Below are 57,332 nucleotides of genomic sequence, written 5' to 3' on the forward strand. Positions count from 1 at the left end.
GTATTAGGTCGTAGCCCATATCAATGGCAACATGAACCTTGTTTATATGGGTGGAAGAAAAAAGGAAAGCATCAATGGTTTAGTGATCGGAAGCAAACTACCATTTGGGAATATGACCGTCCTAAGTCTAGTAAAGACCACCCAACCATGAAACCAATTCAACTTATGGCTTACCCTATTCAAAACTCTTCTATGCGTGGAACAATAGTTTTAGATCCATTTTTAGGTTCTGGTTCTACTTTAATAGCTGCAGATCAGACTGGACGTGTTTGTTATGGAATAGAGCTGGATGAAAAGTTTGTGGATGTCATTGTTAAACGCTATATAGAAGTTACAGGCGATACTGAAGTAACCGTACAACGTAATCATGAGGTTTTAACTTATAACCAAGTGTTAAAGGAGTTGGAGGAACAAGTATGACATTAACGTTTCTAGATTTCTTTTCCGGAGTTGGTGGCTTTCGACATGGGCTAGAATTAGCAGGAATGAAGTGTATAGGATTTTGCGAAAAAGATAAGTTTGCACGCAAATCTTATGAAGCAATGTATGATACGAAAGGAGAATGGTTTCATGACGATATCACAACAATCGATTCAACACGATTACCAAAAGCAGATCTCTGGTGTGCGGGAAGCCCTTGTCAAAATGTGTCTATCGCAGGGAAACGAGCCGGCCTATACGGTGAGCGAAGTGGACTCTTTTTTACATTTGTTGAACTCATCAAAAGCCAAAAAGAAGAAGATAAACCCGAATGGGTTCTCCTTGAAAATGTTAAAGGACTTTTATCAAGTGGTGGGGGACGAGATTATCTCGACTATCTCTCTATCTTGGATGAATCAGGGTATGACCTTGAGTGGCAAGTGTTTAACTCAAAAGATTACGGAGTACCACAAAATAGAGAACGCATCTATACTATCGGACATCTTAGAAGAAAAGGTCGACGACAAGTACTACCTATCAGCAGAGAAAGCAGTAGCCATCTTAAGCAACTTGTAGGCGGTATGCAAAGCTACCGTGTCTACGACCCTAGTGGTATTGCAACAACACTTGTTGGAGAGGGTGGGGGACTAGGAGCTAAGACAGGTCTTTATCTGATTGACCAATCACTAACTGAACCAAAGTTAACTGAAGAAGCAAGATGTATAACTGCTCGTTATACTGCTGGTGCGACAAAGCGAACAGCAATGAACTCTGGAGTGCTTGAGGTCCAACCAATTTTGACACAAGGTATCAAGGTTAGGAACGGAACAAAGCAAGGTTACCAATTGGCGGAGGTTGGTGACTCGGTTGATCTTTCTTATCCAAGTTCATTAACGAGAAGGGCAAGAGTAGGGAGAGGAATAGCTCACAACGTTTCATGTAGCTGCCAGATGGGTGCCGTAGTTTGGAATGGTCGTGCTGTCAAAATTAGAAGACTTACTCCAAAAGAGTGTTTCAGACTTCAAGGTTTCAGTGATGACTTATTTGAAAAGGCAAAAGCTGTAAATTCTGATGCACAACTCTATAAACAAGCAGGAAACGGAGTCACAGTACCAGTTGTTTATGCTATTGGTTGTGCCATATTATCTTCAAAAATATCATCAGAAATAACTGGATAAAAATGAACTTTAGAGTTAATATGTACTAAACAAAAGAGAAGAGGTTGTATTATGGATGACTTAAAAGTAAAGACTTTGAAATCATTGTATCCAAATGGAACTCGAGTCAAATTACTCGAAATGGAGGATCCATTTGCACCACCTATAGGTACTCTCGGTACGGTAATTGGTGTTGATGATATTGGTTCAATTTTAGTAAGTTGGGATAACGGACAAAGTTTAAATGTACTTTACGGGATTGATAAAATAATGAAATTGAGATAGTTATGTGGGAAATGATAACTAGAGAATTCAATGGTCGGCACTATCATATTGAGTTTCTTAGGGAATACAGTACTTATGATCGACATATTGATGGAGCTTGGATAGCAATCCTAAAAATTAAACGAAATAAAGAAATAGTTTTTCATTATGAATATGGTAAAATCACTGACCGAATGGATGATTTTGATAAAATTATCTATCAAGAAATAGTGGATACATACAATAAATTATAATTTGGAACTCGATGTGAGTTCTTTTTATTTTAGGAGGTGAATTAGTGGCAATTAGAGGACGTAAACCGAAACCTACAAATTTAAAAGTTCTAGAAGGTAATCCTGGTAAACGGCCTCTCCCAACGAATGAAGTAAAACCTCAAAAGAAGGCTCCACGTTGCCCCCAGTGGCTTGAAGAAGATGCTAAGAGGGAATGGAAGCGGATGGGAAAAATATTGGAACAAATGGGATTACTGACGGAAATGGATATGACTGCATTTGCAGGTTATTGTCAAGCTTACGCACGGTGGAAAGAAGCAGAGGAGTTTTTATCAAAACATGGTTCTATCTTAAAGACACCAAATGGGTATTTACAGCAAGTTCCACAAGTTTCAATTAGTCAAACTAATTTAAAAATCATGCTGAAGTTTTGTGAACAATTTGGTCTAACCCCATCCGCTAGGAATCGTTTAGCTACTATGGATTCAGAGGTTGGTAACGGTGACGAAATGGAAGATTTGTTGGGAGGTTTACTATGACTTTTCATTATGAACCAACTCCTTTTATGCTAGCTACATCACATTATGATAAAAGTAAGGCTGATAGAGCAGTGACTTTTATTCAAAACCTTTGTCATACTAAAGGAAAATGGGCAGGTCAGAAGTTTATACTTTTACCTTGGCAGGAACAGATAGTACGAGATATATTTGGGATTGTTAAAGAAGATGGGAATAGACAATTTCTAACTGCTTATATTGAAATTCCAAAAAAGAATGGGAAGAGTGAACTAGCAGCAGCAATCGCTCTTTATCTCCTTTATGCAGATAATGAAGCTAGTGCAGAAGTTTATGGTGCTGCATGCGATCGAAATCAAGCCTCTATTGTATTCGATGTAGCAAAACAAATGGTACTAATGAGTCGACCTTTAGAGAAACGTTCAAAAATTATGGGAGCTACGAAACGAATTGTTAACTACTCTAATGCAGGTTTCTATCAAGTTTTATCCGCTGAGACTGGTACAAAACATGGTCTCAATGTTTCAGGACTCGTGTTTGACGAAATTCATGCGCAACCCAATCGCCACCTTTATGATGTCTTAACTAAAGGTTCAGGAGATGCACGAGAACAACCCTTATTTTTCATCATTACTACTGCAGGAACAGATAAGAATTCAATTTGTTACGAGTTACACACAAAAGCACTTGATATTTTAAACAGCAGAAAGAAAGATACATCTTTTTATCCTATCGTTTATGGTTTATCTGATGAAGAGGACTGGAATGACGAAAGTAACTGGTTAAAAGCTAATCCGTCATTAGGTCATACCATTGGCTTAGACCGTGTCAGAGAAGCATATAAACAAGCACTTGATAATCCTGCTGAAGAAAATGTATTCAAGCAACTACGGCTAAATATGTGGACAAATTCTACAGTTGCTTGGATTCCAGAACATGTATACAACAAAGGGGATGCACCAATCAATTTTGAAAGTTTGAAAGGTCGTGGGTGTTATGCAGGACTAGACTTGTCAAGTACATCCGATATCACAGCCTTTGTCTTAGTTTTTCCACCTAGGAATGAACTAGAAAATTACATCATTCTACCCTATTTCTGGTTACCAAAAGATACTCTTGAACTTCGTTGTCGTAGAGATCATGTTTTGTATGATGTATGGGAACGGCAAGGTTATCTAAAGACGACAGAGGGTAATGTTGTTCATTATGGCTTTATAGAGAAGTTCATTGAGGAATTATCAAAGCTATACAATATAAAAGAAATCGCCTATGATAGATGGAACGCCACACAAATGGTGCAGAATTTAGAAGATATGGGACTGACGATGATTCCTTTTGGTCAGGGGTACAAGGATATGAGTCCACCGTCAAAGGAATTATTCAAACTTATGATGGAAGGTCGTATACAACACGGAGGACAACCTGTTTTAAAATGGATGTCGCAAAACGTAGTTATGCGCCAAGACCCTGCAGGCAATATCAAACCAGATAAAGAGAAATCAATTGAAAAAATCGATGGAATTGTTGCTCTTATAATGGGGATTGATAGATGTATTAGACACCAAAATAATGATAGTAGTATTTATGATGAGCGAGGAATACTAAGCTTTTAGTTGAATTCTAAATCTAAAGATGATACAATGTATTTACAAAACATCTTTACAAAGAGGTATTAATCATGGCAAGTACTCAACCTGTTAATTTTAGAGCAGATTCGACTTTTTACCAACAAACGAAAGAAATCTTAGCTGATGAAAAGTTAACCCTGTCAGATATCTTTAATGCTGCACTTCGTAAAATTGCGACAGGTGCAGTTGATCCCAAAGAGTTCGTATTTAGTGATTCACAAGAGACTCAATATCAGGTTGCTTTTGAAGATTTGAAAAAGGAAATCTTGTTGGGCCATCAAGAAATTGAGCAAGGGAAACTAACGTCTTTAGCAGATGTAAGAAAGGAATTTGGACTTGAGTAATCATAAACGTTACCATGTTTCTCTTACGGATCAAGCTAAGAAAGACTTGAGAGAAATACATGATTATATTGTACTGAATTTTTATAGCCAGCAATCTGCCGATAGTAAATTAGACCTTATTTTAACGGCACTAGAAACTTTAGAAACATTTCCAGAAGCATGTCCTTTGGTATCGAGTCGAGGTTACGGTGAATTAACAGATGACGGAAAACGTTACCGATATATGCCAATTGAAAACTACTTAGCTTTTTATTATATCGAGAAATATGAGGTTTATGTCTCTAGAATTTTAAATTCCAAGCAGAATTGGGCTAAGTTATTCAATAAGTAAATTCAATTATAATTTGTAGAGCATCTCATAAATGAGGTGCTTTTATTGTGCTCAAAAATGGAGGATTAGATGGGATTTTTAGATTTTATTGGAAGAAAAAGATCACGAGATAAACCGCATAATAGCTATGAGGGGCAGGACTTTTCCTATCTCTTTGGACGAACTTCTAGTGGTGAAAATGTCGATGAATTTAAAGCAATGCAGACAACAGCCGTTTATGCTTGTGTGAGAATATTAGCTGAAGCTGTCGCTTCTCTACCCATTCATATATACGAAAGAACATCTAATGGGAGAGAGAAAAAATTTGAACACCCTCTATATTTCTTACTTCATGATGAACCAAATCCAGAGATGTCTTCTTTTGTCTTTCGTGAAACTTTGATGACTCATCTTTTGATATGGGGCAATGCCTATATTCAAATCATAAGGGATAAGAGCGGTCAGGTTATCAGTTTGTATCCTTTGTTACCAGATAAAATGTCAGTACATCGTGATGAAAATGGGAAACTTTACTACAAATATCAACGTCAGACCGAAGAAAATCCAAATTTCAGGGATAAAGGCAGTGTTATTTTAAAACAAGAAGATGTCCTTCACATTCCCGGACTTGGTTTTGATGGATTGATTGGCTATTCTCCCATCGCATTAGCAAAGAACGCAATTGGAATGACCTTGGCTACAGAGAATTACGGAGCATCATTCTTTAAAAATGGTGCAAATCCAGGTGGTGTATTGGAACATCCAGGGATTTTGAAGGATCCAAAAAGAGTACGTGATTCTTGGAATGCGGTTTATAACGGTGTCACAAATTCACATAAAGTTGCAGTTCTAGAAGAAGGGATGAAGTACACTCAAATAGGCATTCCGCCAGAAGAAGCGCAATTCTTACAGACTCGGAAGTTTCAAATCAATGAGATTGCACGTTTGTATAGGATACCACCACATATGATTGGTGATTTAGAAAAATCTTCATTTTCAAATATCGAGCAACAATCACTAGAGTTTGTTAAATACACATTAGACCCTTGGGTAGTTCGTTTAGAACAGGCCTTCAAGAGGTCTCTTTTTTTGCCTGAAGAAAAGAAGAAGTACTTTGTTAAGTTCAATGTAGATGGTTTATTACGTGGAGATTATCAAAGTCGTATGAGTGGATATGCTATTGCAAGACAGAATGGCTGGCTATCTACAAATGATATTCGAGAACTTGAAGATTTAAATCTTTTAACAGATGAAGAAGGAGGAAACCTTTATTTAATTAACGGAAATATGACTAAATTAAAAGATGCTGGTGGTTTTATGACAAAAGAGGTAATTGAACAACCTCAAGAAAAACCAAAGGAGGAAGAAGATGCGTAAATTTTGGATTTTTTCAGACGAAGGGAATATTCGTACTCTTCGTATTGAAGGACAGATTGCTGATGAAACATGGTTTGGAGATGAAGTGACTCCACAACTCTTTAAGAATGATTTAAATGCAGGAAAAGGTGATATCACCCTCTGGATTAATAGTCCAGGGGGTGATGTTTTTGCCGCCGCACAGATCTATAACATGCTGATGGATTACAAGGGAAATGTACATGTCATTATTGATGGCCTTGCTGCTAGTGCTGCCAGTGTCATTGCCATGGCTGGAACAACAGTATCCATGAGTCCTGTTGCAATGATGATGATTCACAATCCATGGACAATTGCACAAGGTGAAGCAAAGGATATGGAAAAGGTCATTGAAATGTTGGGGGAAATCAAAGAGTCCATTGTTAATGCTTATGAGTTAAGAACAGGATTATCTAGGGCAAGAATCTCACATTTAATGGATTCTGAATCATGGTTTAATGCAAAAAAAGCAGTTGAACTTGGCTTTGCGGACAAGATTTTATTCGGTAAAGATGAGCCTAAAGAAGAGCTAGAACTTAGCAGTTATTCATTTAGTAGAGGCACTGCGGATCATAACCTTGTTGTTAAACTTCAAGCCGAACTTGATAGTTTCAAACCTTTACCAACTACTCCTCTCAATCAGTTAAGAAAACGATTAGATTTATTGAAATAATGAAAGGAAAACTAACCTATGTCTAAATTACTTGAATTAAAAGAAAAACGAAATCAAGCTTGGGAACAAGCAAAAACTTTCCTAGACTCAGTGCGAACTGAAGATGGTTTAGTCTCAGAAGAAGATTCTCAACGCTATGATGAAATGGAAAGTAAAATCAATCGCTATAATCAAGAAATTGCTCGCTTAGAACGACAAGAAAAGATTGATCTAGAACTTGCTCAACCAACTTCTCAGGCTTTGACAAGACAGCCTACCACTGTCTTAAAAGATAGTGAGGTAGAAGATGAGAAGAAGGGAACTAAGTCTGATGTCTACTCCAAAACCTTTTGGACGAATGTCCGTAAGCGTAACTTCTTTGATGTTAAGGATGTTCTTCGTGTTGGAGAAGATACAGAGGGTGGCCATTTAGTACCTGATGAGTATGAGAAAAAACTAGTTCAAGGTCTTCAAGAAGAGAATTTCTTCCGAAGTCTAGCAACCGTCATTAAAACATCAAGTGGAGAGCGGAAGATTCCAGTTGTTACAGGGCATGGAACTGCGTCATGGATGGATGAAAATGGACTTTATCCTGAAACTGATGAGACATTTGGTCAAGTAACACTTGATTCACATAAGATTGGAACAGCTATTCGAATCTCAGAAGAATTGTTAAATGACTCAGTATTTGATTTAGAATCCTATATGACTAGTGAGTTTGCACGACGTATTGGTACAGAAGAAGAGAAATCATTCCTTATTGGAGATGGCTCAAAGAAACCAACAGGAATCTTTACGCAAGCAAATGTTACTGGTCCTACAACGACGACTAAAGACATTACGTTTGATGACATGATTGAATTGTATCATTCTCTTCCTGCTCCGTATCGTAAAAATGCAGTATGGATTCTTCATGATACAACTGTCAAAGCAATTCGTAAACTGAAAGACAATAACGGAAATTATATTTGGCAACCGTCTACACAAGCTGGACAACCAGATTTAATTCTTAACCGTCCATACTATACATCTACCTTTGCACCTCTCCCTGAACAGGGGAATAAAGCCATTGCATTTGGAGATTTCTCATATTACTGGATTGCAGACCGCCAAGGACGTACTTTTAAACGTCTCAATGAACTTTATGCTAATAATGGTCAAATTGGTTTTCTTGCATCTCAACGTGTTGATGGGAAATTAGTATTACCAGAAGCAGTAAAAATTTTAACTGTGAAAGCAAAATAATCATGATAAGTCTAGAAGAAGCAAAACTTTACCTTAAGGTAGAAAACACAGATGAAGATGACTTGATTACGCAATTGATTGATACGAGTAAAAAACTCTGTGAAGAAACATTAAGGCAGAATACTTACAGTGAGGTTCTAAGAATGGCAATCCTGTATGGGGTTGCCTATCTTTATGAACACCGTGAAACAGCTAATTATAAAGAGTTAAAACAAATGTTATATCACCTACTATTAGCTGATAGGAAGGATATTTTTTGATGAAAATCGCTCCGTTACGTGACCGTCTTACATTTGAAGTGCGTAAAATTGTGGTTGATGAAATTGGAAATGAATCTTCAATTTGGAACACGGTTTTCCAAAGATGGTGTTCTAGTCGCCCATTGACCTTGACAGAAAATGAGGGGAGTGTGTCTAAACTCCTTTATAACAAAATTCAATTTACACTAAGGTACGACAAAGCGGTACTAAATCTAAGTTCATTAAAAACTAGGATAAAGTACAGAGACGCCTACTTTACGGTAGATTCAATTGATGGTGATAGCGTTCCTAGGCAATTGATTTATATTGTAGCAACTAAGGAGAATGACTATGAACAGGATAGGAATGGATGAGTTGGAAAAAGTAATTGATCAAGAGTTGGGTGATTACATTAAAGAGACGACATCTGCAATGCGAGAGGTAGTAGAAGAAGTAACAGATAGTGCTGTAGATACTTTAAAGATCTCTTCTCCACGAAAAACTGGTAAGTATGCACGAGGTTGGAAAAGTAAGTCAACAAGTGACAGTCCTACAGGCTTAACAAAAACCATTCATAACCGAACACCAGGCTTAACTCATCTCCTAGAAAATGGTCACGCTAAACAAAATGGTGGTCGAGTAGAAGGGCAAAAACATATTGAAATCGTTGAAAAAAGTGCCGTTAAGTCACTTGAAGATAGGCTGAGACAAAGATTGTGAGGATTTCATGACATTAAAAGATTTCTATAACATTTTAATAAAATCAAAGTTGCCAGTAGCTTATCATCATTTTGAAGAAGGAAGAAGTCCAGCTCCACCATTTATTGTATATCTTGTTAAGGACTCTGAAAATACTGGAGCTGATAATTGGAGCTATCATAAGACTCTTAATCTTCAAGTGGAACTATATACCTTAAAGAAGGACTTAGGAATCGAAACTAAGATGGATGACTTATTTGATAGTCATTCAATTTTTTTTGACAAAGTAGAGACTTATATCTCAACTGAAAAACTCTATCAAATTACATATTACATTTCATTAAACGGAGGATAGTTATGACTGAAAAAAATAAAGTTACATTCGGATTACAAGATGTTCATTGGGCAGAAGTTACAACTGAAGCTTCAAATGGTGCATTGACTTATGGAACGGTTGAACGATTACGAGGTGCAGCAGAACTAACCTTGGAACCGACTGGTGACAAAGGTTCATACAAGGCAGATAATATCAACTTTTATACTTCGGAATCAAATGATGGTTATGAGGGAACATTGAAGCTCGCCTTATTAACTCAAGAATTTTTAACTCGTGTCTTAGGAGAAAAATTAGATCCAACAACTAAAACGATTTCTGAAATCGCAAATGCTGAAAAGAAGAATTTCGCTCTGATGTTTCGTTTTGAAGGAGATAAGAAAGAAACACTTCATGTTTTGTATTACTGTTACGCATCACGTCCGTCAATGGGATCAAAAACAAAATCTGGTTCAGATATTAATGAGGTTGAGTTAAACTTTACTGCAAGCCCCCGTCCACTTGATAAGGTGGTACGTCGCAAAACGACAGAAGAAACAAGTGATGAGATTCGTCAGAATTGGTTCAAGGAAGTCTTTGAACCTCGTGAATAAAGGAGTTACAGATGAGAGATAGTATTACAATTTCAGGAAAGACCTATGAATTGGCTACTAATGCCTATACACCGATTGCCTATAAAGAACAGTTTGGTAAAGATTATTTTCAAGACTTGTTTTCAATGGTGAGTACGCAGTCAATTCTTGATAAGATTGAGCACCTAAATGAGGAAGAAAAACTCGAAACTGGTGACATTGATCTATCCATCCTGAGCAATTTTGATATGACTTTTTTTCACAGAATTTTTTGGGTGTTTGCTAAATCTGCTAATCCAAAAATTAAACCATTCAAAGAATTCTTTATGGAGATGGAGGAGTTTCCAGTTCAAGAAGTAGCAACTATCTTAATGAACATGCTTAACCAAGGAATGAATACAAGAAAAAAGCAGATCAAACAGAAACAGCAAGTGAAGAAATCTTTACGGTAGAAAGCTATCTATTTTGTTGTAAGGAAACTGGTTTATCCATAGACGACTTAAAACATATTTCAATTGGGATGGCTCTTGATTATCAAACTGACTATGTAAACTTGCGAACAAATGAAACAAGCAACACAAGAAAAGCGAATCAAAGTGATTTTGATAATTTTTAATAGAAAGGAGATGTGAACATGGCTGGAAATATAAAAGGCATCACAATAGAAATTGGTGGTGACACACAACCCTTGCAAAATGCCTTAAAAGGGATAAATAAACAAGCCGCTGAATCAACTAAAGAATTGAAACAAATTGATAAGGCTCTTAAGTTTGATACAGGAAATGTCACACTCCTTACTCAAAAACAAGAAGTGCTTGCTAAACAAGTTGAAACTACTAAAGAAAAGTTAGCTACCTTAAGACAGGCACAAGCACAAGTTGAAGCACAATTTAAGTCTGGTAATATTGGGGCGGAACAATATCGAGCCTTTCAAAGGGAAGTAGAAACTACTCAGACAGTACTGAAAAGTTATGAAAGCAAACTAGAGGGTGTCAATCAAGCCTTATCGGAAAATGGTAATCGAATAGGTACTACTAAAAGTCAATGGGATAGTTTGAAACAAGAACAAGCTCGTCTAGCTTCTGAGAGTGAAAAATTAACGAGTCAATTTAAATTGCAAGAAAGTGAACTTTCTTCAAATGCTAGTGAATCTGAAAAGCTAGCTTTAGCTCAAAGAAAAGTAAATGAAAGTTCCTCTTTACTAGAAAAACAGATTCAGAATTTAGAGAAACAGCTAGAACTAACAAAATCTCAGTATGGCGAAAACTCGATTGAAGCCAATAAACTGGAACAGACTCTAAATGATACCAAAACGGCCTATAATCATCTTCAAAATAAGATGGAAGAGATGGGCACTAGTTCAACAAGTGCGAAGGATAATTTATCAGAAATCAATCATCTCTTAAAGGCAGATATCCTAATGGAATTCAGTGATCGTTTAGCAGAATTATCACAAAAATTGATTGATTTTGGGAAACAGTCGCTTGAAGCTTTTAACGAAGTTGATGAAGGGATGGATATCATTGTCACCAAAACTGGTGCTTCTGGCCAAGCTTTAGAAGAGATGACGACTATCGCAAAAAATCTTGCTACTGAAATTCCAACAGACTTTAATACTGCTGGTAGTGCAGTCGGAGAGTTGAACACACAATTTGGTTTAACCGGCGATAGTTTAAAATCAGCTTCAAGTTATCTCATCCAATTCGCATCCATAAATGGGAGTGATGTTACCTCATCAGCTATTTCAGCTAAGAAAGCTATAGAAGCATACGGCTTACAGGCAACGGATTTGTCTAGTGTTCTTGATACTGTCACCTTTACCAGTCAAGCTACTGGTGTAGGTGTTCAAGATCTGATGGATAAGATTGTTTCTGGAGCACCACAAATTAAGGCATTAGGGTTTTCATTTGATGAGGGTGTGGCTTTAATGGGGAAATTTGAAAAGGCTGGTGTGGATTCATCAGCCTCTTTATCATCCTTATCAAAAGCATCGGTGAAGTATGCGGCATCAGGAAAGACTTTACAGCAAGGTTTATCTGAAACCATCGAAAAAATTAAAAATTCAACTAGCGAAACTGAAAAGTTAACCCTCGCTTCAGATATATTTGGAACTAAGGGTGCTCCACGAATGGTGGATGCTATTAATCGTGGTGCTTTATCTTTTGATGACTTAGCTGAAACAGCAAAGAAAGCATCAGGAACAGTCGGCTCAACTTATGAAGCGACACTAGATCCAATTGATAAATTTACAACTGCTCAAAATGAAGCGAAGTTAGCATTGGCTGAAGTTGGGGATGCTATTGCTGTCACTTTTGCACCGATACTAGAGATTTTAGCTGATTTGTTACGTTCAGTTGCAGAGTGGTTCTCTAGTTTATCAACGCCAGTAAAACAATTTATCATTATTGTAGGTAGCCTCATTACTGGATTAGGATTATTACTCCCTATATTTTTAGCACTTCAGGCAGCTACCTTAGCAATGGGTGTCACAATTGGTGGCTTAATAGCAAGTGTAGCACCTGTTATTGCTATAGTATTAGGAATTGTAGCTGTTCTAGCTTTGTTAATTGTTGGTATAAAAGAACTTTGGGAACATAACGAGGGATTTAGAACAGCAGTAATGGATATTTGGAATGCTATATATTCTTTTATATCTACTATCATTCAAGAAATATCAGACTTTATTTTAAGCATTTGGGGGACTCTAACTTCATGGTGGACTGACAATCAAGATTTAATTCTTGCAGCTGCAACCACAGTTTGGAATGCAATCTCAACAGTCATAACTACCGTTATGTCAATTCTAGAACCCTATATTCAGGCAGCATGGGAAAATATAAAACTGATTATCGGCACAGCTTGGGAAATCATCAAACAAGTAGTTGAAACGGCAATCAATCTTGTCTTAGGCATTATTAAAGCAATCATGCAGGTTATAACAGGAGATTGGTCTGGTGCATGGGAAACAATAAAGACAGTTATTTTAACAGTATGGGAATCCATCAAGTCAATTGTAAGCTTAGTTCTAAGTACTATTAGTCAACTTATATCCAACACCTGGAATGGGATTAAGAACACAATTAGTAATCTCTTATCAGCAATTAGTAACGTTGTCAGTACAATTTGGAATAGTATCAGTTCAACTATTTCAGGTATTCTAAATGGAATCTCAAGTACAGTGTCCAATGTTTGGAATGGAGTAAAAAATACGATTTCAAATGCAATTAACACTGCCAAAAATGCAGTTTCAACTGCTATAACTGCTATCAAAAACCTCTTTAATTTCAGATTTCAGTGGCCACACATTCCTTTACCTCATTTTAGTGTGTCAGGATCTGCAAACCCTCTGGATTGGTTAAAGGGACAAATTCCTAGAATCGGAATTGAGTGGTATGCAAAAGGGGGAATTTTAACAAAACCAACTGCCTTCGGAACAATAGGGAATTCCCTAATGGTAGGAGGAGAAGCAGGAAACGAAGCGGTACTCCCTTTAAATGAATCTACTCTTGGGGCAATTGGAAGAGGTATTGCAAGAACGATGGATTTAAGAATGCCAGACATCAACATTTCGATTACTGGAAATATCATCCGAGAACAGGCAGATATTGAAAAAATAGCAAATGAAGTAGCAAGTCGAATCGCAGAAGAATTAGCACGTCAAAAACAATTGAGAGGAGCCACTATATGATTAAAAGAAACGAGTTAGTCATAGATGGAATTGGAACTTCTAGTTTTCCTTTTAAGGTGATTGTCCACGAATCGCCTTCTGTTATCCTAGCGGAGAGTAAGACGAGTTTATTAGAACATAAAGGAATGAGTGGGGCTCTTTCGCAAACAAATCGGCACCGAGATTTGATTGAAAAATCATATACGATTTACATTGTTAAGCCCTCAGAAGAACAACTCCATCAATTTATGGGTCTATTTATCAAGGAGCAGTTTTGGCTTGAGAGTGAACGGATGAAAACCACACGTCTTTGGTGTTACCGAGTAAAATGTACTGAGGTAAAACAAGAGAGAGATGGTGTGTATGCGACGAAAGCTACCTTTATTTGTCATCCTACAAAGTTTTTTAAATCAATGGATAGACAAACTTTGACATCAAACGGTGTACTTAGAGTTCAAGGGACGTCTCTAGCGTTCCCCAAAATAACGATAATGGGGAATTCGGCAACTGAGACTCAGTTTACGATTGGAGATCAGGTTATTAAAATTGAAAAACTTACAGAACCTCTTGTAATGGTAAACGAACCAAATAGTCCAAGTTTTCTAACGGTTAGCAAAAAGTACATCAAATGGTCTGGTGATTTTATCACTATTGATCCAAGCTCTAAAAAAGAAGTAGGTGTTGTTCTTGGTAGAGGTATTACTTCTTTAAGCTTTGAAACAAATTGGGGGTGGGCTTAAATGTTATTTTTGTTGAACAAAGATATCAGAACTGCAAAGTGGAATGGATTACCTCTTCATGAAACCAGCTCTGCTATTGTAAAAGAAACCCTGAACGGTGATTTCACCCTATCTATTCGCTATCCAATTACCGATTCTGGTATCTATAAACAAATAAAAGAGGATATGCTTATCAAGGCTCCTGTGCCTGTCTTAGGATTCCAGTTATTTCGTATTAAAAAACCAATTGAAAACGATGATAGTTTGGATATAACCGCCTACCATATTTCAGATGATATTATGCAACGGTCTATCGAACCAATTAGTGTTGCTAATCTTACTTGTGGTATGGCCTTATCCCAAATGGTTCAAAATACTAAGACCAATCTTGGTGATTTTTCATTTACGAGTGATGTTACAGATCGCCGTACTTTCAATACAAATGAAGTAAAGACACTCTATGCTGTCTTAATGGATGGTGCCCATTCTATCATAGGAACTTGGGAAGGGGAGTTGATTCGTGACAATTTGTCTCTGACAATCAAGAAGAATAGAGGTGAAAATAGGGGTGTTGTCATAACAACACATAAGAATCTAAAGTCTTACAAGAGAACCAAATCAACTCAATCAATCATTACTCGTATTCATGCAAAATCAACATTTAAACCAGATGGTAAAGATAAAGACCAGACAATTAAAATTACTGTCGATAGTCCTCTAATCACTTTCTATCCATATATCAATGAAAAAGAGTACGAAAATAATACTCTTAAAAGCATTGAGGAGTTAAGGAAGTGGGCTGAGGCTAAGTTTAAGAATGAAGGAATTGATAAGTTATCGGATGCTATTACGATTGAAGCCTATGAACTCGATGGGCAGGTTGTACATTTAGGGGATACCGTAAATATCAAGAGTTTGAAACATGGGATCGATATTCCCAAAAAGGCAGTTGCTTATGAATTTGATGCACTGACACAAGAATATATATCGATTACTTTTGATGATAAACCAATGGTAGGTGCTTCAACTTCAAATAGTGCAATTTCAACTGTCGCAAATGAAATTTTAGACTCTGGTTTCACATTACAAGAAGTCGCAATTGAAAAAGCTTTGAGAAATGCGAACACAGCATTTGATGCCGAATTCACTAAACAAAAAGATTCAATTCTAGATGATATTGAAAAAGTCAAAGCTAGTGCAGAAGTTTACGCAGATGGTATTCGTCAAGAGATTGAAGGAAAGATTGCTGATGTTGATTCTAAAGTTCTATCTAATGAATCACTTAATGAAAATAGATACAACGATGTGTTGGCTAAAGCAAATAGTAGTAGAGATTTAGCTAATCATGCCTTAGAGGTCAGTAAAGAAGTTAAAGAAACTACTAATACAGTACTAACAGATACCTTAAATTATAAAAAAGAAGCTATTGCTGAAGCAAACCGTTTAGTTGAACTCAGCAAGAATAGCTTATTGAATCAAATTACGACAGTAGAATCTTCAATTGATAAGCTTAAGGGGGTTATTACTAACAAGGTTTCAAAGACAGACTTTGATGCTATCAAAAATACCGTAGAGCAACAACGAACGGAAATATCACAAGCCAAGGATAAAATAAATCTAAAAGCTGAAAAGACCTATGTAGAAAATATTAAACAAACAGCTAGTGAAGCACTCCAAAGAATATCAGAGAACGCATTAGCAATATCTAAAACTAAAGCTGATTTACAAGTTGCTGCAAGTGCTATAAAGACTAAAGTATCACAAACAGATTTTAATCAAACGACAAATCGACTTGCTAGTACTGAAACAACAATTAAAATCCAAGCAGGTGAAATAGCCAAACGATTGACCAGTAGTCAGGTAGAATCCGTAATAAATTTAAAAGGATTTCAAACTAAATCAGATGTTGATAAAAATATTTTAGATAGAGGATATGTAACGAACTCTAGCGTGCAAAACTTAGTTAGAGAAACATCCAATAGTTTCAGTCGGACTATTAGTGAAACTAAAGCTTTAATACCAACTAGTGTTTCTCATCGAAACTTAGCATCTGGTTCCAGTGATAGTTGGACTTCATACAAAGAAATAAACTCGAAACTCAATTGGATTCAAACATTAGGAAAAATTCCTTATGGTGATTCGACTGGCATTTATTCAGGGACAAAAATCAATCTATTTGTTTATATTTCTGTCGATAATGTTGTATTAGATTCAACTGTTACTCCTAGAATTATCTTACAAGGTCCAGGCTATAAAAAATCAGATAATAGTGCTGTATGGAGTGTTCATTCTAATCCCTTTCATACCTCTTGGTCTACTACATTAAAAACTGGTACAAACTACCATCTTATTAAGATTTCTCGAATCGTAACAGATGAGATGTTCAATAATTTTAAAAACTTTGAATTACAATTTCGTATTGATGGAGCGAGTTCAGGTAAGTTTCATTGGAGAGCTTTAATGATTACTACTGGAGATATCTTCCCAAATTATTGGACTAAACCTATCGAAGATTTAACAACTGTAACGGCTTTTAACGAAGTAAAAGATACTCTAAGTAGTCATACAAGAACTATTAGTGAACAAGGCAAAACAATTAGTCAGGTTGTACAAACATCCGAAGGACTGATTACAAGAGTCAGTGATTTAATTGATAACCAAAACTTAGTATACGATCCAACCAATTTTAGTAAATATAGAGAACGTGAACCGAATTCGAATTTAGTTATGACTGGAACTAATGAATACAAGCTGCTAAGAATTGCACAAAGTGGTAGGACAACAAATGGTTGGCGTGGTTTCCAAATGCCTCTTCATAGTCAAAAATTTGTTGCTGGTGAGAAACTTTCTTATAGGGTCAATTTATGGATAGATGTACTACCTGATGGAAAAGTTGGTTTTGAAATTAAATCAGGTAACTCAATAGGAGGTTTCACCATTAGTCCGACTAGAACGGGCGCAGCTCAAATTTTTACAGGAACTTTTACGATAAATAAAACCGTGACAAAAACAGATGATTTTGGGCTTCATATTTGGCTAGAAAAGAACGGCACTGTGGCAGTTGGCCAAATTTCAATTGTTCGAGGTAGTCAGCCACCTAATAACTTTGTAGATAGTACATCCTTTCAACAAATTGCAACAGAAAGTCTTGTTCAGCAACATCAAGGTTCCTATTCGATTCAAAATTTAACTAATGCTGGATCTTTAATTTCAGGGATTAATTTAGGTGCAAATGGAATCAATCGAATTATTGGCAAGGCAACTCATATCACTGGGGATACTTTAATTGATAGAGCAGTCATTAAATCAGGAATGATTGATAAATTAAAGACATCAAACTTTGAATCTGGGTCTGTAACTACTATGGTATTAGCATCGAATTCAGTAACCGCAGATAAAATTGTCGTGGATCAAGCGTTTTTTAATAAGTTAGTTGCAAATGAAGCTTATTTACGACAGCTATTTGCTAAGAATGCTTTTATCAATAGTGTACAAAGTGTTAGGATCGATGCTAGTCAAATAAAGTCAGGCTTACTAAGTGGTGACAGAATTCAGGGTGGCACAATAACTGGAACCACAATTTCTGGTGGATTATTAACTGGAGAAACAAAAATTAAGTTAGGTGCTTATGGTTCATTTGACGCTATCAACGGTGGATTACAGATTAATGTTCCTCGTCAGTTTAATTCTAAAGATGGTTTAGGCGTACAATTTATAGGTTCTTATGGCCGAGGAGACAATGTTCCTTACGGCTTATTTATTTACAAAGATTCAGATTTTACTACTGGAAACACTGCAAGTGATAGTGATGATTTTCTATTGACGGTCGAAGGATACATTAAGGCAAAAGGAATTGGCTGGTTAAAGTACGGCAAAAGTAGCATTAATGGCTCAACTACAGGAACTATTAGTTATTGGAATTCTAATAATGTATCTCTAGACTTTGGTGGATCAGGAAATGATATTTACTACTCATATAACGGAAAGGCTTATAGCTTATGGCAAATTGTTAACCAACATTTTTCTGATAAAAACTTAAAAGAGAATATAGGCTTATCTAACTATAAAGCACTCGATTTTATCAAAAGATTTCAATTTAAAGAATATGACTGGAAGAAAATAGGGAATCGTATTCAAAAGGCTCATACCAAAATTGGACTCATCGCTCAAGATATTCAACAAATTGACTCGTCACTTGTGTATGAAAATGGTGGTTTTCTGAATCTTGATAATACAAGATTAACGAATATCGCTTTAAAAGGAATTCAAGAGTTAATACTTGATATTCGAAAATTAAATAAACGATTGGAGATGTTAGAAGATGAACACAGATTTAATCCATCAATTAGCAATGGAGTCGTTGACTAAGAAACTAGCACAAACCGAAGGTCAAGCAGCACAAAATGAGGCTCTTTATTTGGTTGTTGCAAGCGAATTGCAGTTAATGAAAGATGTATTAGAATACGACTCAGACCTAAAAGACTTATTTGAGGAAGTAAAAACTAAAAGAGAGAAAGGAGAAAGTTAATGGCATTAGAAATTACTAAAACAACACGTTTGGTTGGAAATTTGAAGATTGGCGATGAAGTAGTTAAGCAGTATACTGTTGATGTTGATGAACATGGTGTTTCTACAGTATCTGAGTTTCTCTATCATTCAGAGCTCTATGCGGAGCATCGTCACGAAATGAGAAACCAAGAAAAATTGTTCCGAGATAAACGATATGAATTAGAAGATGCTGTTTTAGCTGAAATTGAGTCAAATAAAAAAGAACAATAGGGAGTATTAAAAATGGATATTGAATTGTTTAATTTTTTAAGAAAGCTCATCGAAACAGAAGATGGGCTTATTTTGTATGCGTTAGCGTTAATTGTCATCATGGAAATTGTAGACTTTGCATCAGGCACATTTGCTGCCATTGTAAATCCAGATGTTGAGTATAAGAGTAGAATTGGAATCAATGGATTAATTCGTAAAGTCTTAGGGATTTTTATGTTACTGTTATTGATTCCGATGTCTGTTTTGTTGCCTGAAAAAACTGGATTTATGTTTCTGTATTCGATTTATATCGGATACCTAGTTTTTACTTTCCAATCACTAATTGAGAACTATCAAAAAGTAAAAGGGAATATTCTACTTTTTAAACCAATTTTAAAAGCTTTTGAACATCTAACTGAAGGAAAGTCTAACGATGATAAGGAGGATAATCATGGAAGTTGATAAAAGTAGATTACGAACAAATCTTCCTCAAATCGGTGAGCAACCCTATAGACAAGTTCATGCTCACTCTACAGGTAATCCTAACTCAACAGCACAAAATGAAGCGGATTACCATTTGCGTCGTCCAGTTGAGTCAGGATTTTTCTCCCATGTGGTAGGGAATGGTCGTATCATGCAAACTTGGTTAGTAGACCGAGGTGCTTATGATGTTGGTGGCGGATGGAATGTTGAAGGTTACGCTCAAGTTGAACTAATAGAAAGTCATGAATCTAAAGAAGAATTCATGAGAGATTATCGACTTTATGTCAAGCTATTACGTGAGTTAGCTGACGAGGCTGGAATCCCTAAAACTCTAGATTCTAGTAGTCTTGCTGGGATTAAAACTCATCAATTTTGTACTTACAACCAACCAAATAATGGAAGTGATCATGTAGATCCCTATCCATACCTTGCAAAATGGGGCATTAGTAGAGAACAGTTTAAGAAAGATATTGAATCTGGTCTAACTGAAGGAAACTGGAAACGAAACGAAGTTGGTTGGTGGTGGGAAGAAGCAGATGGCTTTTATCCAAAATCTCAATGGAAAAATATCAACGGAGAATGGTTCTACTTTGATAATAGAGGCTACTGTTTCATCAATAAATGGTTCCATGATGGCAAGGATTGGTTTTATTTAGATAAGCGTGGTGCCATGGTTACTGGTTGGATGCATATCGATCATCGTTGGTACTATTTTAAGTCGGATGGTAGAATGGCTAAAGGTTGGGTAAAATATCGTGAAACTTGGTATTACTTGGATGAAAAAGATGGGGATATGAAATCTAAGCAATTTATTAAATCAGGAAACGGATGGTACTATCTCAAGTCTGATGGTTCGTTATCAGTAAAACCAGAATTTACGATTGAACCTGATGGTTTGATTACTACTAACTAAGAGTTTGTAGATACTACTCTTAAAATAAATCTTTAAACAAAATAAACCACCGAAGTTGGTGGTTCATGTGGTATAATATCTATTGTAGAAAAGTGAAGACGGTGGCTCCTTATACCGAAAGAGAGGTGATGCCTATGGGCAGTTCACAAAATCTGACGGAAAGGAGGGGCACTCTTTTGACCGCATTTGAAGTTGTACAGACAATACTTGGTTTTGGTAGTTTTGCCATTACTTTGATTGGCTTGTGCTATAAAATCTTCAAAGACAAGGACAAAAAATAATCCGTCCCCACTTTTGAGCGAGTAGGACGGATTAAATCTGTTATACGAGCTACCGTCTTTTTAACGGTTCTACGTTGGAGTTGAGTTGGTAGCTCAGCTCCTTTTTCTATGTTTATTATAACATATTGCGATTAAATTTCAAATAAAAAATCTAAGCCTGGTGAAGTACATCAGGCTTTTTCTTTTTGATTTTTTCTTAAAACCGGAAAAATCTATCTTGAAAGTACCTATTTAGGTAAGAGGACAATAAAGACATTTTGTTAAAGTACAGGGTTTCTGATTACTTGACTAATATTGCGTTTAGAGGGATATATAGTGTGTAAAAACTTCTTGTAGGAGGAAAAATGAATATAAGAAAAATTGAAGCAAAGAATAACAATAGAAAAAAGAGAATTTGTGCATATGTTCGAGTTTCTACAACCAACGGAAGTCAACTTGATTCGCTAGAGAATCAAAAAGTCTATTTTGAAAAGTTGTATGCTGAACGTGATGATGTTGAGTTTTTGGGTGTTTTTTGTGACAAAGGGATTTCAGGTTCAAAGTATGATAGACCTGATTTTCAAACTATGCTAGATGCTTGTAGAAAAGGACAAATTGACGTTATCCATACTAAGTCAATATCAAGGTTTGCAAGAGATCTCATCAATGTTCTTGAAATAAGTCGAGAATTAAAAACTCTTGGTATTGATATCTTTTTTGAAGAGCAGAATATCCACACTTTATCCAATGAAGGTGAAGTTGTCTTGACTGTGTTAGCAAGTTTGGCTGAGGAAGAGTTACAAAGCATGAGCGGAAACCAACGATGGAGTTTTCGTAGAAAGTTCCAGAAGGGAGAATTACTCATTAATGCTAAACGGTTTTTAGGGTATGATTTAAATGAAAAAGGTGAACTTGTTATAAACAAAGCAGAAGCGCAAATAGTAAGAACCATCTTTTATAGTTATTTAGAAGGAATGGGTACACATAGGATTGCTAAAAAACTTAACGAGGGCAAGGTTCCAACTGTAACAGGAAAGAAATGGTATGACAGCACAATTCGTAATATCTTAAAAAACGAAAAATACAAAGGCTCTTTACTACTTCAAAAATACTTTCATGACGGTGTAAACGGTCCAAAGAAATTAAATCAAGGACAGATTGAACAATACTATATCGAAGATAATCATGAAGGAATTGTTTCTAAGGAAATATGGGAGAAGGTTCAGGTAAAAATGAAAAGCCGTTCTCGGATCCAAGGTACAAATAAAACCTATAAATTTTCCAGAATGTTAAAATGCCAATATTGTGGTTCAACATTAAAAAGACAGGTATCTTATAAGAAAAAGATTGTTTGGTGTTGTTCCAAATATATCAAAGAAGGAAAAAATTCATGTAAAGGTATGAGAGTCCCTGAAAGGGATATTGAAGATTGGAAACTAAGTTTACCAGTAATTGTGTTAGAAAGGATAGAAGATGGAGAAAAACATTACGGTTATACCGGCCAAAAAACCTCAGCAAACAGTCAAATCTCAAACTCAGAGAAAGGTCAAGGTAGCCGCTTATTGTCGAGTGTCTACAGACCAAGAAGAACAGCTATCAAGTTATGAGAATCAGGTGAATTATTACCGTGAATACATCTTGAAACATGAAGATTATGAGTTAGTAGACATCTATGCAGATGAAGGAATCTCCGCAACTAATACAAAAAAACGTGATGCTTTCAACCGACTAATACAAGATTGTAGAGATGGTAAGGTGGATAGAATTTTAGTTAAATCTATTAGTAGATTTGCCAGAAATACATTGGACTGCATCAAGTATGTAAGAGAACTGAAAGATTTAGGTATTGGAGTAACGTTTGAAAAAGAGAATATTGATAGTCTAGATTCAAAAGGAGAAGTACTACTTACCATTCTATCGTCACTCGCACAGGATGAATCGAGATCCATTTCAGAAAACTCAACTTGGGGAATTCGTAAGAAATTTGAGCGTGGTGTAGTTCAAGTAAACACTACAAACTTTATGGGATATGACAAAGATGAAAAAGGAAATCTCATTATAAACCATGAACAAGCTAATGTCGTAAGGTATATATTTGATAGATTTCTAGAAGGATACAGTCCAGAATTTATTTCCAAAGAGTTAAGAGAACAGGAAATACCAAGTTGCACAGGTAAAGCAAAGTGGTGCCCAAGTGCTATATGGAAAATGCTTCAAAATGAAAAATACAAGGGTGATGCTTTGCTTCAGAAAACCTATACCGTTGATTTTCTGACAAAGAAAAGAATTGATAATGATGGACAAGTTAATCAATATTATATTGAAAACAATCATGAAGCAATCTTAGATAGAGATAAGTGGGAGATTGTTCAGTTAGAAATAGAAAGAAGAAAGAGATTTAGAGAACAACATAAGCTCCAGTTCTATATCATGCAGAAAGAAAACAATCCCTTTACAACAAAAGTATTTTGCGCCGAGTGTGGTTCAGCATTTGGTCGAAAGAACTGGACGACAAGTCGTGGTAAACGGAAGGTTTGGCAGTGTAACAATCGATATAGAATCAAAGGCCAGATTGGATGTTTAAACAATCATATAGATGAAAAAATGCTTGAGAAAGCCTTTATGAAAGCAGTTGGACTGCTACAAGAACATAAATCTGATATGGTAGCTAAGTGGCAAAAGCTTGAGCAAGGAACAAATCTTCTCCATAAGCACTATGCAAGGCAGATGTATCAGATACTAGATCTAGATAAATTTGATGGAGTAATCATGAATCAACTTCTCGACCACATCAGTATTTCAGAAGCTGGACAAATTGTAGTAACTTTCCTTGAAGGAACTGAGGTAGATTTATAAGAGACTGTGACTGGGAAGTTGCAGTCTTTTTGAGGTTTTATGGTATAATTGACATAGTTTTATAATTGGAGTTAATAATAATTTGAAGACATTAGTTGAATTTGTAGCAGTTGCAGAAGAAAAAGTTGTTGAAAATTTCGATAGTTACATGATGGAATTTCAAAATTACTTGGTCGAATCAGGCATAATTGATGCTGAGGAAGTAGATAGGCAATTTTATAGCCTAACTGAAGTACCACTTTATCTTATTGATTTTCATTCTGGAGAGTACATATGGAGAATTGGTGTCGAATATAGTACCTATGAAAAAAATTATGAACTGATGGTTTCAATTCAAAGCGAAAATTATATAATTAGTACAGAAAATGAATACCTTGAGCGATTAAAGAGAATAGTCAAAAATTTTATTAAAATAAAGCACAAGAAAATATTCTGGCTATATGATTCTGAGTCCGAATTTTTAGCAACCGATTTATATCCTAAAGTTTTTACTGTCGAAAATTTAGCTAGAAAATTTATTACATTGGTAATGAATCGGAAATTTGGTATTCATTGGTGGAAACTTGTATCATTAAAAATTCAAGAAAAACACAAAAGTAGATTTGGTGGTTACAAAGCAATAATTGATAATTTCAAAGATGTAGATGAAAGATTGATGTCTATTGATACAGGTGATTTGCACGATATATTATCAAATAAAGTGATGAAGTGGGAGTCTTCCGAAGAGAATATAATGGAATTGACTCAACCTAATTTACATTCGGAAAATTTGGCTAAAATTCTACAAAGACAGCAAGTTGTATATAGTGATTGGTGGCAAACGATTTTTTCCCCTCTTTTGCCTGAAAGTTTTCTGTCCGAATTCAAAGATTTTGAATTAAATCGAAATCATATCGCTCACAATAAATTGATAGATAAAGCAGCCTATAAGAGTATATTACATTCAATAGATGTTGTTCAGAAAGCTTTAGATTGTGGTTTAGAAAAGATGTCATTAGAGTTAAAATCGAAGGAGGTGCTTAAAGAAGAAGAGTTTGAATTATTACAGGAAGTGTTAATGTCGGAAAGAAATCTTGAATTAAAGGAAATTGAGAGTGGGGTAATAATTCGAAATAGTAATCAGATTCTAGCTCTATTCAATGATGAATTGAGTAGACTTTATGAATCAATTGAAGAATCCTTCAGATTCAGTGAGTATTTGAATTTCAGCGATTACACTGAACTAGAGAATTGTAATTCAAATAGTGTTGTATTCGAAATTCAAAACAAAATTGATGGTTACGTAATTAGCTTTGAGGCTAATACTGATATTAACGACTCTGAAGGTTCCCAAAGTTTCCTATATTTAGAGTATAAAAAAGACGGTAGTCCAAGTTTAGAAGAAATTGGAAGCGTGTCATATAATTATGGTGAGGTTGAATTCAATGAGTTTCAAGGTAATTATATGCCTATCCAAATGGATGGTATTTCAGAGCACGAGATGTCTAGACTAGGTGAAAAAATAGTTGATATAATAAATTCTGAATTCACAGATTATAAGGAGATAGCGGAAAGTTCCAAATATTCTATTATCAAAGATGGTGGCCCGGATCCTATTTTAGATTTACCTTGTCAAGAGTGTGGAGAGGAATGGATATGTGTTGATGAAACTATCACAGATTTTGGTAGATGTCTGAACTGTGGGGAAATTAATGAAGTAACATAGTGTGAGCATTGTGGTCGTAATGATTTCGGTTCACCAAGTGAGGATGAGCCATTTTTATGTGAGGAATGCTGGAATTATTATGAAGAGGAATAGATATTTTCGTTCAATAATATAATCTTAAAGAGAAGAACTCCTTTTTATTTGATAGTATTGGAAAATACTGTCAGTACATGTTGATGTGTGAGTATTTCTCGTGAATGATAAAGGATAGGTTATAATTCATTACACTGTTTTGGGCTAAATATTGTTAGACTGTAACTTTTATGTTGCAGTTTTCCAATTTATACATGGTATAATTAAAATAATAAAATAAAGAGGTTTTTTATGAGTAAAGAACTAGTATTTCAAAGTGTAGAATCACTACAACAAGTTGTAAATGTAATTAATGAGGCCGCGGCAGCTCTTAATGATAAAACACGTACAATAAGAGAGAGTCCAATCCCAGAAGTGTTAGCTGGAGCATTGGGAGCAGGTATTGGTGGGATAGGTTCATTTGCAGCTCTTTATGGTTTAGGTACTGTAGGGTTATCAGCTGTTGGTATTACTTCTGGTCTCGCTACTATTGGCAGTGTTGTTGGAGGTGGTATGGTAGCTGGAGTGTTTGTAATGGCTGCTCCAGTCGTTGTATTAGCCGGAAGCGGTATATTATTAGCTTCTAATCTAAAAAATAAACAACTTAAACAGGAAAAAGAACGATTATATAAAGAAGCTTTGCAAAAACATGAAGCTATTATACAAGCACTGAAAACTGAGGCAGATGCTGATAAGGAACGCCTAGATTATTTACAGAGTTTAAATATCCTCTTAACTCAAGCAATTAAGGATTTGAAAAATGATTTAGGTGACTAACAATGAGTAAATTCATTTATTCTGATGAAGAACAAAAATTCAATAATATTTTAACTTATCAAACAAAAGAGTTAGATTTAATAAACAGACCTGAGATGTCTATTGCAGAAGAACGTATAGCGGAAAGTGAAAAATTATTGAGAGAGCTAGGCTATACTCTGACTGATTTACCAATAATAGATACCAAAACTAAAAAACAAACTATCGTTGTACCTACATGGGAAGACTTAGTAATAAAAGCGGAGTGCGAAGTTGGTTCAATGAATGAACTAGATGCACTCTTCTCAAACGAAGAATTGGAACTTAATCAAACAATTATTCAATCATTGCAAGATGATTTTAACAACATTCATAAACTTGATAAAATTGATATATCGATTTGTGCAGGAGCTGGTATATTAGCAGCAATTATTGATATTCTTTTAATTGGAATACCTAAGAAAACTCCGCATGGTTTAAATGGTGGTCCCTTATCTAATTATGTAAGAGATTGGTTCAATCAACGATTCCCTGAAGAAGAAATGGAAAAGTTGGCAAATTCAAAGGTCAGTAAAGTCCCTTTTGACGCTCAAGATAATCGTCATACCAAAGTAAATGTTAATGGACTATCTGCATACTATCATAGATTGTTATCTCTTGGACATGATCCACTTCTTGGTTTAGTAATTGGTGTATCTGATATTCTAAATGGTAAGATGACTACTATTGATAAAACTGGGAAAATAGTATCTCAATTTATGGAGAATTACACAGATAGAAAAGAAAGTGATATTTTTGCAGCAATAGCAAAGCAGATAATTCATTTTAAATCTGATATTACGACATCAATGGGATTACCTGCACCCTTGATGGGATTATTTAATTTGTTTCAGTTTGGAAAAATTGGTGACGAGGATCAAACAATAGCAGAAATAGTACAAGGAATGTATTACGAAGGCTATGATTTCATTCATTTTAGTAGTATGGCTATATCCACAATGATTATTGAAGTTATAATTAGAATTGGATACGCCCTTAAGAAAATCAACGAAGGACATTCCATAAAAAATTCTATTCCTTTTTCGTTGGATAGAGAGAAACATCCCAAATTACATACGATGCTATTTATTGGACATTCTATAGCCACATCTGCTAATGCAGGGAAAATCTACTTTACAAAAAATCCAATGACAATAAATTACGCACAATGGATTACTTTTGCAAAATATTCATACTCTCAGTTAAAGTGGGTGCTTATTGAGAAATCCGAATTGAGATCTTCATATGTTTCGGATAAGATTTATAAGGAAACTCAGGAAGTTTATGATAAAGTAAATCTTACCTTTAATTACTTCAGTAATGATAGGTTAGTTATATTTGATTAAATTAATAAACTTAGATAAATGGAAAACAATGGAAAAAAGTCTATACAATCTATTGTCAAATATTCCAATATATGGAACATTTTTAAAATTTTCAAGTAAAGGTGAAATGAGGTTATGTAGCCCACTGTATCAAGATTTTTTAGATGAAGGAATTAATCCATATGACAATAAATTATCACTTGAAAGAAATTTCTAATTTTCATATTTTACTAATGCAATTTTACGAGCATCAGAATATTAGTACCTTGAATAGTGATAGCTGTTTCAATCAATAAAAACCTAATTATGGTTACAGCCTAGTTGCGTATTTGTGGTATAATCATTTAAGAATAATAGATGAGGGTGTGTGTCAAAATGATAGATCAAAGAGAAGTTGTTTTTCAGACTACTGGTCACGGTGCTAGAGATATCAAGAAAAATAATGTAACTAGTAAAGAAATTGAGAAGATTATTTCTTTTTGTATACAAAAATCAGTTGGCAAACTTAGTAAGTTATCGATGCCAAACATAGAAAAATATGGATTAGATGCAACTTTGTACCTAGTTAAGGTTGATCAGGTTGCAAGAGCAATCGTTTCTATTGATGATGATGCTCTTTTTAATCAAGAGATTATTACATTATATGCTTTTTCGAGAGACCATGATATTAAAAAAATGATAAGAAATACATCAGAATCATTTTTCCAAGAGATAAAATCATACTTGGAAAGTGAGGTGAATCGATATGCAGATTAAGAAACTTGCGGATGATTATGGAGTAATTGCTGAATGTAGTAGAATTTTACCCGAAGAATATCATTCTGCTTTAATTGAAGCCATAGCAGAATTGGAAGATAATAATAATTACATTACTAAAGATTTTCCTAAAACTAGATTACATAAAGTAACTGGTATTAAGTGGAATGTATATAGGGCAGATATTGATAAAATTTCAGGATGGAGACTTCATGTTAAATTTGGTCAAGATGATCAAAGGATTCATCTATGTCAAGTTGTTGAAGGGCAAAACCATGATGAGGTTGTTAAAGTAATTAAAAGGCAAAAGGAGCGGTTTAAAAAAAAGGATCTGTAAATATTGCCTAGCTATTTGAGTAGTAAATAGTTGCGTTCAATAATATAATCCCAAAGCCTAATTAAACTCTTTCGTTCTATAATATAGATGCTTGCTAGCACCACATGTTGAGGCGGTAAGTTTGCTAGTCAAGGAGTAAAACGACGAAGATTAGCATTTACTTCCGCCCATGCGATAGCTGTCCGTGATTGACAAGTGCTAGCACGCAGACAGAACGGAGATAGCGAACCGCTGAGTGTGTCGCTCTGCTCGTAAAAGCTTAGAAACCTTTGAACGAAAGGGATAATGAAAGCCTTGATTGCAAGGCTTTTTGCTTTATGGTGGGTAAGTATCAGAGTGAGAAAATTTTTGGAATGAGTAGAAGTGATAGCTAGAAATTATCAGTTTCTATTTCCATTTACCCTGTGGGTACGTGTTTGTTTCCATTGACAAGGAGTTTGTGGGAATAGAAATGTACCCACCTTGTTTGAATCAAGTGAAGTGTAGTTGAAGGAAATCTGTTGAAAGCAATACTTCATTTTACCGAATAAGTAATAATTTAGGCAACTTCAAATCGATTAAAAAAAACTATTTTAAAGGTTAAGAGTAGACAAAAATTGTCCACTCTTTTTTGCAAACTCAATTTATCAATAAATGAAATGAGGGAATGTAAAATGAAATATTTTGAGGTTGAGTTAGAAAATCCTGATGAATTTTTAAAACTACAAACAGAAGATTTTGTGAAAGCTAATCGCTTGCTACTAAGGAAGATAATCCAGAGCGTTACAGTCTATGAAGAAAACTTCGTCATATCCTTTAAATCTGGCATCGAATTGGAAGTATGAGTCTCATTCCATAACTTTTATATTGAACATATCATCTTGTTGTGTTATACTATAAATTGATATAAACAAAGATGTAGGAGGAACCGAAACTATGACAGCCTCAATGCGTTTAAGATAAGCTGGCAATAAAAAAAGCAGAATCTATACCCGATGATAGGCTTTTTTGTTGTGCTTATTTATACGATATTGAGCATTCATTAGTTACGGTGAGGATATTGGTTATTTAACTATACCTTTATTTAACTATGTCTTTAATATGAATGTTTCCAAATTGTATGTATGCAGACCAAAAGCCACATTGTGGGGTTTGGCCTGCATTTTTTATTGCCTAGAATGCTATTCAAAATAGAAATTCAAGCAAAATAATATGCAGGAGATAATATAAATGGAAAAATACAACAATTGGAAACGAAAATTTTATGCAATATGGGCAGGGCAAGCAGTATCATTAATCACTAGTGCCATCCTGCAAATGGCGATTATTTTTTACCTTACAGAAAAAACAGGATCTGCGATGGTCTTGTCTATGGCTTCATTAGTAGGTTTTTTACCCTATGCGATTTTGGGACCTGCCATTGGTGTGCTAGTGGATCGTCATGATAGGAAGAAGATAATGATTGGTGCCGATTTAATTATCGCAGCAGCTGGTGCAGTGCTTGCTATTGTTGCATTCTGTATGGAGCTACCTGTCTGGATGATTATGATAGTATTGTTTATCCGTAGCATTGGAACAGCTTTTCATACCCCAGCACTCAATGCGGTTACACCACTTTTAGTACCAGAAGAACAGCTAACGAAATGCGCAGGCTATAGTCAGTCTTTGCAGTCTATAAGCTATATTGTTAGTCCGGCAGTTGCAGCACTCTTATACTCCGTTTGGGATTTAAATGCTATTATTGCCATCGACGTATTGGGTGCTGTGATTGCATCTATTACGGTAGCAATTGTACGTATACCTAAGCTGGGTAATCAAGTGCAAAGTTTAGAACCAAATTTCATAAGGGAGATGAAAGAAGGAGTTGTGGTTCTGAGACAAAACAAAGGATTGTTTGCCTTATTACTCTTAGGAACACTATATACTTTTGTTTATATGCCAATCAATGCACTATTTCCTTTAATAAGCATGGAACACTTTAATGGAACGCCTGTGCATATTTCTATTACGGAAATTTCCTTTGCATTTGGGATGCTAGCAGGAGGCTTATTATTAGGAAGATTAGGGGGCTTCGAAAAGCATGTATTACTAATAACAAGTTCATTTTTTATAATGGGGACCAGTTTAGCCGTTTCGGGAATACTTCCTCCAAATGGATTTGTAATATTCGTAGTTTGCTGTGCAATAATGGGGCTTTCGGTGCCATTTTATAGCGGTGTGCAAACAGCTCTTTTTCAGGAGAAAATTAAGCCTGAATATTTAGGACGTGTATTTTCTTTGATCGGAAGTATCATGTCACTTGCTATGCCAATTGGGTTAATTCTTTCTGGATTCTTTGCTGATAAAATCGGTGTAAATCATTGGTTTTTACTATCAGGTATTTTAATTATTGGCATTGCTATAGTTTGCCAAATGATAACTGAGGTTAGAAAATTAGATTTAAAATAAACAATATTGGAGGAATATTTATGTATCTTATTTTCATGTAACTCTTCCTGCTAAAATCGCAGGGTTTTCCCTGCATACAAGCAAATGAAAGCATGCGATTATAGACAGGAGGAAATGTTATGGAATTAATATTAAAAGCAAAAGACATTCGTGTGGAATTCAAAGGACGCGATGTTTTAGATATAAATGAATTAGAAGTATATGATTATGACCGTATTGGTTTAGTAGGAGCAAATGGTGCTGGAAAAAGCACTTTACTCAGGGTACTTTTAGGAGAATTAACTCCCCCAGGATGTAAAATGAATCGTCTGGGTGAACTTGCCTATATTCCCCAGTTGGACGAAGTAACTCTGCAGGAGGAAAAAGATTTTGCACTTGTAGGCAAGCTAGGTGTTGAGCAATTAAATATACAGACTATGAGCGGTGGTGAAGAAACAAGGCTTAAAATAGCACAGGCCTTATCGGCACAGGTTCATGGTATTTTAGCGGATGAACCTACGAGCCATTTAGACCGTGAAGGAATTGATTTTCTAATAGGACAGCTAAAATATTTTACAGGTGCACTGTTAGTTATTAGCCATGACCGCTATTTTCTTGATGAAATAGTAGATAAAATATGGGAACTGAAAGATGGCAAAATCACTGAGTATTGGGGAAACTATTCTGATTATCTTCGTCAGAAAGAGGAAGAACGTAAGAGCCAAGCTGCAGAATACGAACAATTTATTGCGGAACGTGCCCGATTGGAAAGGGCTGCGGAGGAAAAGCGAAAACAGGCTCGTAAAATAGAACAGAAGGCAAAAGGTTCTTCAAAGAAAAAAAGTACTGAAGACGGAGGGCGTTTAGCTCATCAAAAATCAATAGGAAGTAAGGAAAAAAAGATGTATAATGCTGCTAAAACCCTAGAGCACAGGATTGCGGCCTTAGGAAAAGTAGAAGCTCCGGAAGGCATTCGCAGAATTCGTTTCAGGCAAAGTAAAGCATTGGAGCTCCATAATCCATACCCTATAGTCGGTGCAGAAATTAATAAAGTATTTGGGGATAAGGCTCTGTTTGAAAATGCATCTTTTCAAATTCCGTTAGGAGCAAAAGTGGCGTTAACTGGTGGTAATGGAATCGGAAAAACAACTTTAATCCAAATGATCTTAAACCATGAAGAAGGAATTTCTATTTCGCCTAAGGCAAAAATAGGTTACTTTGCACAGAATGGTTACAAGTACAACAGTAATCAGAATGTTATGGAGTTTATGCAGAAGGATTGTGACTACAATATATCAGAAATTCGTTCAGTGCTAGCATCTATGGGGTTCAAACAGAACGATATTGGAAAAAGTTTATCTGTTTTAAGCGGTGGAGAAATTATAAAATTGTTGCTTGCTAAAATGCTCATGGGTAGATATAACATCCTAATAATGGATGAACCCAGTAACTTCCTTGACATACCAAGTTTAGAGGCTTTGGAAATACTAATGAAGGAGTACACCGGAACTATCGTGTTTATCACCCACGATAAACGATTACTCGAAAATGTAGCAGATGTAGTTTATGAAATTAGAGATAAGAAAATAAATCTGAAACATTAAATTTAAGGTAGTCGCTGGTCAGTATAGTCTGTTCTGGTTGGCGACTCCATTGTTAAAGAGTATAAAGACTTTAGATTTTATGAATATTAAAAATAGGAACAGTCAATTGAACTGCTCCTATTTTTCTGCTAAATATATTGTAGTTTTCTTATATGTATAATGATAGATTAGCGGATTCTCATCTACGGTACTTACTTCAAATATGAAGAAGTGATCGCGGTTATCTCTGGACTTTTCCTTATTGAGGACAAAGTAATTCTTACGTGAAGTCGCCATTGTTTTTAGGATATCATCAGTTAGGAAGGTCAATGGAATATTCATGTTAGAGTAGCGGTAGAAGTCACGTTCAAAATCTTGGTAGCTCTCGCTATAATAGTCCATTTGTAGGTGATTACGCTGAAACTCAAGCTGATTCATAGAGCACCTCCTCGACAAGTTCAATACTAATAATGTCTTTTAATTTCAAATTGATGTGACCTGTTGTAGTTTTTATCAAAATGAAATCTTTGGTCAGACTTGGTATTGTTCCAGTGTAGGAAACACGCTTGTTTTTTTCAATCACTTGAATGCGTGTGCGTAGCTGCCCGGCGTATACTTGACTGAGGAGTAATAATTTCTTCTCTAGTGATAAGTCAGACATGTACGTTACTTTGTTTGTATCATCAGAGAGTGCTGATGCATGTTCAGATAGGAAAAAGCCCATCCATTTTTGCATCTTTGTATCCTGGTACTCTCTTGCTGATTGAAATGGTAAATATGAACGGTCAATCATATCAAATCCTTTCTATGCAGAGGCAAGGGTATTTTTATCAAATTGAATCGTAAAACCTTGAATTCCCCCACCTGTGTAACATTCTTTAAAGCGATTGATTACCTCAGTATAGATTATCACAGATGAGCTTGTTGGCTTAATGCTAAATGTAAATTCCAATGGTAATCGGTTTTCAGATTTAGCATGTACTAGTCGTATCGATATTTCAGTTGTTTTGAGTTTTCTCTGACGAAGTTTTGAAGTTGCTGTTTCAACGATTCCATGTAAAAATCTTTCAAGCATTTCAATATCATTACATCCTTTGCTACGGATTTCTGAAAATTGTACTGTATTTTTTTCTTGTTTCATTTTAATCCCTCCAATCCACCCGCGGAATGACCACCGATAAGTTTACTGCGTTCAATATTTCTGGAACCTTCAGTTAGGACGGTTCCTTTTTGTATGGCTAAAAAACCAAACTGTTCTCTGACAACATCAATAGCTGTCTGAAGTCTATTATCTTTTTCAATTTGTTCTACATCATCAAAGAGTGATAGTAGAGTATAGCTTTCATCTACGAAGCCACTATAAGATACACCAATTTGTCTCACTGCACCAGAGGTGTATTTTTTCGGAATAATACAAGTACATGACTCACCATTGTTTTGGGGAGATTTGCGGGTTCAATTTTATTCTGAGCATTTATAGATTTTTTCATCTCAGTCCTAGAATAGCCAATATGAATAGAAACGACAGTAGTCAATACTAGGGCTACTGTTCCGTTCCACAGTATCATTTAAAAATCATTTTCACACCCTTTCGTCTATTAGTATAGAAGAAAGCTCTCAGCACACGCCGAGTGTGTAGCTTTGCTGGTAAAAGCCTAGAAAGCTTGGTATGAATCAATAATGAAAAGCCTTGATTGTAAGGCTTTTTTTGCATTTTTGTGATAAAATATAGGTAGTTTTAATCGAGAGCAACTAAGAAGCAGTAGCAAATATTACATATAAAATAATCAAAATAAGGAAGATAAAATGACAGAAATTGACAAAAATAATTTAAAAAATTATCTTTATTGTACATTTGGAATTACTTATATAGCTTGGGGGATTCTTGCCATCTTTACTCAATCTCATATTTTGGGATTAGAAACATTTATAGGGAGAATGTTACATATAGTAGGTGCACTTGGTCCAGCTATTGCAAGTGGCTTTTATTTGAAAAGGAATAATATAAAATTTAAACATTTTTTATTTAGTAAGAAAGAAAATAGTAGTATTTATTTCATTATTCATTTGTTAGCAATTTTGATACTATTTTCTGTATCTTCCTTAGAATTAAATGAAGTATCAATTTATCTGATGCCATTATTCTTTATACAACTAATTTTTTTTGGTGGTGGACATGAAGAATTAGGATGGAGAGGAATATTACAGCCGTTACTTGATAAAAAATATACTTATTGGCAATCTAATTTGATTGTAGGATCAATTTGGGGAATATGGCATCTGCCTTTATGGTTTATAGTTGGAGAAAGTCATCAAGGATTTCCTTTTATTTTATTTTTTATATATACATTGTTTTTAAGCTTTGTTTTAGGGCTTCTTTATCGTCAAACGAAATCTGTGGGATACTGTCTATTATTCCATACGTTCGCAAATTTGTTAAATCTCTATTTTGTGTTGAAGATTAATCTTATTTTTATTATCATTTTTATTGGTTATTTGATTTATACTATATTGGCGAGTAATAGAATTAGTAAGGAAAAGAATTTATATCCAAAATAACAGGATATACTCTAGAAAATGAAGATGATTTTGTTCAAGGTAATAAAGAAGAAATAACGAAGATTTATATGAAAGGTTTAAAGTAAACATGAGTCTCTTATTTGAAGAATTTAAAACCATTTGTTTCCATTTAAATCGAGTCGGAATTACACCGACACTGATGGGGTCTTTGGGATTGGAGTTTAGAACAAAAGAAAATTGGGGGGCGTCTGACATTGACATTCATGTACCTGGTGACCCTAGAGGTTGGGAAGCACCTGACCATCTCAGAATTTATGACTGGGACAAGATAATGAAAGTGATGAAAGACTTAGGCTACGTCTTAATAGATATTCATGAGCATGAACTCAAAAACGATCGAGTGAGTGTTGAATTTGGAAGTATCGATTCCTTACCTGATTTTGCAGGAGTTTCGGAATCGGATATAGAGCTTATTCACATTGAAGGCATCACTTTTCGTCTTCCAAGTCTGGAGCAGTATCTAAGTATTTACAAAGCTTCTTCTCAAGACTCCTATCGAAATGAACAAAATAACAATAAGGATTTTAAAAAGATCGAGTGGCTGGAAAAACATTTGTAAATTATCATATGAAAAGTAGTAAGTTGTAAGACTGGCTGCTATGTTATTTTTATTGGTTATTTAATTTATACGATATTGGCTAGTAATAGAATTAGTAAAGAAAAAAGATTTTAAAATTTAGATCAGGATACCCATTATTAAAGGTAACATTCTATCTAGATAATCGATGTTAGAGATTGTCTGTTTAAAGTGGTATCACAGCTTGTTCAAACAGATTAAACAAAGATGTAGCTAGGAATGTCTTACAGTAAGGAGTTTAAATATGAAATTCCATGAATTTGGTGATAAGAATTTGCCTTCTATCTTGCTGATACATGGCGGTGGCAGTTCTTGGTGGAATTATCTTCGTCAAGCACGGATCTTATCGGAGAAGTATCGTGTCATTCTACCCACCTTGAATGGCCACGGCGAAGAATATCAACTTGATTATGTTTCTACTGAAGATTCTGCTTTGGAGATTCTGGACTATATCAAAGCAAACTGTGGTGGGAAATTGTTTGCAATCGGTGGTGTTTCACTTGGTGGTCAAATTACTATGGAGCTTTTGTCAATAGACAGAGATATAGCTGAGAAAGCCATCATAGATGGAAGCCTCTGTATTCCTCAACCAAGGTTGGCTAAAATCAGTATTTTTCTGGTACGTCTATTTGGCAAACTAATGATTAGTAAATTCTCTTGCAAACTTCAGTTAAGCATGATGAACAAACTCTATCCTAAACTCGCTTATCCAGAGGAACTAAAAGATTATTATTTGGAGGATCTGCCAAGGACGCCTATCAAAACATTGGTGACCATTTACAAAACCTATATGGGGCATTACAAGCTAAAGAATACGATTTCTGTTAATAAGGCGCAGGTTCTTTATATTTATGGTGAAAAAGAATTGAACTGTGTGAAAGCATCAGCGAAATTATTTCAACAACTGCATCCAAATACGATTTTGTATGAAGCTAAGGGCTATAACCATGGCTATTTATCAGCTTACCTGCCTCAAGAGTGGATTAATTTGGTGGTGCCATTTTTAAAGAGTGATTCATTGGAAATGTGTAATGAATCTGATATATCATAAGGAGGAATCTGATGCTAGGAGCAATAGTTGGAGATATTGTTGGTTCTGTTTATGAATGGGACAACATTAAAACGAAAGACTTCCCTTTATTTCGTGAGGATTGTTTTTTCACTGATGATACGGTTATGACCTGTGCTGTTGCAGAAGCCGTTATGAATGGCGGTAAGAAGGATGACTTTATTGATCCCATGAAAAAATATGGTAGGATGTATCCCGATGCAGGTTACGGTGTAAGATTTGATACGTGGATTCATAGTGATAACCGTGAACCTTACAATAGTTTTGGAAATGGTTCTGCGATGCGCGTTTCTCCGTGTGCTTTGGTGATGGATGCCACAACAGACGAGTTGCCGTCTGAGGTGAAACGTCTGGCGCAACTTTCTGCAGAGGTGACGCATAACCATCCAGAAGGAATCAAAGGAGCAATGGCTACAGTGGATGCTATTTACATGTGCCGTTATTTCTTTGGTGATGATAGTAGCGATAACCCTGAGGAGCTTAAAAGACGCATCAAGGAACACATCGAGAAAGAGTATGGATATGACCTTTCTAAAACGCTAGATGAAATTCGTCCTACGTATCGATTCAATGAAACGTGTCAGGATACCGTTCCTCAGGCCATCGTTGCCTTTCTAGAAAGTACAGATTTTGAAGACGCGATTCGAAATGCGATTTCTCTTGGTGGAGACAGCGATACTCTTGCTGCAATCACAGGAAGTATCGCCGAGGCAGCTTATGGAATTCCTCAGTGGATCAAAGACAAGGCCTTTAGCTATCTAGATGAGCCTTTGAAAGAGGTGCTTAGACGATGGGAAAAGGAAGTTGGCTGAATTTATAGAAAAAAGGCTATTGCTCGATAATAGTTAAATTTCCCAGATCAGATGGAGGTAAACCGAGTGATTCAACTTAACCGTTTTAAAAAAGTAAATGGAAATTGTTTAATTAACAATCATAAACAATCCTATAAGAGTTTTGAAAATATAGATACTAATGTGGGCACTTTAATCGGCAGCTATCAATCTCAGAAAAATAACTTAACTTGGTTTGCTTATCGAAAAAGTAGCCATGAAATTCGGATTGAAGTGAGAGACGAACAGAATTTTCAAAGTTACTATTTAGATTTGGAAGATAGCTTTCTTGATTCTGAAGTAACTTTTAAGGGCTTCTCTGATAATAGAATCATCGTTTCATTGACAGCGGGACAGGATGGTTCACAGGACTTTTGCCTTGAATTTTTGAATCATGAGCTAAATGTGAGACATAAATTTCCACGAAATTTGGCGTTTGTTTTTTCGACTGACGAGGAGAGTTCATTGTTGGTAAATTTTTACTCGACTGAATTTTATATAATATCAAATCATGATTTCCAAATAAAATTTAGTCAAAGATTTCCTGTATTTGAACAGGACGAGGTATCAAACGTATGGAAGATTAACAATTCCTATGGTGTATTCTCTACAACGGAAGAAAGATGGTTTGTGTTTCATTTAAAGACATTGGAACTCGTTGATGAAATGATACTAGAAAAATGCCATGGAGAATACTCTGGGGTAGACACACTGTTTCAGACAAGCAATCAATTAATATTTAGATGCTATCAATACAATGAAGGAACAAAAAAAGTTGAATACATGAGTGTGGAAAAGAAAGATTTAGAGAGTATGATTGAACAATTACGCTAAGGAAAGTTTAGGAGGGTTATCGATGTATTTATTGGAATTGTATCAAAATTCTTCCTATGAAGATCTAGTTGCATTTGGTTCCTTAAAAGAAGGAAAAGAATTTATATCCAAAATAACTGGATAAACTCTAGAAAATGAAGATGATTTTGTTCAAGGTAATAAAGAAGAAATAACGAAGATTTATATGAAAGGTTTAGAGTAAACATGAGTCTCTTATTTGAAGAATTTAAAACCATTTGTTTCCATTTAAATCGAGTCGGAATTACACCGACACTGATGGGGTCTTTGGGATTGGAGTTTAGAACGAAAGAAAATTGGGGGCCGTCTGACATTGACATTCATGTGCCTGGTGACACTAGAGGTTGGGAAGCACCTGATCATCTCAGAATTTATGACTGGGACAAGATAATGAAAGTGATGAAAGACTTAGGCTACGTCTTAATAGATATTCATGAGCATGAATTCCAAAAGGATAGAGTGAGTGTTGAATTTGGAAGTATCGATTCCTTACTTGATTTTGCAGGAGTTTCGGAATCGGATATAGAGCTTATTCACATTGAAGGCATCACTTTTCGTCTTCCAAGTCTGGAGCAGTATCTAAATATTTACAAAGCTTCTTCTCAAGACTCCTATCGAAATGAACAAAATAACAATAAGGATTTTAAAAAGATCGAGTGGCTGGAAAAACATTTGTAAATTATCATATGAAAAGTAGTAAGTTGTAAGACTGACTGCTATGTTATTTTTATTGGTTATTTAATTTATACTATATTGGCTAGTAATAGAATTAGTAAGGAAACAACATTTAAATTTTAGAAAAGGAAGTATTGTCATGGGAATATTCGATGATTTTGAGTACAAAGAAAACTACCAAAATGAAGAAAAAGTAATTGAAGTACTTAAAAAGATTTTAAGAGCAATTCATCTAAATAACTATAATGATATTATGGATTGTGTTGATGGTTCAGAAGTTGATGATGTAAGAGAGTTACTTGAATATATTGACGATTCATTACAATTAAATGATTTTGATAAAATTGATGAATATGGTGTAGAATGTAATTTTCATCCGAATTATGAGTATTCTCAACTACAAGTTTATGAATTTAATGATCAAACTGGCTTTGTTGTTGAATATCAGATGACCTCCGAATCTGAATTAGTAGATTTAACCCTACAATTAGAATTTTTATACAATAATGATGGTTACAAAATAACTTCTATAGATGTAGATCCTGGATAAACCAAACTTAATTATCTTCGTTATATGATAAATGCGTATATTAAGGATAGATAATTTGATTGTAAGTTGCTTAAAACATCGGTTAGTTTTCAAATATTGAGAGATTAAAGATGTATCTATTGGAATTGTATCAAAATTATTATTTTAAAAATTTAGTCGCTTTTGATTCTTTAGAAGAAGGGAAAGCCTTTGTATCTAAAATAACTGGATATACTCTAGAAAATGAAAATGATTTTGATCAAGGTAATAAAGTAGAAATAACGAACATTTAGATGAAAGGTTTAGAGTAAACATGAGTCTCTTATTTGAAGAATTTAAAACCATTTGTTTCCATTTAAATCGAGTCGGAATTACACCGACACTGATGGGTTCTTTGGGATTGGAGTTTAGATCGAAAGAAAATTGGGTGCCGTCTGACATTGACATTCATGTACCTGGTGACCCAAGAGGTTGGGAAGCACCTGACCATCTCAGAATTTATGACTGGGACAAGATAATGAAAGTGATGAAAGACTTAGGCTACGTCTTAATAGATATTCATGAGCATGAATTCCAAAAGGATAGAGAGAGTGTTGAATTTGGAAGTATCGATTCCTTACTTGATTTTGCAGGAGTTTCGGAATCGGATATAGAGCTTATTCACATTGAAGGCATCACTTTTCGTCTTCCAAGTCTGGAGCAGTATCTAAGTATTTACAAAGCTTCTTCTCAAGACTCCTATCGAAATGAACAAAATAACAATAAGGATTTTAAAAAAATCGAGTGGCTGGAAAAACATTTGTAAATTATCATATGAAAAGTAGTAAGTTGTAAGACTGGCTGCTATGTTATTTTTATTGGTTATTTGATTTATACGATATTGGCTAGTAATAGAATTAGTAAGGAAACAACATTTAAATTTTAGATCAGCTTATCCATTATTGAAAGTAACGAATTTTAATTAGATGATTAATGTTAGAGAATTATCAATTGTAATTTTAAGTGGAGTTATGGATGCCGTTTCTTTTGAGAGTGATGATAATCTTTCCGTTCCACAGTATCATTTTAAAATGATTTTCATTGCCTTTTGTTTATTAGTATAAAAGCAGAATATTACCACACGTGGAGTGTGTAAATTTATTAGTGAAACATAGTTAATCCTCAAACTAAAGAAACTAAAACTCCATTATTTAGAAATGAAAACCTAAACTGTTTTAAGGAGCTAAAATATTGATAGAAAGCAGACCTGAGTTTGATAAAGTCACATCCTTTGATGAATTTAATAAATATTACTGGTATCGTGATGAACTTTCACAGATATGCAAGTCATTAGGGCTTGAATATAGAGGTACAAAACAAGAACTCAATGATATTATTGAGCAGTACTTCAAGGGAAACTTGATTAAAAAACCATCAGTAAAAAGAAATAAGAAACGAGTAGAAGTCGTTACCTTAGATACGCCCTTACTTGAATGTAGATTTGCCTTTAATGCACACTTTAGAGAATATTTCTCTACTTTAACAGGTGTTTCGCCCTTTAAATTTACTGCTGATATGGCCACTGCCTGGAGAAAAGTAAAAAGGGAACATGATTTGAGTTTTACAATCCAAGACATGCTAAAAGTTTATTATGGAGATTCAGATTATGCCAAGTATGACCATTCGGTTTGTCAATGGAATCAATTTTTAAAGGATTTCTGTGTAGACGAAAATAGTGCCAACTACTTGAATAAACTAAAAGTAGCTTCTATTCTTTGGAAAGAAGTTAGAAATTCAAGTAATGAAAAAATTTATTCAAAGAATCTTTTAACTAAATATGCAGATAAAATAAACGAGTATGGTGAGTAGGATATTATTTATTTGCTTAATAAACAATTTAAAAAAGCCAATACAAAAAAAGTAAAACAAATAAGGTCTTTGATATAAGAATTAATTTAACTCTGATAAGATTTGAAAGGTGATTATGAAAGTAAAATTTAAAGAAACGAATAAGTTTTTTTTCAAAATAGTAGAAGTAGAGGGAGAAAAGTATATTCTAGATTTGACGACCGTTAGCCCCAAATCCTATTTCTGGGGTTCTATTCCTGATGAGATTACTGCAAAAATGCAAAAGTTAGATAAAAGAGATACGCGTTTTGAAAGTGTGGCTCCAACTATGAGTAAATCGATTGGGGTTGCAATTGGTACAGCAATAGGGGGTTCTGGCTATCGTCTAGTGACGAATTTTTTTAGAAACAATGGGATTAGTCACAACCTTCCTTTAAAGATAGGCTTATATGGCCTGTTCATCTTCCTAGCTTATCTTGTTTTCTGGTTCATTGCCATAAGAGCTCGTCATAGTGTCCAAAAAAGACTTGAGAATAAAGTTTCAAACTATCAAATAACCTTTAAACCAGTAGGAAATAAACGTCAATTAAAACATTACAAACTTCTTCCTTTTATCCTTGTTCCGACTCTTGGATGTTTTGCATTCTATCTATATACTGTTAATGGAACAGAGGGAGCCTTACTTGTTATTAATAGTATTCTATTGTTGGGATTCTTTACAGTGATTTTAGGCATGTCACCACTCCGAGAAAGTGTCGAAAAGCAAGAGATTATTTTTGAAAAAATCGAGCAGTTATAAGTTAAGATGAAAGCTATTTTATGATCCTCTTTTGCAGGTCACATTGGGTTATTTTATCAGAAAAAATTATGTAATAGCGAAGAAAGTGTTTATGTTGCTCAATAACTCATTTAAGGTTCAGAACTTCTCTCGTAATGACATTTTATAATTTAGAAAAGGTGTAAAAATGAATTATTTAGAAATACGCAAGAAATATGGATTTTATAGAAAAGTCGTGATTGTTTTGGCTGTTCTTCTCATTCTTTCTGTAGCTTGGATGGTGAAAGATAGGACTATTCAAACCCTTTGTATTTTATTCATAAATGCACTCTTATTTCTTTTCATTGCACTAATCAGAAGAGGGTATGTAAGGAGTGGTACTAAGTTACTGTATATGGACTTAGATTTACCATCTTGGAAGCAATACATTGAATTGAAGAAAGATGCAAAAAGAGCTATTATAAAAATGGATGTGACACTAACATCTGTTGGGTATTCCTATATGATTGGTGATTTCGATGCTGCCATTAAGGAGGCTTCTGAAGCAATGACTGATCAAAAACTGAAGCTGAAATATAGGGATTTTTTAGAAAGTTATCTTATTCGTTCGACAGTTCTTGCAAATCCTAACCTGACCAGGGACCAGCTTAATCTTATGCTAAACAAAATGTCCATCTCAGATTCCTCTCTAGCCGAGAAAACAAAAAGCGTGAGTATCGCACTTTACGATTTAACAATTGCTCATCAATCCAATGATTACTTTGAAGACTTGGAAAACGAATTTAAATATCAACAATTGGAAATCACTTACTATCAAGCTTTGAACTCTGAATTAAAAGGAGATATGACTAGGGCGAATGAATTGTTTAGAATACTCGCTCAAGAAGATGAACAGCTCTATATCGTCCAGAAGTCTAAAGGATTTTTAAATAGTGAATCTATTAATTAGCAATGAATAAGTACAGAAAAGGATTGAATATGAAATCAAACAGTTTATTTTTTTTTAATGGAATTTTTGCTTTAACGTGCTCTCCCATTATTGCATTTGCATTTTTCTATAGATGGGAGATAAGATTTATCAATGGGGCTCTTCGTTTTGTTGATAAACCAGCATGGGCTTTTTCAGTAAATTTAATTAGTTTTATATTTCTTGTTTGTTCTATACTTGCAATTTTCATTTATAGAAAAGAATCAAATGGTCGTAAGAAAAGCTTTTTGTTTCTTTTAGTTGCATCTATCACAGGTTTTATCCCCTTCCTTTCATTTTTTTCAGCAATTTTTGCTCTTATTGCTGGAATTTTATATCTGGTTGATTTTAATCGATTGGTAAAAGAATAAACTAGAAGTTATTTATCATTTTCAGCATATCCAACCTTTTTTAGAACTGATTCTCTCAATCTCCAGTACGTCTGATTTCTATTTTCTGAGGTTTCATTTTATAATAGCATTATATGTAATGACTGATGTAGTTACACTAACATTTCTATTTAAAAATTAAGGAGTATTATCAATGAAAAAAGCAATGTTAATTATAAACCCTACCTCTGGTGGGGAAAAGGCTTTGGATTATAAGGTCAAGCTGGAGAATAAGGCCAAAGATTATTTTGAGCACGTGGAAACCAAAATTACTGAAAAAGCGCTGGATGCAACACACTTTGCTGAGGAAGCCTCTCGTGAGCAGTACGATGCAGTCCTTGTTTTTGGTGGGGATGGTACTGTTAATGAAGTAATCTCTGGCATCGCTGAGAAAGACTACATTCCGAAACTTGCGATTATTCCAGGAGGAACTGGAAATCTCATCACGAAACTATTAGAAATCGATCAAGATATTGATGGTGCCATTGACGAGCTTGATTTTAGTTCTACCAACAAGATTGATATCGGAAAATCAAATGGAAACTATTTCGGTTATATCTTTAGTATTGGCTCTTTGCCAGAAGCTATCCACAACGTTGGGATAGAAGATAAAACAAAGTTTGGTATGCTCGCCTATGCGATTAATACCATGAAGTCTGTGGTTACAGATCAAGCATTTAACATTACAGTTGAGACTGAAAATGGAAATTACATTGGACCAGCCAGTCATGTTTTAGTTCTCCTCACCAATTATTTCGCTGACAAAAAGATCTTTGATGAAGACAAGGATGGTTATGCTAATATTTTGATTTTAAAAGATGACTCAATCCTTACTAAATTGTCGGTTATCCCTGACTTATTAAAGGGTGATGTTGTAGAAAATGATAATATTGAGTATATAAAAGCTCGTCATATAAAAATTTCTTCAGATACTGAATTAGAAACGGATGTTGACGGCGACAAATCTGATAATTTACCAGTAGAAATCAAGGTTCTAGGGCAGCATATCGAAGTCTATTCTCAACCGAAGGAATAATGATTCTCACTCTTAACAACAATTTTATTTAAAAAAGGAACGCCTATGAAATATAAAAGATTAGCAGCTATTGGTCTTTGTTCAACGCTTCTTTTGACCTTAGTGGCTTGTAGTCAACCACAAAAGGCAAGCGATGCTACTTCGGAAAACTCAGTCACTCAATCACAGTCTAATCAGGTTTCTTGGAAAGCTACTTATAGCAATATGAACAGTAAACCAAGTGAAGAAGAAGTTCGAAAAGCCTTGGCTACTCATTTGGATAAAGAAAGTGTGGATGAATTTTTCAATCTTGTCAATGACTACAATGAAACTGTTGGTTCAGTTGGTTTAACTGGAGATTTTTCTACATTTACAAAGACAGAATATGACGTAGAAAAGATTAGCAATCTTTGGACACCCAAAAAAGGTGATTTTGTCGGCACTAACTGTCGTATTAACAGTTATTGTTTATTGAAAAATTCAATCGAAATTCCTAAGTTAGAGAAAGATGATTCCCTATTGTTTGTCGATAATGATGCCATTGATAAAGGCGAGGTCTTTAGTGCAGATGACAAGGACGCTTTTGATATTCTATTTTCAAGAGTTAAAACCGAAGCAACAACTGATGTTAAGGTTCATGCTGCGAAGATGGAAAACTTCCTCTCTCAATTTAAGTTTAATGAACATGCAAGAATGTTGTCCGTAGTCGTCCATGATGACTTGGATGGGCAATCACTCTTTATCGGCCATGTGGGCATACTTGTGCCAAGCGAGGATGGCTATCTCTTTGTTGAAAAGTTGACCTTTGAGGAACCTTATCAAGCCATTAAATTTGCGACCAAGGAAGATTGTTACAAATATCTAGATACAAAATACGAAAACTATACAGGTGAAGGTCTAGCTAAGCCATTTATTATGGATAATAATAAGTGGGTTCAATTTTAAGGGAGTAGACATTATGGATGCATTGTTTGGACTGATAGTCTTGTTCCTAATAGGGGTATGGGCTGTTTGGATTATCAAGACAAATCAGCAGAGACCAAGAAATAATGAAAGATTTATTGGTTGTATCAATCGATACGATGAAGATGGAGAATCTTACCAAGCTGAAGTTTGGGAAGTGACAGAAGATGAGGAGTAGACATATGGAATTACAAGATTTTACAGAAAAAGAACAAGAAATGATTAAAAAGGGATTAACTTTTTCTAAACTTAGCGATAAGGAAACAGCCGATAAGATAATCGCTCTAATTCCTCAAGAGATGATTAAGCGTATCCCGTTTTTTGTTAGAAAACATGCCATTACACGTACTGTCAAGAGAATTTCACTTGAGTATCCAGAATTATACGCCGTTGCTGAACAAGAAGGCCAACTTCCTGAAAAGGAAGCTCAAGAATTACGACAAATTCTTACAGATATTTTCCAAGAGAAAATGAATAAGCATAAGATTAAATAAGCTTTGAGATTTAAAAAGATATAGGAGTTGAGTATGGCTATTGATGGCGTTAAAATCATTGACAGTGATCAAGGTTATGACATTTACAATGAAGTAGTCAGTCGCTATAGAGACGGTGAACAGGTGGCGAACATTATAAAGGATATCCTCGATGAGGAGAAAGATTACTGCCAAACAGACTTATTTACAGAAATTTATTGGACAGCTCTTGCCTACTCACTGTGGAAGATTGGTCACCTGACAGATGATATCAGAGATAAAACCTTGGAGCTTCTCAGAAAAGGGGCTGATCCATTTTGGTTGGAAATAGATCCAAAGGCTTTGAAGCAAAGGCAAAAGGTCTTGGAAAAACTTGCAGTTCAGTTGCAAACTGAAAATCCTAGACCTCTAAAGGTCCCTAAAGCAAAAGCTAAACGCAAACCTTACTTTGAAGAAGGAGATATTCTTGCTGTTAAGTTCGAAGATGAGTATGGTCTTGTCTTTGTATCTATGGTTGAGCAGAGTCCTAGAAAGCTTGAGTACCATCTAGCTTGTACTCGCCTCTTACAAACAAAAAAGCCCACCATCGATGATTTTTTGACCAGTCAAATCTCCTGTAAGATGGACAATACGAAGTTTGCTCTGGATACAGATTGCTGGTTCAATCACAAAGATTTAGGGCAATTATTAGAGAATATTGAAAAAATTGGACAGGTGAAACTTAGACCATTTAGTCTTTGGATGCTGGCATCTGCCCAAAATTTAGAAGATGTTTATGAAGAAATCACTAGAGATAAAGGCTCTTCTGGCCTACGGTTCATCGAAACCTATAAACTTGTCGATGATATTTTTTCAGTCTAATGTCTATCTGATAAGAGGAAAATAAGGGTTAATCATTCCCATTGACTGTGTTGGGCTCTGACACCATAGCTATCTAGGGAACCATCTGAATTGAACTTGGATTCAATACGGTACCTTTTCCAGAGGTCGTAATCTGCTGTTTGGATGGTTAGGATAAAGTTGGTATCCTTATCAGTGACATTATAATCAGCAGGATTGACTTCAAAGATATCGATTAATTTTCGTGTTTGAAAATCTTGAAGCTTGAGATTTGCTAACTTGACATGATTGATGGAAATTTCTTCTAGTTGATTCTTATCCTTAGGTGTTCTGTAATAGGTGATGATGCAGTTTTTTAGCAGATCAGTATCTTTACCTGTGGGAGTGAGGCTCATAAAGCCAAAGGACTGATTATTCCGCTTGACTTCGAGAAGCTGACCGTAGTAGAAGTGGTCGTTTTTGAGATTTGTGATGGAAGTCTCTGGACTTTTATCTTCAAAGCTAAAGCCTTTGTCCAAAAGCTCGGAAGCCTTGGTTTCCCCGATAATGATAGTGGTATCTTGAATGGTTACTGGAACAGGTTGAGCTGGAAAGCCACTCATCATCGTGCAAAACATAAAAACATAACTCGTTAAAAAAGCTGTCCCAATAAAAGCGTTGGTTGATGCATAGGTATGACTGTTATGAAAGTTTTTTCTTATAGCCAGTACAACAAATTTGCCAAGACTTTTTAAAATCATACTAACAAGCACAATAAAAAATTGTTTTTTCGAACATTCATAAACTGCTTGCGGGAAGCTATTGCCATGATAGTAGAAGCCAGCCAATAGGAGTAGATTGACGATTAAATAGATCAGCAAGAACCAATGAATCTCTTTAAGGGCATTAGCATCAGTGATTTCTTCATAGTCAACGTGAATTCTTCCTTGAATTGCATGGCCAAGTTTATAAATCCATTTGGGAATGTCTTTGCCTTTTTTAACCGCAACTACAAGTCTAATATAGAGATAGATAGTAAAGGATAAGGATAGAAAGAAAAGAGCATAAAACCCCAAAACAATACTAGTGAACATGACTGTTTCCTCTTATTTCCAATGAATACAGAACATTTTTGTTAGCTCCATTATAGCACTTTCTTGGGAAATAGAGCTAGAAATATCCGTATTATATTAACTGATTCAAAGGAGTAAAATCATGGGAATGATTGCAAATTATCAATATTTACCAGACAACGAATTAGAACAAATAAAAGGTCTCTCGAATCAAGAAGATGACTTGTTAGATTTTGTCGAGAATTCCGCTGATAGTCATGATATCTTAATAGATATTGACAAAATGTGGGATGCCTTGGTCTTTGTCATGACAGGATTTAGTAGTTCAGAATTTTTGGATGACAATACCTTGAGAGAGGCTGTTTTAGGGGTGACTCCTCTAGAGGATGTATCTGAATATATCGCCTATACTGAAAAAACAAAGCTAGCCGAGATTGTAGAAGCTTTAGAAAGTTTTGACATGGACAGATCCATGGCAGACTTTAGTATGGTGGCCTGTAAGAAAGCCGACTTGTATCCTGATATTTGGGATTATCTTGAGGAAGAGGAAGAAATCAAAGATGATATTTCAATTTGCTTTGTCAAGATGAAAGAGTTTTATAAGGAAATCTTAGAGCTAAACGGGAATGTCTTAGTGACTATTTGTTAAGGTTTTTATATTCCATTAGAAAGGTAATCCTATGAATCCATTTTTAGAAAAATACATTACATTAAAAAAACAATACTTAGACCAAGATGGGCATCCTTCAAGTGTTGCAGCTCTTTATGATTTTGCTGATGAATTAGCTGAGTCAGATGATTTAGAAGCGAAGAAAGTCTTAGTTGACCTCTATGAACAATTGGGTCTCTACACTAGTGCCTATAGCTTATTTACCGAAATCTTAGACAAACCTGATCGAAAACAGATAAAGAAACTGACCCGTTTACAAGAAATGAGTCAGAGTCATGGCGATCGTTTTGCCCTTCCTCGTCCTTTAAGAAAAAAAGAGAAGAAGCAGAGAAAAGAGCTATTACAGTCTTTACCACATTTTATCTATCATCCAGATCCGTTGGCTACAGGTTCATTTGTTGAAGGTGAAGCCAAGCTTTGTCCATCTTGTGGGAAAGAAAGCAATGTTTATTATGCCCTTATACCTTATAGTATAGAGGATATAGAATACCTTTGCCCATTTTGTATTGCAAACGGTCAAGCGGCCAAAAAATTTGATGCGGAATTTATCCAAGATGCCGAGTGGCAGGGTGAATTGGATCCAGAAAAGAATCAGCTGCTTTTTTGTCAGACCCCAGGGTACTCTAGTTGGCAGGGAGAATATTGGCTTTCTTGTTGCCAAGATTATTGTGCTTACTTGGGTACAGTCGGAACTCGAGAATTGAAGGATATGGGAATCGCTGAGCAAGTCTTGGCAGACTATGAAGCGCGTGAAGAATTTCAAGATATTGAAGAATACTTGGTTAAGGATGGCTCTCTCTGTGGCTACCTTTTCAGATGTCTCCACTGTCAAAAATACCAGATCTGGGTTGATGCAGATTAAATCTGAATGTGATTCACTATGAAAATTAAAGAGAAGACTGTAGTTGGCGTCAAAAGCAAGTTAGTTTTTTGATGATTGCTCTACTGGCTATACCGATTGTACTGATAGAAGATAGTCCTTTCTTACTAATCGTTTTATTGGTTAGGAATTTGCTTTTAATGAGAAAGAAAAGAATCATAAAGGAGTAGAGAGCCTTGGATAGAACGGTGATTATAGGTACTTTAATAGCTTTTGCAATCTTTAATCTGTTGCTAGGTCTGGGCTTTTATCTTTTTCTTAAGAAAAGGAGAGAAAATGGACAGTCATTGTACGAATCCCCTGTAAACCAACAAACTCGTACAGAAAAACTGGGTCTTGGCGAGATTTTGGTTTACCTGACCTTGATTGCTATTGCTGGGGTCTTTGCTTTTCAGACCTTAAATAGAGGTGGTGTGGGGAATTCTATTTTAGCCAAAATGATTATCCTTCCAGCTCTAATGGCCCTCTTCAATGCTCGAAAAAGGACTGGAAAGTCTTTACTTGCCCTCCTTATAACCTTTATGGTCTTTCTGGTAGGAGTCATGTTTAATCTCACGATTGGTTTGCCACCTCAAGCACCAATTTTGCAAATTAATGAAAGTAAAATCATTTTAGCAGAAACTAAAGCCAGTGAGCTGATGGATGCTGGATTTGACATCTATGTAAGACAGAGCGATGGTGGTAGCGGCTACGAAGAGCTCCTGACAGATGGCAGTTTCCAAAAGTATCCAGGCAATAAAACAGTTACCATCGAAAAAGGCTTCAGACTTGATAGCAATGCTGTTCCTTACGCTCCCTATCTCCTAGCAAAAGACGGCATAGTACTGGGGAGTATTTCCTTTTACGGTGCTGAGGACCAGAATGTGGCTTTAGAAGATTCTAAGGTTATTCAGGTCCGATTTAACAAGGAAAGCATTGAAGCAGCTAAAGAACATTCTATAATTTTGAAATTGGATGAATTCGACTTGACTAGTCGACTGGATGTTCCACTTGTTCAAGAAACTTTCAAAAAGCATCTATGGTCAATTCCACCAACAAATACAAGTGATGTCACTCAATTGTGGTATGGATTACAGTGGTCAAGTAACAGTGACTCTCTATTTTGGAATGAGTATTATAGTCTTATCCGTCTAGATGAAAATTATTTGATGATTGATTTTGAATTAGCAGTCCAAATAGCACGAGATGAGTAGATAGGATTTTGAATAGTTGACTGTAGTTATAACTAATTAAGGAACTAATCGATTTAGTTCCTTTTTTTATTTCAATATAAATATGAAAAAGTTTTCATTTTTTCCAAATAGTAAATTCACGAACGAAAAATCAAATTATTTATTAAAGTTTCACAAAATACTTTACAAGATAGTGAAAACATGATATAGTAATGAAGCTTAGAAAATGAGATGATGTTTTCTAGCAAATATAAACCCGAGTAAAAAATGCCTACGGACAGGCAGGGTTGAATGCCGAAGCGTGGTTGGAAAGCCACATTATTGATAGGGTTAAAAGCCTACTTTTATAAGTTGATGTTAGGACACTTGTCCTAATTCGTATAGATTTGTTAGTGTGGTGAAAGCACACGTCATCTTGTGAAACGATCAATAAAGTACGTAATATTTGCTACTAGAGAGTTAGGAAACATCAGGAACAGACATACTCAAAAGAAACAAACATAAACACGTCAGTAGATTGTAGAGCAGGTGCCAACCTGCTCTTTTTTCATAAGTATCCTTTAGAGCCTTACATGGTTAAGGTGAGAAAACTATGATAAAGGAGTATGTCTTTATAATGTTAAATCAAAACCAAGCTCCCATCTATGAGGGATTGGTCAAGTTACGAAAAAAAAGAATTGTCCCATTTGATGTACCAGGTCATAAGCGTGGCCGTGGAAATCCAGAGTTGGTCGAACTTTTAGGGGAGAAATGCGTTGGTATTGATGTCAATTCTATGAAGCCCTTGGATAATCTGGGACATCCTATTTCGATTATCCGAGAAGCAGAGGAGTTGGCTGCAGAAGCCTTTGGTGCTGCTCATGCCTTCTTAATGATTGGCGGAACAACATCATCAGTTCAAACCATGATTCTCTCTACCTGTAAAGCAGGTGACAAAATCATCCTTCCTCGAAACGTTCATAAATCAGCTATCAATGCACTCGTTTTATGTGGCGCCATTCCCATTTATATCGAGATGAGTGTGGATCCAAAAATCGGTATTGCACTGGGACTTGAAAATGAGCGTGTAGCTCAAGCTATTAAGGAAAATCCAGATGCCAAGGCTATCCTAATCAACAATCCAACCTATTATGGGATTTGTTCAGACCTTAAGGGGCTAACAGAGATGGCTCACGCTGCAGGAATGAAAGTCTTAGTAGATGAAGCGCACGGGGCCCATCTACATTTTACAGATAAACTTCCCCTATCTGCTATGGACGCAGGAGCTGATATGTCAGCTGTATCCATGCATAAGTCTGGTGGCAGCTTGACACAAAGTTCGCTTCTTTTAGTTGGGGATCAGATGAATCCTGAGTACGTTCGTCAAATTATTAACCTGACACAGTCAACATCAGCATCTTATCTGTTAATGGCTAGTCTAGATGTTTCTCGTAGAAACCTAGCCCTTCGTGGTAAGGAGTCCTTTGAGAAGGTCATTGAGCTGTCAGAGTATGCTCGTCGTGAAATCAATGCCATCGGTGGCTACTACGCCTACTCAAAAGAGTTAATAGACGGTGTCTCGGTTTGTGATTTTGATGTGACTAAGTTGTCAGTCTACACCCAAGGTATCGGTTTAACAGGGATTGAGGTTTATGATCTCCTACGAGACGAATATGACATTCAGATTGAATTTGGCGACATTGGGAATATCTTGGCCTATATTTCGATTGGTGATCGGATTCAAGACATCGAGCGCTTGGTAGGTGCTTTGGCTGATATCAAGAGACTTTACTCGAGAGATGGGAAGGACTTGATTGCTGGAGAATATATCCAGCCAGAGTTGGTGCTCTCTCCTCAGGAAGCCTTTTATTCAGAAAGAAAAAGTTTAACCTTGGATGAATCCGTTGGACAAGTCTGTGGGGAATTTGTCATGTGCTATCCTCCAGGAATTCCAATTCTAGCGCCAGGTGAACGGATTACACGAGAAATTGTTGATTATATCCAATTTGCCAAAGAACGTGGTTGTTCCCTCCAAGGAACGGAAGATCCAGAGGTCAATCACATCAATGTTATTGAGAGAAAGGAGAACTAGATGGATTTATGGTTTTCTGAGGTTCACACTCCAGATGTGAAATTGTCCTTGAGAACAGCTAAGCAACTCTACGCTGGTAAAAGTGAATGGCAGGATATTGAAGTTTTAGATACGCCTGCTTTTGGGAAGATATTGATTTTAAATGGGCATGTCTTGTTTTCAGATGCAGATGATTTTGTCTACAATGAAATGACAGTTCATGTTCCAATGGCTGTCCATCCTAATCCAAAGAAAGTTTTGGTTATCGGGGGTGGCGACGGTGGTGTTGCCCAAGTATTAACGCTTTATCCTGAATTGGAACAAATCGATATCGTGGAACCGGATGAGATGTTGGTTGAGGTCTGTCGAGAGTATTTTCCAGACTTTGCTGCAGGGCTAGATGATCCTCGTGTTACCATCTACTACCAAAATGGACTTCGCTTTTTACGAAATTGCGAAGATGATTACGACATTATCATCAATGATGCGACTGATCCATTTGGACATACAGAAGGTCTCTTTACAAAGGAATTTTACGGCAATAGTTACCGTGCTCTGAAAGAAGATGGTATTATGATTTACCAGCATGGTAGTCCTTTCTTTGACGAAGATGAGTCAGCTTGCCGAAGCATGCACCGCAAGGTCAATCAAGCCTTTCCAATCAGTCGGGTTTATCAGGCACATATCCCTACTAGTCCTGCTGGCTATTGGTTATTTGGATTTGCATCAAAAAAATACCACCCTGTCAAAGATTTTGATAAAGAAGGCTGGAAAAAACGCCAGCTATTCACAGAATACTATACTGCAAACTTACACGTTGGTGCCTTTATGTTGCCAAAATACGTTGAAGACATTTTAGAAGAAGAGGAAGGAAAAAAATGAGTCGTTTATTAGTGATTGGATGTGGGGGCGTTGCCCAAGTTGCTATCTCAAAGATTTGTCAAGATAGCGAAACCTTTACAGAGATTATGATTGCCAGCCGTACCAAGTCAAAATGTGATGACTTGAAAGCTAAATTAGAGGGAAAAACAAGTACTAAAATTGAAACAGCTGCTCTTGATGCTGACAAGGTAGAAGAAGTCATTGCCTTGATTGAAAGCTACAAGCCAGAAGCTGTTTTGAACGTAGCTCTACCATACCAAGATTTGACCATTATGGACGCTTGCTTGGCAACGGGAGTTCACTATATCGACACAGCCAACTATGAGGCTGAAGACACAGAAGACCCTGAATGGCGTGCGATTTATGAGAAACGCTGCAAAGATCTTGGATTTACGGCTTACTTTGATTATTCATGGCAATGGGCTTACCAAGAAAAATTCAAAGAAGCTGGCTTGACAGCTCTTCTTGGTTCTGGATTTGACCCAGGGGTAACTAGCGTCTTCTCAGCATACGCTCTGAAACACTATTTTGATGAAATTCACTATATCGACATTTTAGACTGTAATGGTGGTGACCATGGTTATCCATTTGCAACTAACTTTAACCCAGAAATCAATCTTCGCGAGGTTTCTGCGCCAGGTTCTTACTGGGAAGATGGAAAATGGGTAGAAGTAGAAGCTATGTCTATCAAACGTGAGTATGATTTCCCTCAAGTTGGTGAAAAAGACATGTATCTTCTTCACCACGAAGAAATTGAATCGCTGGCTAAAAACATCCCAGGAGTTAAACGTATTCGTTTCTTCATGACTTTTGGTCAATCTTATCTAACCCACATGAAATGCTTGGAAAACGTTGGGCTCCTTCGTACAGATACTATTAACTTTAACGGTCAAGAAATCGTGCCGATTCAATTTTTGAAAGCCTTGCTTCCAGATCCTGCAAGCCTTGGCCCACGTACCGTTGGAAAAACCAATATCGGATGTATCTTTACAGGTGTCAAAGATGGTATTGAAAAGACTATCTACATCTACAATGTTTGCGACCATCAGGAGTGCTACGCAGAAGTTGGTTCGCAGGCTATCTCTTACACAACAGGTGTTCCTGCCATGATTGGGACAAAATTAGTGATGGATGGTACTTGGAAACAACCAGGAGTGTATAATCTTGAAGAGTTGGATCCAGATCCATTCATGGAAGCTTTGAATAAATACGGTTTACCATGGGTTGTGGTTGAAAATCCGCAAATGGTGGACTAATGAAGTTAGAACAAGTACCAACACCATCCTATGTCATTGATTTAGCTAAACTAGAGGATAATTGCCGTATTCTACAAGAGGTTCAAGAAAAGGCAGGCTGTAAGGTGTTGCTAGCTCAAAAGGCTTATTCCCTCTATAAAACCTATCCTTTGATTAGCCAGTATCTTTTTGGTACTACGGCTAGTGGTCTTTATGAAGCTAAGTTAGCTAGAGAAGAGTTCCCAGGGGAAGTCCATGTATTTGCTCCTGCTTTTAAAGAAGCAGATATGGAAGAGCTGCTTCAAATATCTAATCACATTGTTTTTAACTCAGAGAGACAACTACGAAAATATGGTCAAACTTGTCGTGAGGCTGGTATCAGTGTAGGTCTACGCCTCAATCCTCAGTGTTCTACTCAGGGAGATCACGCGCTCTATGACCCTTGTGCTCCTGGATCCCGTTTTGGAGTGACTCAAGACAAAATACCAAGTGATTTGCTGGACTTGGTGGATGGGCTTCATTTTCATACTCTTTGTGAGCAAGGGGCAGATGATTTACAAACGACTTTGAAAGCAGTAGAAGACCAGTTTGGTGCCTATTTGCACCAAGTTAAATGGCTCAATATGGGTGGTGGACATCACATTACGAGAGATGACTACGATGTGGACTTACTGATTTCTGAGATTAAACGGATTCGAGAAACCTATAACCTTGATGTCTATATAGAACCAGGAGAAGCGATTGCACTCAATGCTGGTTATTTAGCTACTGAAGTTTTAGACATCGTTGAAAATGGGATTGAGACCCTAGTCTTAGATGCTTCAGCAAGCTGTCATATGCCAGATGTCCTTGAGATGCCCTATCGTCCTCCATTGAGAGATGGTTTTGAAGCCCAAGAAAAAACTTATACTTATAGACTTTCTTCCAATACCTGTCTAACAGGTGATATCATTGGTGACTATAGCTTTGAAAATCCAGTTGAGATTGGAGATAGATTGTACTTCGAGGATATGGCAATCTACTCCTTTGTCAAAAATAATACCTTTAACGGGATTGGACTGCCAAGTTTGTATGTGATGGATAGAGAGGGTAAATGCAGTCTAGTCAAGGCCTTTGGCTACCAAGACTTTAAGGAGAGATTATCATGATGGACAGTCCAAAGAAATTAGGTTATCGTATGCCTGCAGAGTATGAATCCCATCATGGAACTCTCATGATATGGCCTACTCGACCAGGGTCTTGGCCATTTCAAGGCAAGGCTGCAAAAACAGCTTTTAGCCAGATTATCAAAACCATTGCCCAAGGAGAAACAGTCTATCTTTTGGTAGAGGAGTACTATCTATCTGAAGCACAATCTTATCTTGGAGACAAGGTTGTTTATCTAGATATTCAGACAAATGATGCCTGGGCTCGTGATACTGGTCCAACTATTCTCCTCAATGATCAAAGGGAAAAGTTGGCGGTAGATTGGTCTTTCAATGCCTGGGGTGGTGTTGTTGATGGTCTCTACCAAGACTATGAAGCAGATGATCAAGTAGCTAGTCGCTTTGCTGAAGCCTTGGAAATACCTGTTTATAATGCCAAACCTTTTGTACTGGAAGGTGGAGCTATTCATAGTGACGGTCAAGGAACTATTCTTGTCACAGAAAGTTGCTTGCTCAGTCCTGGTCGTAATCCTCACCTGAGTAAAGAGCAGATTGAAAAGACCTTACTAGAGAGTCTTGGTGCTGAAAAAGTCATCTGGTTGCCTTATGGTATTTATCAAGATGAGACAAATGAACACGTCGATAATGTTGCATCCTTTGTTGGTCCTGCAGAGCTTGTTTTAGCTTGGACGGACGACCAAGAAGATCCTCAGTATGCTATGTCTGCAGCAGATCTAGCTCTTTTAGAGAAGGAAACTGATGCAAAAGGCCGGAGTTTCACTATTCATAAGCTTCCAATCCCAGCTATTCACCAAGTAGTTACAGAAGAAGATTTGCCGGGCTATGCTTATGAAGAAGGCGAAGAGGAGCGTTATGCAGGTGAAAGACTAGCAGCTTCCTATGTGAATTTTTATATCGCCAATAAATCTGTCTTGGTACCACAATTTCAGGATGCTAACGACCAAGTGGCCTTGGATATTTTGAGCCAGTGTTTCCCAGACCGTGAAGTCGTAGGAATCCCAGCTAGAGATATTCTTTTAGGTGGTGGAAATATCCACTGCATTACCCAACAAATTCCAGAATAGGAGAAAAAGATGAGAAATGTAACGGTTGCAGCTATTCAGATGCAATGCTCTAAGGATGTGGAAACCAATATCCAAACAGCTGAACGTTTAGTCCGTCAAGCTGCTGAGCAAGGAGCCCAGATCATTCTTTTACCAGAATTATTTGAACGTCCCTA

At 35.9% G+C, this 57,332-nt stretch carries 67 protein-coding genes and 2 pseudogenes (2 of these 69 only partly in view); 64 read left to right on the top strand and 5 right to left on the bottom strand.

Annotated features, from left to right (window positions below):
- The 35 genes from TZ94_RS08685 to msr(D) form a co-directional block, all read left to right on the top strand.
- On the top strand, window positions 1-420 hold the final stretch of the coding sequence (locus tag TZ94_RS08685) for a site-specific DNA-methyltransferase (RefSeq protein WP_045615992.1). The gene continues 837 nt to the left of window position 1, outside the view; 420 of the gene's 1,257 nt are visible here — the last part of the coding sequence; the start codon falls outside the window, past its left edge; its stop codon occupies window positions 418-420.
- Window positions 417-1,598, top strand: a complete 1,182-nt coding sequence (locus tag TZ94_RS08690; protein WP_045615994.1) for a DNA cytosine methyltransferase — start codon at window positions 417-419, stop codon at window positions 1,596-1,598. The genes TZ94_RS08685 and TZ94_RS08690 overlap by 4 nt, the downstream gene beginning before the upstream one ends.
- A 51-nt stretch (window positions 1,599-1,649) precedes the next feature.
- Window positions 1,650-1,862 (top strand): DUF4314 domain-containing protein, encoded by a 213-nt coding sequence (locus TZ94_RS08695; RefSeq protein ID WP_045615995.1) that lies wholly within the window; start codon window positions 1,650-1,652, stop codon window positions 1,860-1,862.
- A 2-nt stretch (window positions 1,863-1,864) separates the two neighbouring features.
- Window positions 1,865-2,095 (top strand): hypothetical protein, encoded by a 231-nt coding sequence (locus TZ94_RS08700; protein WP_045615996.1) that lies wholly within the window; start codon window positions 1,865-1,867, stop codon window positions 2,093-2,095.
- Window positions 2,096-2,139: 44 nt separating this feature from the next.
- Window positions 2,140-2,613 (top strand): phage terminase small subunit P27 family, encoded by a 474-nt coding sequence (locus TZ94_RS08705; RefSeq protein ID WP_001007670.1) that lies wholly within the window; start codon window positions 2,140-2,142, stop codon window positions 2,611-2,613.
- On the top strand, window positions 2,610-4,202 hold the full coding sequence (locus TZ94_RS08710) for a terminase large subunit (protein ID WP_045615997.1): 1,593 nt from the start codon (window positions 2,610-2,612) through the stop codon (window positions 4,200-4,202). The genes TZ94_RS08705 and TZ94_RS08710 overlap by 4 nt, the downstream gene beginning before the upstream one ends.
- Before the next feature lie 65 nt (window positions 4,203-4,267).
- Window positions 4,268-4,561: a type II toxin-antitoxin system RelB/ParD family antitoxin gene (locus TZ94_RS08715; protein ID WP_045615998.1), complete on the top strand. Its 294-nt coding sequence runs from the start codon at window positions 4,268-4,270 to the stop codon at window positions 4,559-4,561.
- Window positions 4,554-4,892 (top strand): type II toxin-antitoxin system RelE/ParE family toxin, encoded by a 339-nt coding sequence (locus tag TZ94_RS08720; RefSeq protein WP_045615999.1) that lies wholly within the window; start codon window positions 4,554-4,556, stop codon window positions 4,890-4,892. Before TZ94_RS08715 ends, TZ94_RS08720 begins: the two co-directional genes overlap by 8 nt.
- Before the next feature lie 69 nt (window positions 4,893-4,961).
- Window positions 4,962-6,248: a phage portal protein gene (locus TZ94_RS08725; protein WP_045616000.1), complete on the top strand. Its 1,287-nt coding sequence runs from the start codon at window positions 4,962-4,964 to the stop codon at window positions 6,246-6,248.
- Complete coding sequence (locus TZ94_RS08730; protein ID WP_045616001.1) at window positions 6,241-6,939, top strand: head maturation protease, ClpP-related; 699 nt, start codon at window positions 6,241-6,243, stop codon at window positions 6,937-6,939. The genes TZ94_RS08725 and TZ94_RS08730 overlap by 8 nt, the downstream gene beginning before the upstream one ends.
- Before the next feature lie 18 nt (window positions 6,940-6,957).
- Complete coding sequence (locus tag TZ94_RS08735) at window positions 6,958-8,163, top strand: phage major capsid protein (protein WP_045616002.1); 1,206 nt, start codon at window positions 6,958-6,960, stop codon at window positions 8,161-8,163.
- A 2-nt stretch (window positions 8,164-8,165) separates the two neighbouring features.
- Window positions 8,166-8,423: a head-tail connector protein gene (locus tag TZ94_RS08740; RefSeq protein ID WP_006153583.1), complete on the top strand. Its 258-nt coding sequence runs from the start codon at window positions 8,166-8,168 to the stop codon at window positions 8,421-8,423.
- On the top strand, window positions 8,423-8,776 hold the full coding sequence (locus TZ94_RS08745; protein ID WP_045616004.1) for a phage head completion protein: 354 nt from the start codon (window positions 8,423-8,425) through the stop codon (window positions 8,774-8,776). The genes TZ94_RS08740 and TZ94_RS08745 overlap by 1 nt, the downstream gene beginning before the upstream one ends.
- Window positions 8,754-9,122, top strand: a complete 369-nt coding sequence (locus tag TZ94_RS08750) for an HK97 gp10 family phage protein (protein ID WP_045616005.1) — start codon at window positions 8,754-8,756, stop codon at window positions 9,120-9,122. The genes TZ94_RS08745 and TZ94_RS08750 overlap by 23 nt, the downstream gene beginning before the upstream one ends.
- Before the next feature lie 7 nt (window positions 9,123-9,129).
- Complete coding sequence (locus TZ94_RS08755; protein WP_045616006.1) at window positions 9,130-9,456, top strand: hypothetical protein; 327 nt, start codon at window positions 9,130-9,132, stop codon at window positions 9,454-9,456.
- A gap of 2 nt (window positions 9,457-9,458) precedes the next feature.
- Window positions 9,459-10,028 carry a major tail protein gene (locus TZ94_RS08760; RefSeq protein ID WP_045616007.1) on the top strand — a complete coding sequence of 190 codons (570 nt, stop codon included), beginning with the start codon at window positions 9,459-9,461 and terminating at the stop codon, window positions 10,026-10,028.
- 11 nt (window positions 10,029-10,039) lie between these two features.
- Window positions 10,040-10,459 (top strand): hypothetical protein, encoded by a 420-nt coding sequence (locus TZ94_RS08765; RefSeq protein ID WP_045616009.1) that lies wholly within the window; start codon window positions 10,040-10,042, stop codon window positions 10,457-10,459.
- Window positions 10,460-10,641: 182 nt separating this feature from the next.
- Window positions 10,642-13,695 (top strand): phage tail tape measure protein, encoded by a 3,054-nt coding sequence (locus tag TZ94_RS08770; RefSeq protein ID WP_045616010.1) that lies wholly within the window; start codon window positions 10,642-10,644, stop codon window positions 13,693-13,695.
- Complete coding sequence (locus TZ94_RS08775; RefSeq protein WP_045616011.1) at window positions 13,692-14,414, top strand: phage tail protein; 723 nt, start codon at window positions 13,692-13,694, stop codon at window positions 14,412-14,414. Before TZ94_RS08770 ends, TZ94_RS08775 begins: the two co-directional genes overlap by 4 nt.
- Window positions 14,415-18,761 (top strand): phage tail spike protein, encoded by a 4,347-nt coding sequence (locus TZ94_RS10095; RefSeq protein ID WP_052689746.1) that lies wholly within the window; start codon window positions 14,415-14,417, stop codon window positions 18,759-18,761.
- Entirely contained in the window at window positions 18,715-18,921 is a 207-nt protein-coding gene (locus tag TZ94_RS08790; RefSeq protein ID WP_001090723.1) for a hypothetical protein, read from the top strand. Before TZ94_RS10095 ends, TZ94_RS08790 begins: the two co-directional genes overlap by 47 nt.
- Window positions 18,921-19,172 carry a hypothetical protein gene (locus TZ94_RS08795; RefSeq protein WP_045616013.1) on the top strand — a complete coding sequence of 84 codons (252 nt, stop codon included), beginning with the start codon at window positions 18,921-18,923 and terminating at the stop codon, window positions 19,170-19,172. Before TZ94_RS08790 ends, TZ94_RS08795 begins: the two co-directional genes overlap by 1 nt.
- Before the next feature lie 12 nt (window positions 19,173-19,184).
- Window positions 19,185-19,613 carry a phage holin family protein gene (locus tag TZ94_RS08800; RefSeq protein WP_045616014.1) on the top strand — a complete coding sequence of 143 codons (429 nt, stop codon included), beginning with the start codon at window positions 19,185-19,187 and terminating at the stop codon, window positions 19,611-19,613.
- Window positions 19,603-20,547 (top strand): N-acetylmuramoyl-L-alanine amidase family protein, encoded by a 945-nt coding sequence (locus TZ94_RS08805; protein WP_045616015.1) that lies wholly within the window; start codon window positions 19,603-19,605, stop codon window positions 20,545-20,547. The genes TZ94_RS08800 and TZ94_RS08805 overlap by 11 nt, the downstream gene beginning before the upstream one ends.
- 134 nt (window positions 20,548-20,681) lie before the next feature.
- Window positions 20,682-20,828 carry a putative holin-like toxin gene (locus TZ94_RS09645; protein ID WP_347228286.1) on the top strand — a complete coding sequence of 49 codons (147 nt, stop codon included), beginning with the start codon at window positions 20,682-20,684 and terminating at the stop codon, window positions 20,826-20,828.
- A 344-nt stretch (window positions 20,829-21,172) separates the two neighbouring features.
- The gene (locus TZ94_RS08810) at window positions 21,173-22,414 is read left to right on the top strand and encodes a recombinase family protein (RefSeq protein WP_045616016.1); all 1,242 of its coding nucleotides are present in this window, start codon (window positions 21,173-21,175) and stop codon (window positions 22,412-22,414) included.
- Entirely contained in the window at window positions 22,302-23,663 is a 1,362-nt protein-coding gene (locus TZ94_RS08815; protein ID WP_071788272.1) for a recombinase family protein, read from the top strand. The genes TZ94_RS08810 and TZ94_RS08815 overlap by 113 nt, the downstream gene beginning before the upstream one ends.
- A gap of 82 nt (window positions 23,664-23,745) precedes the next feature.
- Window positions 23,746-25,368: a hypothetical protein gene (locus TZ94_RS08820; protein WP_241767295.1), complete on the top strand. Its 1,623-nt coding sequence runs from the start codon at window positions 23,746-23,748 to the stop codon at window positions 25,366-25,368.
- 324 nt (window positions 25,369-25,692) lie between these two features.
- Window positions 25,693-26,217 (top strand): hypothetical protein, encoded by a 525-nt coding sequence (locus tag TZ94_RS08825; RefSeq protein ID WP_045616018.1) that lies wholly within the window; start codon window positions 25,693-25,695, stop codon window positions 26,215-26,217.
- Between the two features lie 2 nt (window positions 26,218-26,219).
- Window positions 26,220-27,581, top strand: coding sequence for a hypothetical protein (locus tag TZ94_RS08830; RefSeq protein ID WP_045616019.1), 1,362 nt, complete (start codon window positions 26,220-26,222; stop codon window positions 27,579-27,581).
- Between the two features lie 354 nt (window positions 27,582-27,935).
- Window positions 27,936-28,316: a hypothetical protein gene (locus TZ94_RS08835; protein ID WP_142321381.1), complete on the top strand. Its 381-nt coding sequence runs from the start codon at window positions 27,936-27,938 to the stop codon at window positions 28,314-28,316.
- Complete coding sequence (locus TZ94_RS08840) at window positions 28,306-28,653, top strand: hypothetical protein (RefSeq protein WP_045616021.1); 348 nt, start codon at window positions 28,306-28,308, stop codon at window positions 28,651-28,653. Before TZ94_RS08835 ends, TZ94_RS08840 begins: the two co-directional genes overlap by 11 nt.
- A 653-nt stretch (window positions 28,654-29,306) precedes the next feature.
- Entirely contained in the window at window positions 29,307-29,477 is a 171-nt protein-coding gene (locus TZ94_RS08845; protein WP_000873143.1) for a hypothetical protein, read from the top strand.
- A 385-nt stretch (window positions 29,478-29,862) separates the two neighbouring features.
- Entirely contained in the window at window positions 29,863-31,080 is a 1,218-nt protein-coding gene (gene mef(A), locus TZ94_RS08850) for a macrolide efflux MFS transporter Mef(A) (RefSeq protein WP_000417519.1), read from the top strand.
- Between the two features lie 119 nt (window positions 31,081-31,199).
- Complete coding sequence (msr(D), locus tag TZ94_RS08855) at window positions 31,200-32,663, top strand: ABC-F type ribosomal protection protein Msr(D) (protein WP_000420313.1); 1,464 nt, start codon at window positions 31,200-31,202, stop codon at window positions 32,661-32,663.
- Between the two features lie 117 nt (window positions 32,664-32,780).
- Here msr(D) and TZ94_RS08860 read toward each other — a convergent pair whose 3' ends face one another.
- The 4 genes from TZ94_RS08860 to TZ94_RS08875 are packed head-to-tail and all read right to left on the bottom strand — an operon-like array spanning window position 32,781 to window position 34,025.
- Entirely contained in the window at window positions 32,781-33,080 is a 300-nt protein-coding gene (locus TZ94_RS08860) for a DUF5960 family protein (protein WP_001072467.1), read from the bottom strand.
- A complete protein-coding gene (locus TZ94_RS08865) occupies window positions 33,067-33,435 on the bottom strand; it encodes a hypothetical protein (RefSeq protein WP_000567222.1) in 369 nt (122 codons plus the stop codon). The genes TZ94_RS08860 and TZ94_RS08865 overlap by 14 nt, the downstream gene beginning before the upstream one ends.
- Window positions 33,436-33,447: 12 nt before the next feature.
- Window positions 33,448-33,783, bottom strand: coding sequence for a hypothetical protein (locus tag TZ94_RS08870; protein WP_000806926.1), 336 nt, complete (start codon window positions 33,781-33,783; stop codon window positions 33,448-33,450).
- A complete protein-coding gene (locus tag TZ94_RS08875) occupies window positions 33,780-34,025 on the bottom strand; it encodes a hypothetical protein (RefSeq protein ID WP_001813542.1) in 246 nt (81 codons plus the stop codon). Before TZ94_RS08875 ends, TZ94_RS08870 begins: the two co-directional genes overlap by 4 nt.
- 423 nt (window positions 34,026-34,448) lie before the next feature.
- Here TZ94_RS08875 and TZ94_RS08885 point away from each other — a divergent pair, with 423 nt between their 5' ends.
- From TZ94_RS08885 to TZ94_RS08965, 20 genes and pseudogenes are all read left to right on the top strand, one after another.
- Window positions 34,449-35,201, top strand: a complete 753-nt coding sequence (locus TZ94_RS08885; protein WP_045616030.1) for a CPBP family intramembrane glutamic endopeptidase — start codon at window positions 34,449-34,451, stop codon at window positions 35,199-35,201.
- 88 nt (window positions 35,202-35,289) lie between these two features.
- Window positions 35,290-35,781 (top strand): nucleotidyltransferase, encoded by a 492-nt coding sequence (locus tag TZ94_RS08890; RefSeq protein WP_006148485.1) that lies wholly within the window; start codon window positions 35,290-35,292, stop codon window positions 35,779-35,781.
- 262 nt (window positions 35,782-36,043) lie between these two features.
- On the top strand, window positions 36,044-36,850 hold the full coding sequence (locus TZ94_RS08895; protein WP_045616034.1) for an alpha/beta fold hydrolase: 807 nt from the start codon (window positions 36,044-36,046) through the stop codon (window positions 36,848-36,850).
- A gap of 11 nt (window positions 36,851-36,861) precedes the next feature.
- Window positions 36,862-37,680, top strand: coding sequence for an ADP-ribosylglycohydrolase family protein (locus tag TZ94_RS08900; protein ID WP_045616036.1), 819 nt, complete (start codon window positions 36,862-36,864; stop codon window positions 37,678-37,680).
- Between the two features lie 66 nt (window positions 37,681-37,746).
- Window positions 37,747-38,532: a hypothetical protein gene (locus TZ94_RS08905; protein ID WP_045616038.1), complete on the top strand. Its 786-nt coding sequence runs from the start codon at window positions 37,747-37,749 to the stop codon at window positions 38,530-38,532.
- Window positions 38,533-38,736: 204 nt separating this feature from the next.
- Entirely contained in the window at window positions 38,737-39,228 is a 492-nt protein-coding gene (locus TZ94_RS08910; protein WP_045616041.1) for a nucleotidyltransferase, read from the top strand.
- 42 nt (window positions 39,229-39,270) lie between these two features.
- Window positions 39,271-39,348 (top strand): annotated as a pseudogene (locus TZ94_RS10175) (CPBP family intramembrane glutamic endopeptidase); the annotation flags it as partial.
- Between the two features lie 16 nt (window positions 39,349-39,364).
- On the top strand, window positions 39,365-39,775 hold the full coding sequence (locus tag TZ94_RS08915; protein WP_045616043.1) for a DUF7668 domain-containing protein: 411 nt from the start codon (window positions 39,365-39,367) through the stop codon (window positions 39,773-39,775).
- 110 nt (window positions 39,776-39,885) lie between these two features.
- Entirely contained in the window at window positions 39,886-40,047 is a 162-nt protein-coding gene (locus tag TZ94_RS09985; RefSeq protein WP_198921343.1) for a hypothetical protein, read from the top strand.
- A 20-nt stretch (window positions 40,048-40,067) separates the two neighbouring features.
- Window positions 40,068-40,559 carry a phosphoribosylanthranilate isomerase gene (locus TZ94_RS08920; RefSeq protein WP_045616044.1) on the top strand — a complete coding sequence of 164 codons (492 nt, stop codon included), beginning with the start codon at window positions 40,068-40,070 and terminating at the stop codon, window positions 40,557-40,559.
- Window positions 40,560-40,601: 42 nt separating this feature from the next.
- A pseudogene (locus tag TZ94_RS10180) lies at window positions 40,602-40,679 on the top strand (CPBP family intramembrane glutamic endopeptidase); the annotation flags it as partial.
- Between the two features lie 305 nt (window positions 40,680-40,984).
- The gene (locus tag TZ94_RS08925) at window positions 40,985-41,602 is read left to right on the top strand and encodes an SAP domain-containing protein (protein WP_045616045.1); all 618 of its coding nucleotides are present in this window, start codon (window positions 40,985-40,987) and stop codon (window positions 41,600-41,602) included.
- A gap of 115 nt (window positions 41,603-41,717) precedes the next feature.
- Window positions 41,718-42,380 (top strand): DUF443 family protein, encoded by a 663-nt coding sequence (locus tag TZ94_RS08930; RefSeq protein WP_006150696.1) that lies wholly within the window; start codon window positions 41,718-41,720, stop codon window positions 42,378-42,380.
- 166 nt (window positions 42,381-42,546) lie between these two features.
- Complete coding sequence (locus tag TZ94_RS08935; RefSeq protein ID WP_006150707.1) at window positions 42,547-43,308, top strand: hypothetical protein; 762 nt, start codon at window positions 42,547-42,549, stop codon at window positions 43,306-43,308.
- 29 nt (window positions 43,309-43,337) lie between these two features.
- Window positions 43,338-43,697, top strand: coding sequence for a hypothetical protein (locus tag TZ94_RS08940; protein ID WP_000841612.1), 360 nt, complete (start codon window positions 43,338-43,340; stop codon window positions 43,695-43,697).
- A 172-nt stretch (window positions 43,698-43,869) separates the two neighbouring features.
- Window positions 43,870-44,751 (top strand): diacylglycerol/lipid kinase family protein, encoded by an 882-nt coding sequence (locus TZ94_RS08945; RefSeq protein ID WP_045616047.1) that lies wholly within the window; start codon window positions 43,870-43,872, stop codon window positions 44,749-44,751.
- A 45-nt stretch (window positions 44,752-44,796) separates the two neighbouring features.
- Entirely contained in the window at window positions 44,797-45,675 is an 879-nt protein-coding gene (locus TZ94_RS08950; RefSeq protein ID WP_045616048.1) for a DUF4300 family protein, read from the top strand.
- Window positions 45,676-45,688: 13 nt separating this feature from the next.
- The gene (locus tag TZ94_RS08955) at window positions 45,689-45,871 is read left to right on the top strand and encodes a hypothetical protein (protein ID WP_045616051.1); all 183 of its coding nucleotides are present in this window, start codon (window positions 45,689-45,691) and stop codon (window positions 45,869-45,871) included.
- 4 nt (window positions 45,872-45,875) lie between these two features.
- Window positions 45,876-46,187, top strand: a complete 312-nt coding sequence (locus tag TZ94_RS08960; RefSeq protein ID WP_045616054.1) for a hypothetical protein — start codon at window positions 45,876-45,878, stop codon at window positions 46,185-46,187.
- A 33-nt stretch (window positions 46,188-46,220) separates the two neighbouring features.
- Window positions 46,221-47,027 (top strand): hypothetical protein, encoded by an 807-nt coding sequence (locus TZ94_RS08965; RefSeq protein ID WP_045616055.1) that lies wholly within the window; start codon window positions 46,221-46,223, stop codon window positions 47,025-47,027.
- A gap of 32 nt (window positions 47,028-47,059) precedes the next feature.
- Here TZ94_RS08965 and TZ94_RS08970 read toward each other — a convergent pair whose 3' ends face one another.
- The gene (locus TZ94_RS08970) at window positions 47,060-48,079 is read right to left on the bottom strand and encodes a hypothetical protein (protein WP_045616057.1); all 1,020 of its coding nucleotides are present in this window, start codon (window positions 48,077-48,079) and stop codon (window positions 47,060-47,062) included.
- 121 nt (window positions 48,080-48,200) lie between these two features.
- Between TZ94_RS08970 and TZ94_RS08975 the strand changes: the two genes are divergently transcribed.
- The 9 genes from TZ94_RS08975 to aguB all read left to right on the top strand — a co-directional run.
- Entirely contained in the window at window positions 48,201-48,707 is a 507-nt protein-coding gene (locus TZ94_RS08975; protein ID WP_045616060.1) for a YfbM family protein, read from the top strand.
- Between the two features lie 31 nt (window positions 48,708-48,738).
- The gene (locus tag TZ94_RS08980; protein ID WP_045616063.1) at window positions 48,739-49,590 is read left to right on the top strand and encodes a CbrC family protein; all 852 of its coding nucleotides are present in this window, start codon (window positions 48,739-48,741) and stop codon (window positions 49,588-49,590) included.
- Window positions 49,591-49,784: 194 nt separating this feature from the next.
- On the top strand, window positions 49,785-50,801 hold the full coding sequence (locus tag TZ94_RS08985) for a hypothetical protein (RefSeq protein WP_045616065.1): 1,017 nt from the start codon (window positions 49,785-49,787) through the stop codon (window positions 50,799-50,801).
- A 595-nt stretch (window positions 50,802-51,396) separates the two neighbouring features.
- Window positions 51,397-52,851 carry an aminotransferase class I/II-fold pyridoxal phosphate-dependent enzyme gene (locus TZ94_RS08990; protein WP_045616068.1) on the top strand — a complete coding sequence of 485 codons (1,455 nt, stop codon included), beginning with the start codon at window positions 51,397-51,399 and terminating at the stop codon, window positions 52,849-52,851.
- Window positions 52,852-53,712: a polyamine aminopropyltransferase gene (gene speE / locus TZ94_RS08995; RefSeq protein WP_000366713.1), complete on the top strand. Its 861-nt coding sequence runs from the start codon at window positions 52,852-52,854 to the stop codon at window positions 53,710-53,712.
- Complete coding sequence (locus TZ94_RS09000; protein WP_045616070.1) at window positions 53,709-54,968, top strand: saccharopine dehydrogenase family protein; 1,260 nt, start codon at window positions 53,709-53,711, stop codon at window positions 54,966-54,968. Before speE ends, TZ94_RS09000 begins: the two co-directional genes overlap by 4 nt.
- A complete protein-coding gene (nspC, locus tag TZ94_RS09005; RefSeq protein WP_045616073.1) occupies window positions 54,968-56,095 on the top strand; it encodes a carboxynorspermidine decarboxylase in 1,128 nt (375 codons plus the stop codon). Before TZ94_RS09000 ends, nspC begins: the two co-directional genes overlap by 1 nt.
- Window positions 56,092-57,177, top strand: coding sequence for an agmatine deiminase (aguA, locus tag TZ94_RS09010; protein WP_045616075.1), 1,086 nt, complete (start codon window positions 56,092-56,094; stop codon window positions 57,175-57,177). Before nspC ends, aguA begins: the two co-directional genes overlap by 4 nt.
- A gap of 9 nt (window positions 57,178-57,186) precedes the next feature.
- Window positions 57,187-57,332 carry the beginning of an N-carbamoylputrescine amidase gene (gene aguB / locus TZ94_RS09015; RefSeq protein ID WP_045616077.1) on the top strand. It continues 730 nt past the right edge of the window, so only the first 146 of its 876 coding nucleotides appear in the window; the start codon lies at window positions 57,187-57,189; its stop codon lies off the right edge, out of view.

Source organism: Streptococcus infantis (assembly GCF_000960085.1).
Taxonomy (GTDB): domain Bacteria; phylum Bacillota; class Bacilli; order Lactobacillales; family Streptococcaceae; genus Streptococcus; species Streptococcus infantis_C.

What these genes read in the sequence shown, in the direction of transcription:
- TZ94_RS08915 (WP_045616043.1), top strand. Translation starts at nt 39,365, where the DNA reads ATGGGAATATTCGATGATTTTGAGTACAAAGAAAACTACCAAAATGAA.
- TZ94_RS08965 (WP_045616055.1), top strand. Translation starts at nt 46,221, where the DNA reads ATGGCTATTGATGGCGTTAAAATCATTGACAGTGATCAAGGTTATGAC.
- aguA (WP_045616075.1), top strand. Translation starts at nt 56,092, where the DNA reads ATGATGGACAGTCCAAAGAAATTAGGTTATCGTATGCCTGCAGAGTAT.
- TZ94_RS08695 (WP_045615995.1), top strand. Translation starts at nt 1,650, where the DNA reads ATGGATGACTTAAAAGTAAAGACTTTGAAATCATTGTATCCAAATGGA.
- TZ94_RS08765 (WP_045616009.1), top strand. Translation starts at nt 10,040, where the DNA reads ATGAGAGATAGTATTACAATTTCAGGAAAGACCTATGAATTGGCTACT.
- TZ94_RS10095 (WP_052689746.1), top strand. Translation starts at nt 14,415, where the DNA reads ATGTTATTTTTGTTGAACAAAGATATCAGAACTGCAAAGTGGAATGGA.
- TZ94_RS08710 (WP_045615997.1), top strand. Translation starts at nt 2,610, where the DNA reads ATGACTTTTCATTATGAACCAACTCCTTTTATGCTAGCTACATCACAT.
- TZ94_RS08975 (WP_045616060.1), top strand. Translation starts at nt 48,201, where the DNA reads ATGGGAATGATTGCAAATTATCAATATTTACCAGACAACGAATTAGAA.
- TZ94_RS08990 (WP_045616068.1), top strand. Translation starts at nt 51,397, where the DNA reads ATGTTAAATCAAAACCAAGCTCCCATCTATGAGGGATTGGTCAAGTTA.
- TZ94_RS08890 (WP_006148485.1), top strand. Translation starts at nt 35,290, where the DNA reads ATGAGTCTCTTATTTGAAGAATTTAAAACCATTTGTTTCCATTTAAAT.
- TZ94_RS08775 (WP_045616011.1), top strand. Translation starts at nt 13,692, where the DNA reads ATGATTAAAAGAAACGAGTTAGTCATAGATGGAATTGGAACTTCTAGT.
- TZ94_RS08845 (WP_000873143.1), top strand. Translation starts at nt 29,307, where the DNA reads ATGAAATATTTTGAGGTTGAGTTAGAAAATCCTGATGAATTTTTAAAA.
- TZ94_RS08800 (WP_045616014.1), top strand. Translation starts at nt 19,185, where the DNA reads ATGGATATTGAATTGTTTAATTTTTTAAGAAAGCTCATCGAAACAGAA.
- TZ94_RS08940 (WP_000841612.1), top strand. Translation starts at nt 43,338, where the DNA reads ATGAAATCAAACAGTTTATTTTTTTTTAATGGAATTTTTGCTTTAACG.
- nspC (WP_045616073.1), top strand. Translation starts at nt 54,968, where the DNA reads ATGAAGTTAGAACAAGTACCAACACCATCCTATGTCATTGATTTAGCT.
- TZ94_RS09000 (WP_045616070.1), top strand. Translation starts at nt 53,709, where the DNA reads ATGAGTCGTTTATTAGTGATTGGATGTGGGGGCGTTGCCCAAGTTGCT.
- TZ94_RS08825 (WP_045616018.1), top strand. Translation starts at nt 25,693, where the DNA reads ATGAGTAAAGAACTAGTATTTCAAAGTGTAGAATCACTACAACAAGTT.
- TZ94_RS08760 (WP_045616007.1), top strand. Translation starts at nt 9,459, where the DNA reads ATGACTGAAAAAAATAAAGTTACATTCGGATTACAAGATGTTCATTGG.
- TZ94_RS08830 (WP_045616019.1), top strand. Translation starts at nt 26,220, where the DNA reads ATGAGTAAATTCATTTATTCTGATGAAGAACAAAAATTCAATAATATT.
- TZ94_RS08885 (WP_045616030.1), top strand. Translation starts at nt 34,449, where the DNA reads ATGACAGAAATTGACAAAAATAATTTAAAAAATTATCTTTATTGTACA.
- TZ94_RS08840 (WP_045616021.1), top strand. Translation starts at nt 28,306, where the DNA reads ATGCAGATTAAGAAACTTGCGGATGATTATGGAGTAATTGCTGAATGT.
- TZ94_RS08950 (WP_045616048.1), top strand. Translation starts at nt 44,797, where the DNA reads ATGAAATATAAAAGATTAGCAGCTATTGGTCTTTGTTCAACGCTTCTT.
- TZ94_RS08835 (WP_142321381.1), top strand. Translation starts at nt 27,936, where the DNA reads ATGATAGATCAAAGAGAAGTTGTTTTTCAGACTACTGGTCACGGTGCT.
- TZ94_RS08750 (WP_045616005.1), top strand. Translation starts at nt 8,754, where the DNA reads ATGAACAGGATAGGAATGGATGAGTTGGAAAAAGTAATTGATCAAGAG.
- TZ94_RS09985 (WP_198921343.1), top strand. Translation starts at nt 39,886, where the DNA reads ATGTATCTATTGGAATTGTATCAAAATTATTATTTTAAAAATTTAGTC.
- TZ94_RS08690 (WP_045615994.1), top strand. Translation starts at nt 417, where the DNA reads ATGACATTAACGTTTCTAGATTTCTTTTCCGGAGTTGGTGGCTTTCGA.
- TZ94_RS08805 (WP_045616015.1), top strand. Translation starts at nt 19,603, where the DNA reads ATGGAAGTTGATAAAAGTAGATTACGAACAAATCTTCCTCAAATCGGT.
- TZ94_RS08730 (WP_045616001.1), top strand. Translation starts at nt 6,241, where the DNA reads ATGCGTAAATTTTGGATTTTTTCAGACGAAGGGAATATTCGTACTCTT.
- TZ94_RS08945 (WP_045616047.1), top strand. Translation starts at nt 43,870, where the DNA reads ATGAAAAAAGCAATGTTAATTATAAACCCTACCTCTGGTGGGGAAAAG.
- TZ94_RS08970 (WP_045616057.1), bottom strand. Translation starts at nt 48,079, where the DNA reads ATGTTCACTAGTATTGTTTTGGGGTTTTATGCTCTTTTCTTTCTATCC.
- TZ94_RS08810 (WP_045616016.1), top strand. Translation starts at nt 21,173, where the DNA reads ATGAATATAAGAAAAATTGAAGCAAAGAATAACAATAGAAAAAAGAGA.
- TZ94_RS08790 (WP_001090723.1), top strand. Translation starts at nt 18,715, where the DNA reads ATGAACACAGATTTAATCCATCAATTAGCAATGGAGTCGTTGACTAAG.
- TZ94_RS08980 (WP_045616063.1), top strand. Translation starts at nt 48,739, where the DNA reads ATGAATCCATTTTTAGAAAAATACATTACATTAAAAAAACAATACTTA.
- TZ94_RS08960 (WP_045616054.1), top strand. Translation starts at nt 45,876, where the DNA reads ATGGAATTACAAGATTTTACAGAAAAAGAACAAGAAATGATTAAAAAG.
- TZ94_RS08920 (WP_045616044.1), top strand. Translation starts at nt 40,068, where the DNA reads ATGAGTCTCTTATTTGAAGAATTTAAAACCATTTGTTTCCATTTAAAT.
- TZ94_RS08725 (WP_045616000.1), top strand. Translation starts at nt 4,962, where the DNA reads ATGGGATTTTTAGATTTTATTGGAAGAAAAAGATCACGAGATAAACCG.
- TZ94_RS08715 (WP_045615998.1), top strand. Translation starts at nt 4,268, where the DNA reads ATGGCAAGTACTCAACCTGTTAATTTTAGAGCAGATTCGACTTTTTAC.
- TZ94_RS08865 (WP_000567222.1), bottom strand. Translation starts at nt 33,435, where the DNA reads ATGATTGACCGTTCATATTTACCATTTCAATCAGCAAGAGAGTACCAG.
- TZ94_RS08930 (WP_006150696.1), top strand. Translation starts at nt 41,718, where the DNA reads ATGAAAGTAAAATTTAAAGAAACGAATAAGTTTTTTTTCAAAATAGTA.
- TZ94_RS08955 (WP_045616051.1), top strand. Translation starts at nt 45,689, where the DNA reads ATGGATGCATTGTTTGGACTGATAGTCTTGTTCCTAATAGGGGTATGG.
- TZ94_RS08700 (WP_045615996.1), top strand. Translation starts at nt 1,865, where the DNA reads ATGTGGGAAATGATAACTAGAGAATTCAATGGTCGGCACTATCATATT.
- TZ94_RS08735 (WP_045616002.1), top strand. Translation starts at nt 6,958, where the DNA reads ATGTCTAAATTACTTGAATTAAAAGAAAAACGAAATCAAGCTTGGGAA.
- TZ94_RS08860 (WP_001072467.1), bottom strand. Translation starts at nt 33,080, where the DNA reads ATGAATCAGCTTGAGTTTCAGCGTAATCACCTACAAATGGACTATTAT.
- TZ94_RS08910 (WP_045616041.1), top strand. Translation starts at nt 38,737, where the DNA reads ATGAGTCTCTTATTTGAAGAATTTAAAACCATTTGTTTCCATTTAAAT.
- TZ94_RS08895 (WP_045616034.1), top strand. Translation starts at nt 36,044, where the DNA reads ATGAAATTCCATGAATTTGGTGATAAGAATTTGCCTTCTATCTTGCTG.
- TZ94_RS08935 (WP_006150707.1), top strand. Translation starts at nt 42,547, where the DNA reads ATGAATTATTTAGAAATACGCAAGAAATATGGATTTTATAGAAAAGTC.
- TZ94_RS08755 (WP_045616006.1), top strand. Translation starts at nt 9,130, where the DNA reads ATGACATTAAAAGATTTCTATAACATTTTAATAAAATCAAAGTTGCCA.
- TZ94_RS09645 (WP_347228286.1), top strand. Translation starts at nt 20,682, where the DNA reads ATGGGCAGTTCACAAAATCTGACGGAAAGGAGGGGCACTCTTTTGACC.
- TZ94_RS08770 (WP_045616010.1), top strand. Translation starts at nt 10,642, where the DNA reads ATGGCTGGAAATATAAAAGGCATCACAATAGAAATTGGTGGTGACACA.
- TZ94_RS08740 (WP_006153583.1), top strand. Translation starts at nt 8,166, where the DNA reads ATGATAAGTCTAGAAGAAGCAAAACTTTACCTTAAGGTAGAAAACACA.
- TZ94_RS08900 (WP_045616036.1), top strand. Translation starts at nt 36,862, where the DNA reads ATGCTAGGAGCAATAGTTGGAGATATTGTTGGTTCTGTTTATGAATGG.
- TZ94_RS08745 (WP_045616004.1), top strand. Translation starts at nt 8,423, where the DNA reads ATGAAAATCGCTCCGTTACGTGACCGTCTTACATTTGAAGTGCGTAAA.
- speE (WP_000366713.1), top strand. Translation starts at nt 52,852, where the DNA reads ATGGATTTATGGTTTTCTGAGGTTCACACTCCAGATGTGAAATTGTCC.
- TZ94_RS08870 (WP_000806926.1), bottom strand. Translation starts at nt 33,783, where the DNA reads ATGAAACAAGAAAAAAATACAGTACAATTTTCAGAAATCCGTAGCAAA.
- TZ94_RS08795 (WP_045616013.1), top strand. Translation starts at nt 18,921, where the DNA reads ATGGCATTAGAAATTACTAAAACAACACGTTTGGTTGGAAATTTGAAG.